Source organism: Trichococcus palustris, assembly GCF_900114465.1.
Lineage (GTDB): Bacteria > Bacillota > Bacilli > Lactobacillales > Aerococcaceae > Trichococcus > Trichococcus palustris.
The window spans coordinates 57,672-109,771 of record NZ_FOTD01000009.1; the positions used below are offsets into that span (position 1 = coordinate 57,672).

Here is a 52,100-nt window from a genome sequence, read left to right on the forward strand (position 1 = left end):
AATCCGGAAACGCTGGAAATCAGCCAGACGATCGAACCAGCAAGCGATGCCGTGACAGCGATCATCGCCGGCGGGGAGGTATACATGCCGTTGGCCGGTCTGATCAAGCTGGAAGATGAAATCGCCCGCTTGGAAAAAGAGGCTGAGAAGCTGAACAAAGAAGTGCAACGGGTGGAGGGCAAACTGAAGAACGAAAAATTCATCAGCAAAGCGCCGCAGGACGTCGTTGACGGCGAGCGTCAAAAGGAAGCCGAGTACCGCGAAAAATTGGTGGCCGTGGAAGAACGGATTGCTTCATTGAAGGAACAATTGGCATAATCGTTTAAAATAGAATAGAAAAAGAGAAAACCTCATTTAGACAGAACGCTATGTAAATGGGGTTTTCTTGAACAAAAGGAGCAGTTTAGCGGATGTTTACAACCTATGAAGAAGCAATGGAATGGATCCACACCCGCAAAGGGATGGGGCCGAAGCCGGGGATAGCACGGATGAAGTGGTTGATGGAGAAACTGGATCATCCGGAACGGAAATTCAGATCCATCCATATCGCCGGCACAAACGGGAAAGGCTCGACCGTGGCTTATTTGCGGAGTCTGTTTATGGCAGCCGGTTACTCGGTGGGCACCTTCACTTCCCCGCATATCGTGAGCTTCAATGAACGGATCAGCATAGACGGCAACGATCTTTCTAACAATGATATTCTGGAGCAGACCAACATTCTCTATTCGCTGTACCAAGAAATCAGCGAGACGGAATTGGGCGCGTTGACGGAATTCGAAATTGTGACGGCGATGATGTTCTCTTACTTCGGCTCGCACCCTTGCGATGTCGTCTTGATAGAGGTCGGTCTGGGCGGGCTGTATGACAGCACCAACATTGCCGAACCGGACGTATCGATCATCACGACCATCGGCAAAGACCACATCAATATTTTGGGGGATACCATACCGGAAATCGCCCATCAGAAAGCCGGGATCATCAAAAAGGGGACACCTGCAGTGATCGGGAGATTGCCGGAGGATGCTTTGCAAGTCATGCGGGAAAAGGCAAAAGAAGAAGCTGCACCCTTATTCGAATACCGGAAAGATTTTACGGCATCAAACTGGCATGATGTAGCGGAGCATTATCATGAAGCCTTTGACTTTTCATCCGCTCATGTTTCTTTCGAGGGCATCGAAATCCCGTTGATGGGCGGACATCAGGTCGATAATGCCGCAACGGCCCTGCAAGCTTTTCTGCTCTTCTGTGACAAGTGCGGATTCGCTTACTCGGAAGAGTCCATTAAGGCCGGTTTCCTGCGTACGGCGTGGCCGGTTCGCCTGGAAATCATTTCACAAAAACCGTTCATTTTGCTGGATGGCGCACATAACGTCCCGGCAATGGAAGTGCTGGCGGATGCGCTGAACAGGAAATTCGCTGATAAAAAAATAACGATTTTGTTGGCCGCATTGGCCGACAAAGACCTGGAGCAGATGGGCGCTTTGATCAAAACGGTGCCGAACAGCACCCTGTATGTGACTACTTTTGAATCTCCGCGGGTGGCATCGGTCGAAGAATTGCGGTCGCGGATGGGCGTGGCGGAAGAAATGACCTTCGCTGATTGGCGTCAAGCGGTCGATGAGCTGAAAGCGAAGCAGTCCGAGGGCGACATGCTCTTGATTACGGGCTCCCTGTATTTCCTTTCGGATGTACGGCACTACCTACTAAACAAGTAAAGGGGTTTTTACATGAAAAAGAAAGCCGTCATCTTTGATATGGATGGATTGATGTTCGACACGGAAAAGCTGGGTTATCAAGCGCAAGGGCAGTTGGTGAAGGAGTTGTGCTTGGCTATACCGTTTGATTTTGATTATTATTTGAATCAGGTGGGACGATCGGATAAGGATGTCTTCCATGATTTGGTGTCGGATATCGGCGATCCGGCCTTGACGTCATTGTTCCAGAAGAGAACCAAAGAAACGCAGGCTGCGATAGCGTTGGACAAAGGGATTCCGGTGAAAGCGGGTCTCCGTGAATTATTGGCGTTCCTGGAAAGGGAAGGTGTAGCCTGTGTCGTCGCCTCCAGCAGTCGGCGCAAGGAAGTCACGTTCTATTTGGAGCTGGCGGAAGTGACGCACTATTTCAAATATCAAATCTGCGGCGATGAAGTGGCGTTCGCCAAACCGAATCCGGAAATATTTCTTCGCGCCTGGGAACCTTTAGGCTTTGCGAAGGAAGAGTGCCTGATACTGGAAGATTCCTTGAACGGCATCCGCGCAGCCTATGATGCTGCCATCGAGGTCATCATGGTTCCGGACCTGATTGCCCCGAATGAGGAAGCGGAGGGAAAGGCTGTGGCGATCCTGCCGGACCTGCATGCCGTCATGGCTTGGCTGAAGGACAACGGATAACGATAAAAATTTTCCCGCCTTTTCACGTATTTACCTAGTAGATACAAGAAGGGGAGGAAAATGATGGCGCAAGAGACCAATTTGTTGATGGAAGTACCGAAGGCATCCCGTCCCCGGGAGCGCTTAGATCAATACGGGGAGAAGGCGTTGGCGACGCATGAATTGCTCGCAATCGTATTGCGGACCGGGCCGAAAGACAGCAATGTCATCCAATTGTCTTTACGGGTGCTGAATGAATTTGAGGATCTGTATTCTCTGAAGATGGCATCGGTTGAAGAACTGATGGGGATCAAGGGCATCGGCCGGACCAAGGCGATCGAAATCAAGGCATGTGTGGAATTAGGCATCAGGATTGCGAACGCCACCCAATTGAAGAGCGGGACGATCACCTCGACCCAAAGCGCCGGATCGTTGCTGCAAAAGGAAATGAGGGACCTGCAGCAGGAGCATGTCGTCGCGCTCTACTTGAATACAAAGAATGAAATCATCAAGAAGAAGACCATCTTCATCGGTTCGCTGAATAGCTCGGTGGCGCATCCGCGGGAAATTTTCCGTGAAGCCGTGCGTTTTGCGGCCGCCCGCATCATCCTGGCGCACAATCATCCTTCCGGCAATCCGGAACCATCTGAGGCGGACCTGGTTTTCACCCGCAGGATGGTGGAATGCGGGGAAATGATGGGCATCGAGGTATTGGATCATTTCATCATCGGGGTCAACCAGTATCTCAGCCTGAAGGAGTTCGGGATTGTCTGATTCAAATCCAATCGCGTTTTTTATACAGGATGTTGCGTTATTCACTTATATAGTGTATAATAATGTTATTGTTTTTGTTAGGTAAAGAAAAGTTTGTCATGAACATTCCTATCGTACCATAAGCAAGAATAACAATTTTTAGTGCTTTGCACGAGGAGGAATTTTTCATGGAAAAAGGAACAGTAAAATGGTTTAACTCAGAAAAAGGGTTTGGATTTATCGAACGCGAAAATGGAGAGGATGTATTCGTACATTTTTCAGCTATCCAAGGCGACGGATTCAAATCATTAGAAGAAGGCCAAGCAGTTTCATTCGAAATCGTTGACGGCAACCGTGGACCACAAGCTTCTAACGTTGAAAAAATCTAATTTTCCGCAACGAAAAGCCGACTGATATTTAAATGAACAAAGGGTCCGGGACGAAAGTCCTGGGCCCTTTTTTAGATGTCTAAGAAAGTTTAAATTTTTTTGATATGAGAAGCGCATCATTGCAAGTATTTCACAGATTTCTAAGAAGTTTCACGCCATCACATGATGTCCAGCGGTCCAAGCCTGCCTCTGGGAAGGGAAGAGGAAGGGTCCTCTTGGCTCTGCGAGCCAAGACATACTGTTCGACAAGGCATGAGTTCTTGTCATCTTTGCTACCTAAATAAGATTCCAAGAAGCACCTCAAACGTCGCACTGTGACGAATGAAGGAACCTCTTGAATCTTACGATTCAAGACATACTGTTCGACTAAACGATTGAAAACGCTAGTCTCTCAGCAATTGCGCGCTATGCTCAAATGCATATTAGTCTTAGGAATTCATTCCTTAGACTACTAGTACAAGGCGGCTGCAAGGAACGTTGCTTCCTTAACATTTCTGTCGAGGCAGGGCGGGCTTGGACCGCTTTTCTTATGCCCGAGGCATTGCAGATGCGATTTGGATGTCCATCCCGTTACAGATTTTTTCAATTATTAATTCTTTTTTTGTTTTGTTACATAGGTATTATTCTGGTTCTGATTTGTGGTAAAATAGAAAAGAATTTGATTGATGGGATAATCCGCAGTCAGCAAGACGGAAGGATGAGAAGTGCTTGATTAGTTTTAATTTAAGAGGACAAAACATAGGGATTGATTTGGGTACGGCTAATACGATCGTATTCATTGCCGGAAAAGGGATTGCATTCAGGGAACCTTCTGTCGTAGCAAAAAATATCCACACCGGTGAAGTGCTTGCGGTCGGTGAAGAGGCCTTTCAGATGCTGGGCAGAACGCCAGGGAGCATTGTGGCGTCACGTCCGATGAAAGAAGGGGTCATTGCCGACTACGATACGACCGTTGCCATGATGAGATATTTCATCCAAAAAGCGACAGGGAATGCCTTCGTCAAACCTTACGTGATGGTTTGCGTACCCAGCGGCGTTACCGAAGTGGAAAAAAGGGCAGTCCTTGATGCGACCAGAACGGCCGGCGCAAAGGAAGCCTTCATCATAGAGGAACCTTTTGCCGCAGCGGTAGGAGCGGGTCTGCCAGTGCATGCTCCCACAGGGAACATGGTTGTCGATATCGGTGGCGGAACAACAGACGTTGCGACCATTTCCTTGGGCGGAATCGTCACCAGCAGGTCAAATCGTGCAGGGGGAGACAGGATGGATGAAGCAATCATCCAATACATACGCAAGAAATACAGTCTGTTGATCGGCGAGCGTACGGCTGAAATCATTAAAAAAGAAATCGGCTGCGCGGATATTGAAAAAGCTGCGGCCTATGGTTCGATGGATATCCGCGGACGGGACATGGTCAATGGCCTGCCGAAGACAATTGAAATAAATGCGGTCGATGTGGCCATCGCCATCCACGATGTGGTGGAGAGCATCATTTTATCGGTCCGGGAAGTATTGGAAGAAACGCCACCGGAAATATCAGCGGACGTCATCTATCATGGCATCGTGTTGACGGGCGGGGGCGCATTGCTGAAAAACATTGCTGAAGTGATTTCCGCAGAAGCGGAAGTGCCGGTCTTTATAGCCAATGATCCATTGGATTGCGTTGCAATCGGAACCGGCGAAACATTAAAAAATATAAATGTCTACAAACGCAAATCATTTAGACAATAGAGGAATGAATGTGAAAGTGATGTACGAAATGAGGTGTCAATGTGAATCAGTTTTTTAACAATAAAAAATTGATTGTCCTATTGATCAGTGTGATTACCTTTATCAGCTTAATAGCGTATTCTCTGACGAATGGAAGAGAAAAAACATCCGTTCCGCAACAGGTAGGAAACGATGTGACGGGTTCCATTGCCAGAATCTTTTCCAAACCAGCAGAAGTAGTGGCGAATTTTGTTGATTCAGTTGATAATCTGATGAATACGTATGAAGAAAATCAGGCTTTGAAAAGTAAAATTGATACCGTCTATGAATTGCAAGTCAAAGTGTATGATTTAGAGAAAGACAACGAACGGATGAAGGAAGAATTAGCTTTAAAAAGTACCATATCGGAATATGAACAAATCAATGCATCCGTGGTTTCCCGTAATCCGGACAGTTGGTTGAACCAGATCGTCATCGACAAAGGCAGTGAAGATGGTGTGGCGATCGATATGTCCGTCATGGCCGGGAACGGATTGATCGGGCGCGTTTCGGAAGTGAATCCGACCAGTTCCAAAGTGCTGTTGCTGACAACTTCGAATGATGCCGCTAATCGCGTTTCCGCTGAAATCCAAACGGAAAGCGGATCGGTCCACGGTATTGTGAACGGCTACGATGAAAAATCGAAAATGCTTGCGATGTCTCAGATTCCTCCTGATGCTGAAATAAAAGTTGGGGACAAGGTTATAACGTCGGGATTGGGCGGCGTTTCTCCGAGCACGCTATTGATCGGTACCGTTGAAAAAATCGGCATGGATAATTACGGTCTGTTTAAAGAAGTGACCATCAAGCCGGCCGGGGAAATCTATGACATCCGATTCGTCACCGTCATCAAACGATTGAGTGGGAGTGGTGAATGATGGTGCAAAATAGATCGCTGCATCATACCTATTTACTGCCGCTAGTCATATACCTGCTGCTGATGTTGGACGGCTTTCTGTTGAATGTTTTTGCCAGGCAATTTCTGAATGATGACTATACACTCGTTCCGCATCTGGTTTTGTTGGGCTTCGTGCTGTTTACTTTCTATTTTCCGAAGCAGCCGATGCAAGTGTATGCGATCGTATTCGGCTTGCTTTTTGACAGTTACTATACGGGCATTTTGGGAGTCTACATCGTTGCCTTTTCCGTTGTGGTCTACCTTGTCAAAAGTATTCAAAGACACTTGAGCGAAAATGTGTTCGTTGTCGTGCTGTTGTTCATTCTGTCGATTATTCTGGTCGATTCTTTTGTTTTTGGATTTTATTCCGTGGTCGGAATCACGCAGATGGATTTTTCTACCTTTGCCGCTGTCCGTCTTGGGCCGACGCTCGTTCTGAACATCGCCTTTTTTATTGTCGGTTATTATCCATTGGTCAAGTTGATCGCCTGGATGCATGATTAGAAGTGGCTGAGGATTTTTTCGGCAAAATACTTGCTTTTCCGTAATGCTATGTTATTATTGTCTTAAATTAAAAAATGCAAGGAAGAGAAAAAGTAACTTTTGCCTATTTTTAGAGAGTTTGCGGCCGGTGTAAGCAAACAATGGAATAAAGCGAACACACATCTCTGAGCAGGAAAGCTGAAAAGACAAATTTGTCCCGAGTAGGTTGCCCCGATTGTGCCCGTTACAGCACTGGCGTTTCAAAGCGGAACGTTATAAGGTGATATCTGTGAGGATATTGCAAAAAAAGGTGGAACCACGATTTCAATCGTCCTTTAATTTCCTGACGGAAGTTGAAGGGCTTTTTTTTGGCTGCGCCTGAAAAAAGCTTGGAACCGCCATAAAAATGTCGGCATCAATAAAAAAATACATCATTTGGAGGAATGAAGATGAAAAAATTAGCTTTCTTATTAATGACAACCGCCGCTATGTTGGCGGCATGCGGCAATGGTTCTACTGAAGATTCTTCGGCTGTGACTGAAACGGGAATCAAAGAGCATTTAGTTATGGGATTGGATGACACGTTTGCACCAATGGGTTTCAAAGATTCAAAAGGTGAAATCGTAGGGTTTGACGTAGACTTGGCGAAGGAAGTCGCTAAACGCCTGAATGTTGAAATCACTTTCCAACCGATCGATTGGGCAATGAAAGAAACCGAATTGAATTCCGGCAACATCGATCTGCTTTGGAACGGCTACACAATCACCGACGAACGCAAAGAAAAAGTTCTTTTCAGCGAACCTTATTTGAGCAACAAACAAATCATCGTAACGATGGCTGACAGCGCGATTGAAACAAAAGCTGATTTAGCCGGTAAAGTCGTTGCGACACAACAAGGATCGGCATCAGTTGATGCCATCAACGCCGATACAACCGGCATCGTCGCTCAGTTCAAGGATGGTGCACCGCTGTTGTACCCTACCTTCAATGACGTCTTCAATGATTTGGAGAGCGGACGTACGGACGCGATCGTCGTGGATGAAGTGTTGGGACGCTATACCATGAAACAAAAAGGCGCCGAGAAATACAAAGTGTTGGCAGATAATTTCGGCGAAGAAGAATACGGAGTCGGTATGCGCAAGGAAGACACAGCTTTGAAAGCGGCGATCGATAAGACGATGAGTGAAATGAAGGCAGACGGAACATATGAAGAAATCTACAGCAAATGGTTTGCTGAATAAAGCAATCCGGATATAATGCGTTTCGGACAGGTTCCTTTTTGGAGGCCTGTTCTGCGTTTTGCAGAACGCAGCGGAAACGGCTTGTCGCTGTTCCGGCGACAGGAAAAGGTTGGCATTTTTTATTGAATAAAGGGGAGTGGGCAGAACGATGAGAAGGATGAAAAAAGGTTTATATACGGCAATGGGATTGTTTCTTTTGGCAGGCTGCGGCGCAGGGGACACCAGCGATTCTTCAGCCACCTCAACAACGTCTGAAAAGGAAAAGTTGGTCGTTGGGTTGGACGAGACATTCGCGCCGATGGGATTCCGCGACGAAAACAATGAAATCGTAGGCTTTGACGTTGACTTGGCGAAAGAAGCAGGCAAAAGGATCGGCGCCGAGATGGTATTCCAGCCAATCGACTGGGCGATGAAGGAAACGGAATTGAACACCGGCAACATCGACATGATATGGAATGGCTATGCCGTTACACCGGAAAGAGCCGAAAAGGTGTTGCTGAGCGATACCTATATGGAAGACCACTCGATCATTGTTGTTTTAAAGAACAGCGATATCAAGACAAAAGCCGATCTGGAAGGAAAGATCGTTTCCACGCAGCAATCATCCAGCATCGTCGCTGCCATTGAAGCGGATCCTTCGGGAATCTATGACAAATTGGGTGGGGAATTGGTTCTGTATCCTTCGAACAACAATTCCTTCAGCGACTTGGAAGCAGGGCGGGTTGATGCGGTTGTCGTCGGCGAAGTATACGGACGCTATTACATCAAACAGACCGGCAAAGATATTTACCGCGTATTGGATGATAACTTCGGTTCGGATGAAATGGCGGTCGCCTTTAAATTAGGCAACACCGATCTACAAAAGCGCGTGAACGATGCATTGAAGGAAATGAAAAATGATGGAACCTTCGATAAAATCTACGATAAGTGGTTCTACAGCGAATAACGAAAATTAATGGTCAGAAAGAGGTTTACATAATGGACTTGTTACAAACGATACTGCCTTCACTCATCGGTGGGCTAAAAATGTCCCTTACGCTGTTCTTCATCATCGGTGTGGTCAGCATCCCGTTAGGATTTTTAGTGGCCGTCATCCGGGTATACGGGCCGAAATGGTTGGGTTTTCTGATTCAAATCTATATTTTTATCATGAGGGGAACCCCGCTGTTGCTTCAATTGATGTTTGTTTTCTTCGGCTTGCCGTTGGCGGGCATCACATTGGACCGTTTTACTGCAGCCGTCCTGGCATTCATCATCAACTATGCAGCGTACTATGCGGAAATTTTCCGTGGCGGTATCACTGCAGTGCCGAAGGGACAATTTGAGGCTATTTCGGTTTTGGGTATCGGTAAAGTGAGAGGCTTTTTCAAAATCATCATCCCGCAGGTGATAAAAATTGTTTTACCTTCAATCGGAAATGAAGTGATTGCATTAGTGAAAGACACTTCCTTGGTTTACGTCATCGGTTTAGGGGAATTGCTCCGTGCAGGCCAAATCGCCGCCAATACCTATGCGTCATTAGTCCCGTTCCTTGCTGTCGGCGTTGTGTACTTAGCCGTGACGGCAATCATTACGGTTCTGTTGAATTGGTCGGAGTCAAAGGGGAATTATTAAGGAGGAACAGGCAGTCATGTTATTACAAGCAATGAATTTAAGCAAAGCCTATAACCATGTACCGGTCATCGATGATTTTTCGTTTGAAATTGATGAAAAGGAAATTGTTGTCCTGGTGGGGAGATCCGGTACAGGCAAAACAACGTTGATGCGATTGATCAACAATCTGGAAAAGGCGGATCAAGGGACCATTTCCATCGATGATGCCGTCCTGTGCAAACAAGGTCTGCGTGGAGCGGAATACGCAGACAGAAAGAAAAGACGTATTTATCAAAATAAAATCGGCATGGTGTTCCAGGATTATGCCTTATTCCCGAACCTTTCCGTACTGGACAATTTGCTGGAAGCGCCGCTTGCACAAAAATTAGGCAGCCGGGAAGAATTGACGACAAAGGCAAAAGCATTGTTGGAAAAAATGGGACTGGCAGAAAAAATTGAGGCCATGCCATCAACCTTATCCGGCGGACAAAAACAAAGGGTGGCCATCGCCAGAGCGATGATGTTGAACCCGCGTGTGCTCTGCTTTGATGAACCGACGTCAGCTTTGGACCGTGAATCATCCGATAGCATCGGGGAATTGATCCAACAAATAGCCGCCGACGGAACGGGTATACTGATCGTGACGCATGATACTGAATTTGGACAAAAGTATGGCACCCGCATCGTTTCCTCGAGCGAGTTCCTCAAAAATATTTGAACGTGAAGGACGGTACTGCCGATTCTTGCAAAAAATATAAATAAAAATAACCCGGTGAAATAGGCAGCCAATGCTATTTTATCGGGTTATTTTGCGTACAAGGCATATGCCCCCTTTATCCGACATGCTCTCTTTGCATATGTCCTGGCACCACAGCTAAGCCCTTTCAAGGACAGTCTCGCTGCATAAAGGGGTGAACGGGCAAAAGCAAGCAGAAGCAAATGCCATGCCCGTGCCATCAAAAGCGAAATGCGAAATCTGTAAATGTTTTTGTTGACTCGGCGGTTTATTTTTGATAAGCTATTAATGTTGTAAATGTGCGCACCACAGCTACAACCGCACGAATAGGAGTCATGAGACCTGCAAGGGCACTCCGTTTGGCGAGTCTAAGTAAAATAAGGAGGTGCAGAGAATATGTACGCAATTATCAAAACTGGTGGTAAACAATTAAAAGTTGAAGTTGGTCAAGCAATCTACATTGAAAAATTAGAGGCTGAAGCTGGTGAAAAAGTAACTTTTGATGAAATCGTATTTGTAGGTGGAGAAGAAACTAAGATTGGCGCTCCATTCGTAACAGGTGCTTCTGTAGAAGGCACTGTTGAAAAACAGGGCAAAGAAAAGAAAGTCACTACTTTCAAATACAAGAGAAGAAAAGATACACACCGTAAACAAGGTCATCGTCAACCTTATACAAAAGTAATCATTGACGCAATCAACGCATAAGAGTGTGAATAATCATGATTGAAGTAAAATTTAGAAAAGATGATCATGGCAACCTGCTTTCTTTCGAGATTACGGGACATGCCGGGTATGGAGTGGAAGGCGAAGATATCATCTGCGCCGCTGTTTCTGTACTGGCCATCGAAACTGTAAATAGTGTTGAACGGTTAGCCGGTTATCAAATGCTTGTTGATGAAGCGGATGATGAAGGCGGGTATCTCTACGCAGAAATACTTTCCGAAAGGGAAGCAGAGCAGCAATACATTACGCAGATTTTACTGAAGCATCTATTCTATTCGCTGGAGGATGTCGCTGAGACATATCCAGATTATGTATCAATACAAATGAAATGAAACTGTACTACTGAATAAGGAGGTGCAAACCACATGTTGAAATTGAATCTACAATTGTTCGCCCACAAAAAAGGGGGCGGATCCACTACCAATGGACGTGAGTCTCAATCTAAACGTTTAGGAGCTAAACGTGCAGACGGACAAACAGTAACCGGCGGATCAATTTTATACCGTCAACGCGGAACTAAAATTCATCCAGGTACTAACGTCGGTATCGGTGGAGATGACACTCTATTTGCAAAAGTTGACGGTGTCGTTCGTTTCGAACGTCTAGGCCGTGACAAAAAACAAGTTTCTGTATATCCTACAGCTAAATAATTCTTGTACTTTTGCCGATTAACCAATTACATACACAAAAGAAACCTTGCGGGGGCAAATGCTCAGTCACTTCCTTCGCGGGTTTTTTTGTTGATTTTTTGCAAGGGATAGGATCTATTCATGCAAAGTCTTAGGAAAGAGCAGGGTGAACAATTTGAAAGCAACAAATGTTGAAAGTCTATTCACATTAATGGATGAAGCGATAGCATTACTTCAAAAGGAAGCTGAACTTTCTTACATAGAAGCATTGGCGGAAACTTTGGAAAACCTATCCTTCGGAGGGAAAGCGCAGCAAGTAGAGGGCCTTCCTTCGGAGGACACAATCGAAAAGCTGAATCGTTTCTATAAGGACATGAACCTTGAGGTGCTGGATAAAGAGGTTATCCGCAAAGGCATTCAATTGGCATTCATCAAAGCAACCAAAGAAGATAAATTACAGATGAATCACCAGATGACACCGGACACGATCGCTTACCTGATTGCCTATTTCATATCAGACATTAAAAAGGATAAGCAAGCGACGCTGCACATTACCGATTTAGCGGCTGGGACCGGAAATCTGTTGAACATCGTCATTTCACATCTGGCCAACAGAGGCAATACCATTACGGCCGATGCGGTTGAAAATGATGATCTTTTGATCAGCTTGGCGGCGAACAGCGCCTTTTTGCAGGGGTTATCCGAAAAAATCCATTACACGCATTCGGACAGCTTGCAGGAGCTTTTGATCGAACCAGCGGACATCATGGTTTCGGATTTGCCGATCGGCTATTATCCAGTCGACGAACGTGCGAGAAACTTCAAAACGTCATTTTCGGAAGGTCATTCCTTCACCCATTTCTTAATAATTGAACAAAATGTGAAATATTTGAAAGAATCCGGTTGGGGCATCTTTGTTGTTCCTTCCACACTTTTTGAAACAGATGAAAGTTCTGTGTTATTAGGATGGTTGAATGAAAACGCCTATTTACAAGCTTTTCTGAGCTTGCCTTCGGATCTGTTCTATAAAGATGGATTGAAAAAATCAATCATTATTGTACAAAAAAAAGGTCCGAACGCTTTCCAAGCTGAACAAGTTCTTTTGGGGGATATCCCGAACATTAAAAATGCACAAAAGATGAGAGATTTCCTGGATATTTTCCACAATTGGAGTTTAAAGATGCTATAATAATTACTATAGTTTAAAAAAAAGTATCTAAGATAACTCAAAGGAGCGGAAAAAATGTCTAAAATAATCGCTATCAATGCTGGTAGCTCAAGTTTGAAATTCACCTTATACGCGATGCCCGAAAAGGAAGTCGTTGCAACCGGAATAATCGAAAGAATCGGATTAAATGATTCTATCTTTACCATCAAATACGGTGAAGGCCAAAAATATAATGTAACCGAAGATATCGCAAACCATGAAATTGCCGTTCAAAATTTATTGGATCAATTAATGGCTTTGAACATTATTGAAAGCTTTGACGAAATTACCGGTGTAGGACACCGTGTCGTTGCAGGTGGAGAAATCTTCAAAGATTCAGCTCTTGTAGACGATAAAGTTTTGGAACAAATCGAAGAATTAGCTGAATTGGCGCCATTGCACAACCCAGCTAACGCAACCGGAATCCGCGCATTCAAAAAATTGCTTCCGCAAATCACAAGCGTTGCCGTATTCGATACTTCCTTCCATACAACAATGCCTAAAGTGAATTACTTATACAGCATTCCGATGGACTATTACGAAAAATATGCAGCAAGAAAATACGGCGCTCACGGAACAAGCCACCGCTACGTTTCCGAACGTGCAGCTGAATTGTTGGGCAGACCGATCGAAGAATTAAAAATCGTTACTTGCCACATCGGTAATGGCGGTTCTATCACTGCCGTTCAAGGCGGAAAATCGATCGATACATCAATGGGCTTCACGCCATTAGCTGGTATCACAATGGGAACACGTTCAGGCGATATCGATGCCTCTCTTATTGCTTACTTGATGGGCAAATTAGGCATCACTGACATCAATGAATTTGTTGACATCCTGAATAAAAAATCAGGTCTGTTGGGTCTTTCCGGCGTTTCCAGCGATATGCGCGATGTTGAAGCTGCTGCTGAACAAGGCAATGAGAATGCACAAATCGCATTGGATATCTTCTATAACCGTATACAAAAATATATCGGTCAATATGTAGCTGTCATGAATGGCGTAGATGCCATTGTCTTCACTGCTGGTGTCGGCGAAAACTCTGCACCGACACGCAAAATCATCATCGACGGCATTTCTTGGTTCGGTTGCGAAATCGACGACGAAAAGAACAATGTACGTGGAGTAGAAAGAATCATTTCGACCGATGATTCAAAAGTGAAAGTATTATTGATCCCTACTGATGAAGAAAAAATGATCGCTCGCGACGTAGTTCGTTTCAGCGACAAATACTAATCTCTAGCGATTGAAGCATAAAAAGAGAGGGCACATCATTTTCGATGTGTCCTCTCTTTTCGTTTTTTTCTGTGGACTCGCTCATGCGGAAGCCCTCGGTTTTTGTATCATTTTATTTTTTAGGGTGTGCTTTGTTTTCCAGATCGGTTCTGACGACCAACACATCGCAAGGCGCATTGCGGATGACGTATTCTGACACGGAACCGATGAACAGTCTTTCGACCGCATTCAGCCCGGTCGCACCGATCATGATCAAGTCTACGTTGTATTCTGCAGGCAGATCCTTGGCAATGATCACTTTTGGCGATCCGTATTCGATAATGGTTTCCACGTCGGTGAGCCCTTGATTAGAAGCGTAGGTTTTATATTCTTCCATCAACGTCTTGGTCTGACGAACGATTTCATCCGTGAAGCTACCTTCGAACCCAGTAGGGGTTTGGATGGCTCGGGTATCAATGATATGAGTAATGATAATTGCTGCTTTGTTCCGTTTTGCCACTTCTACAGCTTTGCGGAATGACAGTTCAGATTCTCGGGATCCGTCAACCGGAATCAAAATTTTAGTATATTCTTGAAACATATTTACCACTCCTCTAAACTATTATCGCTTACAAGTATATTTTACTCCACATTAAACGAAAATGAAAGCGTGTTCTATCTTTTGGGGAATTATGTAAAGGCGCTAACAGGGAAGGTCATCCTGATTACTTGCTTTGCTCCTTCAAAACAGCGGCAAGCCGGAGGCTGAAAAAGGCCGTAAAGACCGTCGCCAACACTAATAAAAGGGCGTATAAAAAGGGGGTTCTGAGAAATATTGCCACAAAACAAAGTAGGCCGAGCAGGATGTAAAAGAGGCCGCTCCGCTGGAAAAGGCGTTGATTTCTGTTGGCTTGTTCCACGCTGATGTTTTCGCTGTTCAGGACAAAGACGGTGGAACCCTTCAGTCTGATAAAAAATCCGACGGACAACAATAAAACGGCAAATAGGGCAATCAATAATTCGATCATGGAAATCCTCCTAGTGGGTATATGATTTAAACAAGGCATGTTTGGGCATTGATTCTAAGGCCAGGATCAACGCTGCATAAAGAAAAAAGCTACTCAAAGAGTAGCTTCCAAAGTATAAAACTTTATAAGAAATCCGATGGTGCCGGTGTGTATATTCTACTAGTTTTGAACCCGCATATAAGCAGGTGGGCTCCAATACCCAGTTTCTAACTACCAAATGATAAGGCGTGTTATCCACCGGAGTAAACAGGATCCCAAGGTAGTAAGAAATTGTTCGGTCAACACATTGAGAATAAATCGAACACCTCAGAAATCTATATACGTATAGTAGCATATTAATCTGTGGTTGGCAAGTGAAATACAACCATTTTTTTTGGGAAACATCATCGTACCAACGGGTTAAACGCTACCAATGTCTGATCAAACATCCTTGTTGAAGCGCTTGTTCATTTGACTGGCCAATGCCTGCTCATACTTTCCGGTCGCCGCCGGTTCATAATAATGCTTCCTTTTTAAGGAGTCCGGCAGATATTGTTGTTTTACCCAGTGGTCGGGAAAATCGTGCGGGTATTGGTAACCGATTCCCCGGCCTAATTTACTTGCACCGCTGTAATGGGCATCACGCAGGCTATCGGGGATGGCCCCGGATTTTCCCGCCCGTACATCCGCGAGTGCGCTGTCCATGGCCAAGTAGGCTGAATTTGATTTGGGCGACAAGGCAAGATCGACAACGGCATTCGCCAGCGGAATCCGCGCTTCCGGAAGGCCTAATTTTTCGGCGGCCTGTACTGCCAAAACGGTACGGGCTACAGCCTGGGGGTTGCCCAGGCCGATGTCTTCATAGGCGCAAACCATCAGCCGTCTGCAGGCGATCAGTAATTCCCCGGCTTCCAAAAGGCGGGCCAAGTAGTGCATCGCGGCATCCACGTCGCTTCCGCGGATGGATTTTTGGAAGGCGGATATGACGTCATAATGCGCATCCCCATCTTTATCATGGACGAGTGCCTTCTTTTGGACGCATTCTTCGGCAATAGCCAACGTAATGGTTATCGTACCATCATCATCGGCTTTGGTTGAAAGCACCGCCAGTTCCAAAGCGTTCAGGGCTCCACGCAGATCGCCCATGGTGCTTCTTGCAAAGTGAAGGAGGGCATCTTCTTCTACGATGATTTTATCTTTGCCGAGGCCTCTTTTCTCATCTGCAAGCGCCCGCTTCAAGGCGATCGTGATATCCGCAATCGTCAAAGGCTTCAATTCGAAAACTTGGGTCCTGCTGCGGATGGCGGGATTGATGCTGATGTAGGGGTTTTCGGTTGTCGCGCCTATCAAAATGACCTGGCCATTTTCCAGATGGGGCAAAAGGAAATCCTGTTTCGGTTTATCCAAACGGTGGACTTCATCCAAGAGCAGGACGACTTGCCCGGAAAACTTGGCCTCTTCCACAACAATCTGCAAATCTTTTTTTGTATCCGTCGCAGCATTCAATTGGCGGAACGCGGAATTTGTGGAGCCTGCAATGGCACTGGCGATACTCGTCTTGCCGATGCCGGGTGGTCCATAAAGAATCATGGAGGACAGCATTTTTGCATCGACCATGCGGCGGATGATTTTATTTTTGCCGACCAGGTGGCTTTGGCCGACAACTTCGTCGATATTTGCAGGCCGCATACGGTATGCTAAAGGTTGTTTCATGTTGGTCTCCTTTTCTTTTTTCTCCATTATAGTTCAGCTTCTGAAAAAGAACAAATATTCGCATGCTTTTTTTGATGGGAACCCTTTCCCGAAAATGTCCGCAAGAAACAAGGGCAACAACCTTTACTATTTCCAAGTAGAAAAGATATAATGATTACATTGAAAAAAAGGAATACAGAAAGTGAGACCAAAATAATGACAGATTTCAAAGAGATCATTTTATCAAAGCATTTATCAACTTTATTTTCGAAAGCCTCTTTTGGAATCGAAAAAGAAAGCCAACGGATAACAGACAAAGGCTCGATAGCGAAGACTAATCACCCCGCAGTATTCGGAAACCGCAGTTTCCATCCTTATATACAGACAGATTTTGCCGAAACCCAACCCGAATTGATTTCCCCGCCGACACAATCGGTCGATGAAATGTATGAGTGGTTGACGGCCATCCATGATGTCGTGTTGCGTTCCTTGCCGCAGGATGAATACCTTTTACCGCTCAGCATTCCGCCGGTTATGCCGGCGTCAGATGAGGTGCGTGTCGCGGTATTGGACAGCGAAGCCGATGTGCAATACCGGGAATACCTGGTCTCTGTGTACGGGAACAAGAAACAGATGGTCAGCGGCATCCACTATAACTTTGAGCTGGATCCGGCATTGATCAAGGAGCTCTATCAAATCGAAAAGCCCGCTCTTTCGCTCAAAAGTTTCCAATCGGAAATTTACCTTAAAATGGCGCACAATTTTCTCCGTTACCAATGGATTTTGACGTATTTGATGGGTGCATCCATTGCGGCGGATGCCTCCTATTTTGAAAAAGAAGAGACGAAAGATTTTCCGCTGCAACACTTTGCGAGGAGCATCCGTAGCAGCCAATACGGCTATGTGAACAAAGGCGATGTCCACGTTTCCTTTGACTCCATCGAGGCCTATGTGAATGATATCGAAGAAATGGTCGCAAGCGGAAAACTTTCGGCGGAAAAAGAATTTTATTCCACGGTCCGTTTCCGGGGAGTGAAACGGGCGCGTGACCTGTTGACGAATGGCATTGCTTATCTGGAATTCCGATTGTTCGATTTGAATCCCTTCGCTGCATTTGGGATGCATAAAAAAGACATGCATTTTATCCATTATTTCTTGTTGTATTTACTTTGGATGGACGAAGATGCAACGGAAGAACAGATGATTCTCGGTAAGCAGCTGAATTACCGGACAGCCCTGGAAAATCCTCTTACTCCTTCAGCTTATCAGGCAGAGGGGACAGCTTTCCTTAACGGGATGCTGGAGATGCTGGACGGTATCCATGCCGATGAAGAAATCGTTGCAATCGTCAAAGAAAAAAGCGCGGCTTTCCACCATCCTGAGAAGACAGTTGCGGGCCAAATGGTCACTGCAGTGAAGGAAGGACAGGATCTGACGGAAATGGCTGTCGCATTGGCTAAAAAATATAAAGCGGAGGCTTGGAAACGGCCTTATGCCTTGAGGGGGTTTGATGACATGGAATTATCCACGCAAATCCTTTTGTTCGATGCCATCCAAAAAGGCTTGAAAATAAATATTTTGGACCGTCACGATCAGTTCATCTCCCTGACCTATCAAAACCACAGAGAGTATGTGAAGAACGGGAACATGACTTCCAAGGACAGCTATATCGGCCCGCTCATCATGGAAAATAAGGTAGTCACCAAGAAAATACTGGCCGAGAATGGCTTTGCCGTCCCAGCCAGCGGCGAATATCATTCCGTTTCCGCCGCTTTAAAGGATTACCCGCTGTTCACCGGCAAGGGCATCGTGATCAAACCGAAATCGACAAACTACGGACTGGGTATTTCCATTTTCAAAGACGGCGCTTCCTTGGAGAATTATGAAAAAGCCGTCCGCATAGCTTTTGAAGAAGATGAAGATATTTTGGTCGAAGATTATCTGCAGGGGACGGAATACCGCTTCTTTGTCATCGGGAATGAAACAAAAGCCGTCTTGCTGCGTGTTCCCGCCAACGTGAAAGGGGATGGCATCCGCACAATCCGAGAGTTGGTGGATGAAAAAAATAAAGACAGCATGCGCGGCAAAAATCACCGTTCACCGTTGGAACGCATTGAAATGGGTGAACTCGAGAAATTGACGATACAAGGGCAAGGCTATACGTTTGAGAGCATCCCGTCAGCCGGGGAAATCGTCCGGCTCAGGGATAATTCCAATATCAGCACCGGAGGGGATTCGATCGACTTTACCGATCAGATGGATGACAGTTACAAGAAATTGGCCGTTGACATGACTGCAGCCCTTGGGGTGGCCGTTTGCGGCGTGGATTTCATCATTCCCGATTACAGCAGGCCGTCCACGAAAGAAGCTCCGGGCTACGGGGTGATTGAGGCGAACTTTAATCCTGCAATGCTGATCCACATCTATCCTTATCAGGGGGAAAGCCGTCGCCTGACGATGGATGTGCTGCGTTTGTTATTCCCCGAAATGCTTCTGTAAAAGATTGTAGGAGGAAATGCCATGAAGACTATACTACGCACGTTGTCGCCTATCATCTTTGCAGTCGCCCTGGTCGAATCCTATCTGCGCCTGACCGGCACGGCCATAGGGGCGTTGCTTTCGCAATACGAACTATATGTCTTCTTCATTTTATTATTGTTTCTGAGGTATTCCTGGTATGTCCATCTGATTCTGCATGAAGGCGGCCACTACCTTTTCGGGAAATTAACCGGCTATCAGCTGCTCAGTTTCCAGGTGAAGAAGTTCGTATACAATGAGAAAAATAAAAAAATAACCTACATCCAATCCGGGCCTACCGTTATCGCTGGGCAATGCCTGATGTCTCCGCCGCCGAAAGGGAGCTATGCCGAGAAGCCCTTTAAACTCTATCTGCTGGGCGGCGTCATGATGAACGGGCTGACCGGCATCATCCTTTATGGCTGCGCCTATCTTTTGGCGCCGGAACGGGGCATCATTCTGGTGATCTTCAGCCTGGTTCCCCTCTGGATGGCTCTGTCGAACAGTTGGCCATATGGTCAAAATGACGGTGCGATTGTCAGTCAGGCCAGCCGTTCCGCCGAAGCGAAAGAACTATTGTTCTACCAATTGGAAATTGCCGCCTTGTTTGAAGAGGGGGCCACGTTCACTGAACTGCCGGACCGATACTTTCTGCCTTTGGCGGAGGGGCGGTATTTAAAGACGAACTTGGCGGACTTTTTATATATGGCCGCCTATTTAAAGGCGCTGGGGGTGCTTGATTTTGAGGGAGCAGACCGTCTGCTGCAATCCTTTGCGGCGAACCGACCGGTCACCCGTTCAGCCTATTGGCCAATCTTTGTAGTGGAATCTTTGTTCTGTGACGCCGTTTTCGGCAGAAAACAGGCGGCAAAAGAAAAATATGCCAAAATCCAAAAAAATCTGGTGTTGAAGCAGCAGTGGAATACAAGTAAAAGAGTCGAAGCTGCTTATGCTTTCTTCGTTGAAGTGGATATGAGCAGAGCAAAATCATTATTAAAACAGGCAAAACAAAATCTGGATGGATTAGCGATGCCGGCCGAGAAGGAAATAGAAAAACGGTTGACGGAGTGGCTCCAAGGCTATTTCGTTGCTTAATAAAGAAAGAAGGAATAAATTTGATTTATTTTGACCATGCCGCAACGACACCGGTAAACCCCGAAGTTATTGCAGTCATACGAGAATCATTGCTGGCTGATTTCGGAAATCCTTCCAGCACCTACACGATAGGTAGAGAAACAAGGAGACATATCGAAGACGCGCGCAGGATTTTCGCGAACGCCATCCATGCGGTCCCAGCCGACATCATCATGACGAGTTGTGGCTCCGAATCGAATAACACGGCAATCATCGCTACGGCTCTGGCTTTGCGTGCGAAAGGGAAGCATCTGATCACTTCGGCGGTGGAGCACCATTCCGTACTGCATCCGATGGCTTATCTGGAAACGATGGGGTTCGAGGTGACCTACCTGCCTGTCGATGAGAAAGGGAATATTGCGATTTCGGACCTGGAAAACGCACTGCGCGAAGACACCATTCTGGTTTCCATCATGTATGCAAACAACGAAGTGGGGACACTCAACCCGATTGCTGAGATAGGGACGTTGTTGGCTGAAAAGGATATCTTATTCCATACCGACGCCGTTCAGGCTTTCGGAAGCGAAGAAATAGACGTGGATGCGCAGCATATCGACTTGCTGTCCGTGTCGGCGCACAAAATCAATGGGCCGAAGGGAATCGGGTTTCTGTTCAGAAGGAGCGACCTGCATCTCCCCAACTATATTCATGGGGGCAGTCAAGAAAACAATCACCGGGCGGGGACAGAAAATACACCCTATATCCGCGGTTTTGCGAAAGCGGTCGAAATGACGCTTTTGCATCGCAGCGAAGCGAATCAGTGTAAAAGGGACCTGCGTGATTATTTTCTTTCTTCACTGGAAAAGGCTGGCATACCTTTCCAGATCAATGGGGATTATCCGAACGGGGTACCGCATATATTGAATATGTGGTTGCCGGGTATGCGCTCCGACAAACTGCTGATTCAATGTGATCTCAAGGGAATCATGCTTTCTGCGGGCTCCGCGTGCACAGCCGGCAGCTTGGAACCTAGCCATGTGCTGGAAGCGATGTTCGGCAAAGAAAATCCGCGCGCAGCAGAATCGCTCCGCATTTCTTTCGGCAAGGCTAACACAAAAGAAGAAATCGACACGTTCATCGCTTTGCTGGCAAGCATATACGCGAAACAATACGGGAACAACTAGTTTCTCAGCCTAAAAAATGTGTTAAGATAGAGAAAACGTTATCTTTGGAGGGCATGAAATGGCATTTGATAAAGTAACAACTTTAAAAGGATCAGGGAAAAAGTTCCAAATGAATGAGCAAGTAAAACGCTATACGTTGCGTGACAATGGTTTTGAAGAAACGAAATCCGGCAATTTTCAGTTTGTACGCGATCTGGATACAAATACGTTGAACAAGCAGGGGTTAAAGGTCAAGATTGTCGTTTCGGATGATTTGAAGACGTTGAAGCTTTCCACAACAACCAGTAATGGCTTAAAGACGGTCGATGTCTACGGGAAAGAAACGATGGCAGACGCAAGAGAACAGCTGGAATTCATTCTGGATGGATTGGTTGAAAGAGGCGTCCTGATGGTTATTTCCGAATAATAAAGTATGTGCAATCAGTAATTTGTTGGCGAACCAAAAACCGGGCGTAGGAAAAGTATTTTTCCTACGCCCGGTTTTTCATTTTTTTGCATGGTATTTTTTAGTGTAAAATGGCTGATTGCGTCAATTTGCTTGTATTTTTTGACTTATCGGGTTGACGGCGGGGAAGGCGATTTGAAATGTAATAATTAATAGGTCATAATTTTTATAATATAATGATATAAAAACCTATTTTTTTCATTCCTTTTTTGGCGAAATATGATATACTTATTCAGAATCGCACAAAGAACACGGGAGATGAATAAAAGTGGAACAAAAATATCAAGGTGCTGTAATGGATATCATCGATAAAAGCGCCCTTAAGAAGTCGGATCTGATCGAGACTTCCAAGTTGAAATATTTTATCAGATGTATGCTTGCAGGGATGTTCTTGACGCTGGGGACAGCTATCGCAGTAATGGTCGCTGAAAAAGCCGAACATATGCTTCCAGGCAGCGGTAAATTTTTCTATTCCTTCATGTTTGCTTGGTCATTGGTTATGATTACTTATATGAACACAGAATTGGGAACTTCGAACATGATGTATATGACGGCCGCCGTATACCGTAAAGTATTGGCCCCTAAAAGAGCTTTACTGATCTTATTCTCTTGTATCTTATTCAATCTGATAGGCGGTGTAATCGCTTCTTACATCATGTCATTGACAAATGTTTTCCAAGCTTTGCCGGCAGAACATTTCTTGTTCCACGCCGTCGAGGGTAAACTGGCAAAAACGCCTCTGCAAATGGTTTCTGAAGGGATCTTCGCCAACGTCATCGTCAATACAACTGTTTTTGTAAGCGGACATATGAAGGACGATGCAGGGAAACTGTTCTCTACCATCTTCATCATTTTCATCTTCGCTTTCCTAGGCTTCGAACACGTTATCGCCAACTTTGCCTCTTTCAGTTTGGCGTTCTTCGCAAATGGCGGCCCGGTAACGGGCATGACAATCGTAAGCGTCTTGAGGAACTGGCTGTTCGCTTTCATCGGAAACTACATCGGCGGCGGATTGCTCATCGGTCTGTTGTACGCATGGATGAATAACGGAACCCAAAAATATGTGGATTAAACCTGTTGCGAAAAGCGAAGCAGGAAAATAGAGACTGCCGAGCATGCGATGTTGTTGTATGCTCGGCAGTCTTTTCGTATTTAGGGGATGTTCGCATGAAAGACGATTCGCGCCTTGAATCGTTCGCTTTTTAGATGATAAATTACTCATTTATCGAACAATTTCTAAATAATAATTGACTTTATCGGAGATTATTTGTATTGTTTTAAATGACTTTTTACTTAAAGGAAAAGAAAAGAGCGGGTTACCGCTCATGTTTTATCAGCGGAAAAATAGGATAAACCAATGAGGGGGATATTTATGAAGTTACTTGAAGATCGCATTTTGCGAGATGGCGTTGTATTGGGTGATGATGTATTAAAAGTTGATAATTTCTTAAACCATCAAATCGATCCAGTGTTGATGCAAGAATTAGGGAATGAATTTGCGCGTTATTTTGCAGGGAAGAACATCACGAAAGTATTGACGGTCGAAACATCCGGGATCGTTCCGGCGGTATTCACGGGTTTGGCATTGGGCGTTCCCGTTGTTTTTGCTCGCAAACAAAAGAGTTTGACGATGAAGGATAATCTTTATTCGGCAACCGTTTACTCTTTCACAAAGGATGTTACGAATGAAATCACCATATCAAAACAATATCTAGGGAAAGACGATAAAGTGCTGATCATCGATGATTTTTTGGCAAACGGGCAAGCCACAAACGGGCTTATGGAAATCTGCAAACAAGCGGGAGCTGAAATTGCCGGTGTCGGTATCGTCATCGAAAAATCTTTCCAAAAAGGTAGGAAAATTTTGGAAGAACAAGGGATGGATGTGTATTCCTTGGCGCGCATCCAGGCATTTTCCGAAGGAACCGTTCAATTCGTTCAAGAATAATAGGTGCGGAAGAAAGAGCGTGAGACAAAAAGCGTTTAGACCTGAAGTCACTTCACGAATAATGCTCAGACGGTCTGCGACCATCCTCCGCTTATTCGCTCCAGTGATTCGGGTCTGTTTTTTGGAACACGTTTTAGGAGAGTGCGATGAACCCCGTTTAGAAATCGAGCACTAAGAGGACTAACACGAAGCGGACGTTCTTTGTCCGCGTGTGGTAGTCAACTTAGGCGGAGATTTCTGGGATTCAGAACACGTTTACGATTAAGTGTTAGGAAATGCGAACGAGGCTAGGACTTTTGTCCCAGCCCCCTTTTTTTTTCGATATAGAAATAAGCGCAGTGCCATGCGTTATAATGTAAGGAAAAGTGAGGTGGTTTATTGGAAATCAATCAAAGAACCAATGCCATCAAAGGGCTTGCAATCATCAGGATGACGATCGACCACATCGGCTATTATCTTTTTCCGTCCTTTCCGTTCTTGCGGCTAGTCGGGCGGATCGCCTTCCCTTGCTTTTTGTACACAACGGTAGGGCGTGAAAGTGATGAGGGATTTCCGGGAATAGTTGATGGGCATGCTTATCACCATGCCCATCAACCGCGATGACAGGGAATTACTTCAATATTCTTTTCACTGAATATGGCATCTACGTGATGAGCGAGAAGAACATGGGAATCGGTGCCGGGTTGTTCCTGCTGGTCAACCTTTTGAAGCTGCCGTCCCTGCAGGCATTTCCTTTGCTGGCGATCGTTCCGATGTTGCTGCCCCTGAAGATGGAGATGAAGCCGCTGCCGAAATGGCTCGGCTATGCCTATTATCCGCTGCATCAAGTGCTCCTGATCCTTATCGCGCGATTGCTATAATAAAAATTTGTAGTAAAATGATAAGGTTAAGGATAGCGTGCTTGAATTATGCGGGTAGATGGTGTAATATATTACTTTGTATAAATAAACACTTATTAATGGTAAGCGGATATAATGTGCACGAATGACAGAAAGGATGGTGCCAGATATGCAAGACAATTCAAAAACACGTGTAGTGGTGGGGATGAGCGGAGGCGTTGATTCTTCTGTCACAGCATTGTTATTGAAACAACAAGGGTATGACGTTATCGGTATTTTTATGAAAAATTGGGATGATACGGATGAATTTGGTTTCTGTACGGCGACAGAGGACTACAAGGATGTTCAGGCGGTTGCACAACAAATCGGAATCCCCTATTATTCCGTAAACTTCGAAAAGGAATATTGGGACAAAGTCTTCCAATATTTCCTGGACGAATATAAAAAAGGGCGGACACCAAATCCGGATGTCATGTGCAATAAGGAAATCAAATTTAAAGCGTTCTTGGATTACGCGATGGATTTGGGCGCGGATTATGTGGCGACCGGACACTACGCGCAAGTGATACGAGACGAAAACGGCAAGGCGCACCTATTGAGAGGTGTCGACAACAACAAGGATCAAACGTATTTCCTGAATCAATTATCCCAGGAGCAATTGTCGAAAGCGATGTTCCCGCTGGGGGGGATGGAAAAACCGGAAGTCCGCCGCATTGCGGAAGAAGCCGGTTTGGCAACCGCGAAGAAAAAAGATTCAACCGGCATTTGCTTCATAGGAGAAAAGAACTTCAAACAATTCTTGACGAATTTCCTTCCTGCTATCCCGGGCAAAATGGTCACATTGACGGGCGAAGTGATGGGGGATCATGCTGGGTTGATGTATTACACCATCGGTCAAAGAAAAGGCTTGGGCATCGGCGGCGGCGGCGAATCGGACGATCCGTGGTTTGTCATCGGCAAAGATATGACGACCAACACCTTATATGTGGGCCAAGGCTATCATCATGAACAGCTCTATGCTGACCGATTGGATGCGACGGATATTCACTTCACTTCGGATGAAAAAATGCCGGCTGTCTTCACCTGTACGGCGAAATTCCGTTATCGCCAAAAAGATACAGCTGTTACGGTTTATCTGAACGAAGACCAAACAACTGCAAGAGTCGAGTTTGCGGAGCCCGTCCGTGCCATTACGCCCGGACAGGCGGTCGTATTCTACGATGGCATGGAATGCCTCGGCGGCGGGACAATCGACAAAGCCTACCAAACAGACAAAGTATTGCAATACATTTAATGAAATGATAAGGGAGTATAGAAGCCGGGACTTGTGTCTCGGCTTCTATACATTTCACGGACAACATTGCGTAAAGGATGGTAAGGGGCAAACGATTATTGGCTCGCTCCCTCCCTTTTATTTTGTTTGTCTTTGTGGTATCTTTTTTATTGGAATATTCGAATAGAGCGTAGGAGAGAGGAGGAAGCCATCTGATGGAAGAGGAACAATTATATATCGTTGGGGAAATGAAAGTCATCTTTTTCGAGAATGCGAGTAATTTCTACAAAGTGATGTTGGTTGATGTCATCGAATCAAACCTTCCTCAAAAAAAAGATGAAATCGTGGTCACCGGCAGCTTTGGGCAGGTGACGGAAGACACCGTTTACCGCTTTTTCGGGACGGTTGTCGAGCATCCGAAATATGGCGTGCAATTTCAGGCGACAAGTTATCAACAAGAAAAGCCGACCTCTAAAAATGGATTGATTTCCTTTCTGGCAGGGGAACGTTTCCCCGGAATCGGGAAACGGACAGCCGAAAAAATTGTGGAGACTTTCGGCGAGGATGCGGTGGATATCATCCTCGATGATCCGGATGCGTTGAAAAAAATAACCGGGATGACCCCCAAAAAAAGGGAAATGATGCGGGATGTCTTGATGCAAACGCAAGGCACCGAAAAAATTCTGATCACATTGGGCAATTATGGCTTCTCCAACAATCAGGCAGCCAATATCTTCAATTTTTACAGAACCGAAACCTTGACGGTCATCAACGAGAATCCGTTCAAATTGGTTGAAGACATCGAAGGGATCGGCTTTAAAAAGGCGGATCAGCTTGCGGAAGAACTTGATTTTCCGGCAGAACACAAGAGCCGCTTGAAGGGCGGGCTCTATGCGACTTTGCAGGAACTGTGCCTATCCAATGGGGATACCTATGTCGACGGGACCGTCCTATTGGAGCGTACCATCCACCTGCTGGAACAGAGCAGAAGGTTCATCATCCAAGATGACATCATCATCGAGGCTTTGATGGAGATGGTCATGGACATGAAGGTGGTGGAGGAACATAGCCGTTTTGCCATCCCCTCCCTTTACTTCGCGGAGGAAGGGATCGCTTCCTCAATCGATCGGCTCCTGAAAAAGAAGAGCGTCATCGATTATCCAGGCGTAAACCTGGACAAGGAAATCGAAGCGATGCAAAAAAAATTGCACATCCAGTATGGCGCTTCGCAGATCGAGGCCATCAAATCCGCGCTTTCATCGCCATTCTTCATTTTGACGGGAGGACCGGGGACGGGGAAAACAACGGTGCTCAATGGCATCGTCCAGCTGTTCTCGCAATTGAACGATCTGCCGGATGATCCGATGGAATACAAAGATATCTTCCCTATCCTATTGGCTGCACCGACAGGCCGTGCAGCCAAACGGATGCAGGAAACGACCGGCTTGCCGAGCAGCACCATCCACCGGCTCCTGGGATTGACAGGACAGGAAAAAGACTCGGATGAAATCTATACGCAGGAGCTGGAAGGGAAACTTTTGATCATCGATGAAGTGTCGATGGTGGATACTTGGCTGATGCATCGGCTGCTGAAATCCGTTCCGCAAGGGATGCAAGTCCTGTTTGTCGGGGACAAAGATCAGCTGCCATCGGTCGGACCCGGGCAGGTGCTGTTCGATTTGTTGAACTGCAAGTCACTGCCTCAAGTGGAATTGAATGAAATCTTCCGGCAATCAGGGGACTCTTCCATCATCCCGTTGGCGCATGAAATCAAGAATGGCTTGTTGCCGCAGGATTTCCGCAAGAACCAACCGGACCGTTCCTTTTTGCCATGCCAAACCCATCAGATTGAGCAGGTCATCCGGCAGGTGGTCGAGAAGGCGAAGCAAAGGGGCTTCACGGCAAAGGATATCCAGGTTCTGGCGCCGATGTATAAAGGCCCGGCCGGCATCGATGCCATCAATAAGATGATGCAGGAAATCTTCAACCCGAATGACGATAAAAAACGGCGGGAAGTCGTTTATTTTGAGTCGACCTATCGCGTCGGCGATAAAGTGCTGCAATTGGTGAATCAGTCGGAAAACAATGTCTTCAACGGCGATATGGGTGAAATCACAGCCATCCAGTTCGCGAAAGAGACCGAAGATAAAGTGGATCAGATCACGATCCTGTTCGATACGGTGGAAGTGACCTATAACCGCAACAATTGGAACAGATTTGTTTTGGCCTATTGCTGCTCCATCCATAAATCGCAAGGCAGCGAGTTTACGATGGTGATTTTACCGATGGTCAAACAATATGGACGGATGCTGCGGCGGAATCTATTGTATACGGCCATCACCCGAAGCAAGAGCAAATTGATTTTATGCGGGGACTACGCCGCTTTCGAGATGGCTGTGGAGAGTTCGGGGGACATCCGCAAGACGCTGTTACACGAGAAGCTAGAGCGCAATTTGAAGAGCGAAAAGATCTTCGTTTCGGATGAAGGCGAAACTGCAATCAAAAAAGCAGAAACCTTTCCGGCGCTGGCTGCGGAAGCAGCGGCAGTGGAAAAGTTTCGTCCCGAAAAGCAAGCGCCAAGCGTTGTCCAAAACAACCTGGTAAAGGAAGAAAAAAACGTTACGCAAACCATCTACCATCTGACGATGGAGCAGATCATCAGGGGGGAAGTCGATCCCATGATCGGCATGGAAAACATCACGCCAGAAATGTTTATGGCGAAATAACAAAGACAGCGAGCGGTGGATTGCCACCGCTCGCTGTCTTTGTTAGGTCATCACTGGATCCAAAAAGGATAGGTCACCATCTCGAAATGGAGGTTATAGGGTTTTGATTCCAACAGTTCCCCATCAACTTGGGCATGGCCGGTTTCATCCAGCGCGATGTCAAAAGATTGCCCCGAATACCGGATGAAGTGGTGGGAATGGATGTGGGAGCCATCGGTAAATACTTTCGGCAATAATTGCAAGATGACGGGGAAAGAAATGTCATGGAGTATCAGGATACCCAGTTCGTGGCTGTTTTGTTTGGAGAGCGGATCAATCTTGATGCCGCCCCCCATAAAAGGATGATTCATTGCAGCCAAGATAAACAGCCTATCAAAATGATGAATCTGTCCATCGATGGTGATGTCCGCGGAGAATGAGTTGCGATGCCTGAACGCCTTCAAGATGGCCAACAGATAGACCGCTTTTCCGAGCCCCAATTGATTCCAGATTTTTTTACCTGATGATGGATTCAATGTCAGCGCGAGGACAGCGGCATCGAATCCGAACCCAAAGGAATTGATGCCGGTGCCCATCAGCTGTGAATGGACTTCCCGATAGCTGAATAATTCCAGTTCCCTTGGATGGGACAAAGCCAGAAACTGCTTCAGGTTTTCTATCGGATCCTTTGGCAGCCCCAATGCCCTTGCGAAATCATTGCCGGTCCCGGCTCCGATATAGCCCACCGGAATAATGGCATTGGCTTGCATAAGACCTGTTATCACTTCATGCAGGGTGCCATCGCCGCCGATGACGAGCAGGCGATCGTGTTCGGGCTGGATTTGTTTGGTTATGTCTTCCGCAAGGACAAGGGCATGTTGCGGATATTCGGTCATAAGCATCCGGTAAGTGATATTTTGCTCCTGTAGGTGACGTTGTACCGCAATGGCAACCTTTTTTCCGCGTCCGCCGCCGGCCTGCGGATTGACTAATATGAATAAACGTTCGACCATTGTCAATTCCCCTTTGTATGATGAAGCATGCTCACCTGTCTTGTGTTGGTATTTCCAGTATAACAGAAATCGCTACTCGCAAAACGCATAGTCTGTTATACTGATAGTAAATGTAATTGCCGATGCTAAAGACGATTTCAAGAATAGAGGGGTTGTATGGAACTTTTTGATCAATTAATGAATCCTGTTTGGAAGACCATTCCGGCAGAGCATAAGCTGGTGTTGGCGGGGAACGTTATCCGCTATTTTGTGAGCCCGTTGCTTGCTGTTTCAAATGTCCAACTGGCTTATTTTCAGATGGGCGGTATAAAGACGGAGACATTTACACTGGATATTGAAGGGGAACGTTTTGTTTTTATTCCCGGACAGCAAGAGGCTGTATTAGGCTGGGACGGCGGAACGAACGGTTTGGATCCATTGGACATCAGCTCCGATCGAAAAGAGATGTATGTTGCCATTGAAAATTGCTTGAAGCTTTCTGTCCAGGGGGCCGATTTCCTTCAGGATAACCATTGGATGAACAAAAAATGCAATCCGATTGAGTCGATGAAAGATTTGGAGGAAATGGTCAACAGTCAAACTTCGACCTTACGCACAAAAACCATTCCACCCTTATTGGTCGAAGTGCATCCGGAGTATGTCGGCATGAAAAAGATGGGGTTGTATGATGTCATCAGCGGGAATTTTGAAGGCAAAACAGACTGGTTTATCCACAATCAGCAGGAAGTTCGCCACGCCTTGATGCCGAGCAAACAGTCTTCCTTATTTTTTGACGATTTTCCCGCTCATATCGTTCACGATAAGCAGTTCTTTTTGAAACAAAATCCCGATCTGGATACCTATACGGTTTATGCTCCTTATCAAACGAACTATATTCATGAGAGAAAAAAATTGGAGAAGGACGGTTTGGGCTTGCTGTCTTCCGATGAATGGGAGTATTGCTGCGGAGGATCCACAAGAAGGCTTTTCCGTTGGGGCAACAGTCTGCAGCGCAAATTATTTGAACCGGAAGAAAGTCACTTGTATCAACTGAATATGTTCGGACTGGAAATCGGAAATATGGGCTGGGGACCGGAACTGGTGGAGGACGGCTATTTTGTGAAAGGCGGATGGATGTCCATCCAAGCAGAAAACATGTTGGAAAAGCTTTTGCCGTATTCCACTTACTATGAAAATCACAATGATTGTCTGGTGGGTAAAACGGAAGAGGATTTGCCGCCGGGCTATTACTGCGCCAGACGTTCCATCCGCATTGAATTATAGGGAGAAGTTCCATTTTCCTGCAACTGTTGCTTGCTTGTCCGCTTATTTTTGGTTATACTAGTTTTTGACTAAAACAAAGGCCATATAAATGGATAACCTCAGAGAGTTTTTGTACGGTGAAAGAAAACGGATCTGTTTATGCTCCCTTTGAATGACATAGTAGAAATACTATCGCTTCCAGCGTTAACGGACTCGAGAGGTAATGAATATCAACGAACATTTCATTGCAAACAAGGTGGTACCGCGAACTTCGTCCTTGTATGCAGTGGGATGTTTTTTTATTTATTTCCCATCAAAAAGAAAACACAGGAAAAGGAAGGTAATAATGAAAAATCTTAAAAGCAGCGATATTCGCCAAATGTATCTTGATTTCTGGGCATCAAAGGGATCGAAAGTGGAGCCGAGTGCTTCCTTGATACCAGTAAATGATCCGACCTTATTATGGATCAACTCCGGAGTAGCGACATTGAAGAAATACTTCGATGGCACATTGACGCCGGAAAATCCGCGGATCACAAACGCTCAAAAAAGCATCCGTACAAATGATATCGAAAACGTAGGGGTGACAGCGAGACATCATACTTTATTCGAAATGTTGGGTAATTTCTCGATTGGGGACTATTTCAAAGAAGAAGCGATTCCATGGGCATGGGAATTTCTGACGGATGAAAAATGGTTGGCTTTCGATCCGGAATTGCTGTACGTTACCTACTATCCTGAGGATCTGGATACAAAACGGATCTGGCAAGAAAAAGTTGGCTTGCCGGAAAACCACATCGTGCCGATTGAAGATAACTTTTGGGATATCGGAGCAGGCCCTTGCGGACCGGATACCGAAATTTTCTATGACCGCGGACCGGAATATCAGGACTTGCCGGACGAAGATCCAGAAATGTATCCAGGCGGAGAAAACGAACGCTATTTGGAAATCTGGAACTTGGTGTTCTCGGAGTTCAACCATAAGCCGGACGGCAGCTACGAGCCGCTTCCGCATAAAAACGTCGATACCGGTATGGGGTTGGAACGTGTAACAAGCGTCGTCCAAAATACGCCAACGAACTTTGAAACGGACCTGTTCCTGCCGATCATCCAAAAAATCGAAACCTTGAGCGACGGCAAAAAGTACGGAGAAGACAAAGCCTTGAGTGTTTCCTTCAAAGTCATCGCCGACCATGTCCGTGCGGTAAGTTTTGCCATCGGGGACCGCGCATTGCCGTCCAACGAAGGCCGCGGCTATATCTTGCGCCGTTTAATCCGCCGTTCCGTTATGCACGGCCAAAAATTGGGCATCAATAAATTATTCCTGAATGAATTGGTCCCGGTTGTTGCTGATATCATGGAATCTTACTATCCGGAAATCAAAGCTGACCAAGACTTCATCATCAAGGTCATCACAAACGAAGAACAACGCTTCCAAGAAACCATCCATGAAGGATTGGATATCCTGAACGCTGTCTTTGCTGAAATGGCAGAGAAGGGCGAAAAAGTCGTGAATGGCGCAAATGCCTTCAAACTGTATGACACCTACGGCTTCCCTTTGGAATTGACAAGTGAATACGCCGAAGAAAAAGGCTTTACGGTCGATACGGATGGCTTCAACACAGAAATGCAGGAACAACGCAACCGTGCCCGCGCCGCCAGACAGGTAGAAGATTCATTCTCTGTCCAATCCGCGGTCTGGGCTGATGTTGTCGTGCCGAGTGCGTTCGTCGGCTATACACAGACAAAAGTGGATTCCGAGTTGGCGGTGATGGTTGCGCACGATGAAATCGTCGAAGAAGCAGCCGCAGAAGAGATGGTGCAATTGATCTTCCGTGAAACGCCTTTCTACGCTGAAATGGGCGGACAAGTTGCCGACAAAGGAACGATCGAAACGGCCGAAGGCGAAGTCGTTGCCCAAATCGAAGACGTGAAACGCGCTCCTAACGGACAAACGATGCATATCGCGCGTGTCCTGACTGAAATCCATGCCAATGAAGTCTATACGTTGCATGTGGATGAAGCCCGCAGAAGAAACATCACGAAGAACCATACCGCTACCCATATCCTTCACCAAGCTCTGAAGGACGTTCTGGGCAGCCATGCAAACCAAGCAGGCTCGCTCGTGAACCCAAGCCACCTCCGTTTTGACTTCACGCACTTCGGACAAGTTACAGCGGAAGAATTAGTCAAAATGGAAGAAATCGTGAACCAAAAAATTTGGGAAGCTCTTCCGGTCGTGACGATTGAAACGACAATCGCTGAAGCAAAAGAGATGGGCGCAATGGCGCTATTCGGTGAGAAATACGGCAAGGATGTACGCGTGGTCACTGTTGACGGCTATTCCGTCGAACTTTGCGGCGGGGTACACGTTCAAAACTCCCAAGATATCGGCGTCTTCAAAATCTTGTCGGAATCAGGAATCGGTGCCGGCGTCAGACGTATCGAAGCTGTGACAGGACAAGCAGCGTATGCGTACTTCCGCACCAAAGAAGCTGAACTGAACGAAGCTGCACAAATCGTGAAGGCACAACAAACCAAAGAAGTCACAGCAAAAATTTTGCAATTGAAACAAGAATTGAAAGACGTTCAAGGGGAAAATGAATCCCTGAAAGCGAAAATCATGAAAAATGAATCAAAAAATATCTTCGAGAACGTTGAAGAGGTGAACGGCACTACGTTCATCACATACCAAACGAAAAACCAGGATATGAACGCCTTGCGTCAACTGGCTGACCAATGGCGCCAAAAAGATGTTTCCGATATCTTTGTAGCGGCATCTGAGGTAGACGATAAAGTAAATATGCTGGCGGCTGTTTCCCAAGCGAAACTTGCCGATGGTTTCAAAGCAGGCGACTTGATCAAAGTGATTGCCCCGTTTGCCGGCGGTAACGGCGGCGGACGCCCGGATATGGCGCAGGCCGGCGGTAAAAATCCTGCTGGCATCCCGGATGCATTGAAGCATGTGTCCGTTTGGATTTCTGAAAAAAATAATTAATGATTCAATGAACGGGAGGGGCAACGGCAAAAAAGTCGCTGCCCCTCCAATTATTTTTCAGGAAATAGCGTATAATAGATATAACAACTGTTCGCCCGCCCGGTCTGTGGGGAACCTCAGGGCAGGGAGTGTGAGAACAGATGAATGATTCTTATTCTTTTCAAAGCGAAAGCGATGAAACGCGAAATAATGAAGCGGTTAATTCATTGTTGTAGTTTTGGGAGGTTTCTTGTAAAATGATTACTATACTAAAGAAAACCGGGGTGTCACTATGAGTTCGAAAGATGAAACAATGTTATTTAATTTTGATGACAATCTTAAAAAGAATATACAAGAGACATTAGCCCTTGTGTATGACGCATTAGAAGAAAAAGGATATAATCCCATCAACCAGATAGTTGGATACTTGCTTTCTGGTGACCCAGCATATATTCCGCGTCATAATGATGCCAGAAATCTTATTCGCCGTCATGAACGTGATGAAATAATGGAAGAACTAGTGAAAAGCTATCTTTCAGCAGCGGGCAGAAAGATCCAATGAGGATAATGGGTTTGGATGTCGGGTCAAAAACTGTGGGAGTGGCCATAAGTGATCCGTTAGGATGGACAGCGCAAGGGATCGAAATAGTGAAGATTGATGAAGAAAAGAAGGAATTTGGCTTAGTCCGCATTGCTGAGCTTGCAAAAGAGTATGAAGTTGAAAAATTTGTTCTGGGTTTGCCGAAGAACATGGATAACAGCATCGGTTTCCGGGCTGAAGCTTCCATTGCATATGGGGATTTACTGGAAAAAGAGCTGAATATTCCTGTCGAGTATGTTGATGAACGGCTCACGACCGTGCAGGCCGAGAAAATGTTGATCAACGAGGGCAACGTTTCCCGGAAAAAAAGAAAAAAAGTGATTGATAAATTGGCTGCGGTCATTTTATTGCAAAATTATTTGGATAGCCATTAAAGAAAGTGGTTTTTTTCCGGAATTTGCGTTACAATATCTTTTGTTTGAATGAGCAGTACAATATTAATTAAAGAGGTGCACACATGACTGAACATAACCATGATCACGACCACGACCATAACCATGATCACGACCACGACCATGACCACGATCACAACCATGAACATATTACGATTGTTGATGAAAATGGAAATGAAGAATTATATGAAATTCTATTCACATTCGAATCACAAGACTTTGGAAAATCATACGTTTTAGTTTATCCAGCAGGAATTCCTGAAGGAGAAGAAATCGAATTGCAAGCTTATTCTTATGTTGAAAAAGAGGATGGCGGAGAAGGCGATTTGGAACCAATCGAGTCAGACGAAGAATGGGATATGATCGAAGAAGTATTGAATACATTCATGGAAGATGAAGATCTTCAATAATTCTGTTCGCTGCTTTATTCTCAGTTTTTAATTGAAATGGTTTAGGGCAAAGCGCCTTAAACCATTTTTTGCATTAAAATCGCCCTGTTCATCGCCAGGAATGACAAAAAAGGTTCAATTTATAAGGGGTTTCGTGTATAATAACCTGAGTCGAATGACAGCTTTTTTAATTCGAGATACAGACTAAGTAAGGAGGGTTCCATCCTTGTCTCAAAATGAACAGCAAGAACCGCAAAAACAACAAAAGCTTATCCGTCCCAAATTAGAAAAAGAAGCAGCGGAAAAAATGACGGTCCGTAAAAAAGAGATTTCTCTGGTACGGAAAATCGTATGGGCTATCGTTTCTGTTGGGATTGTATTGGCATTGGTTGTCGGGTTTGCAGGATATAAGTATGTAACGGAAGCTCTCCAGCCTCTTGAGCCGGATAGTACCGAAATCATTGAGGTGGAAATACCGATTGGCACGTCAACAAAAGGAATCACGCAAATTCTGGAGGACAAAAAAATAATTAAAAATGCTACCATTTTCAATTATTACATCAAGACGCAAAATGTTTCTGATTTCCAAGCAGGGTTCTATGAACTGTCCCCATCCATGAAATTAAATGATATTATCGCTAAACTGCAGGAGGGCGGAAGTTCAGTGCCGGATCAAAAGATTTTGATCAAGGAAGGTGACACTGCTGAGGAAATCGCAACAGAAATTGAAGCTAAAACAGACTTTACCGCTGCAGAATTTCTGGCTTTGCTGAACAACCCGGAGTTTCTGGCTAGTGTGACTGCAAAATTCCCGGATCTGTTGACGGAAGCAACACAAAGGACAGACACCCGTTATAAATTGGAGGGATACCTATTCCCGGCAACCTATGATTATCTCATGGGCTCTACTTTAGAAGGACTCGTCACGCAAATGCTGCAAAAAGCAAATGATGTCATTGTGCCCTATAAAGATCAGATTGCTGCAAAAGGATACACAATCCATCAAATCTTGACTATAGCCTCTTTGGTCGAAAAAGAAGGAGTGACACCCGAAGATCGTGCGAAAATCGCCAGTGTATTCTTCAATCGCTTAGCAATCGATATGCCTATCCAATCGGATATCAGCATTCTATATGCTCTGAATGTACACAAAGAATTGGTCACCTTTGCAGATCTGGAGATCGATTCTCCTTACAATCTATATAAGAACACCGGTATGGGGCCTGGACCTTTCGACAGCCCGAGCGAAGGGGCTATCAAAGCGACGTTGAACCCTGCCACAACAAACTATCTGTACTTTGTTGCGGATACAAAGACGGGGATCGTTTATTTTGCTGAAACCTATGAACAGCATTTGGAGAATCAAAGTCAATACGTAGACAGCAAATGATGCCTAGGAAGAACTTTAAAGAAGGGAAGGGGAGTTTAGGCCATTGAAAAAACCCATCGTAATCGGTGTAACCGGAGGGTCCGGCAGCGGGAAAACCAGCGTCAGCCGTGCCATCTTAGATAAATTTACCGATGTTTCCATATTGCTTCTGGAGCAAGACTTCTACTACAAAGACCAAAGTCAGTTGCCTTTCGAGGAACGTTTGAAAACAAATTATGATCATCCTTTTGCATTCGATACTGATCTTTTTATTGAAGATTTAATGAAACTGATTCGCTATGAGAGTATCGATCAACCGGTCTATGACTATGCGATGCACACAAGAAGTGATAAGGTCATCCACCGTGAACCAAAGGATGTCATCATTGTAGAAGGCATCCTGATCTTGGAGGACGAGCGTCTCCGCAATCTGATGGACATCAAAGTATATGTCGATACAGATGATGATATCCGCATTATCCGCAGAATTAAGCGCGACATGGAAGAGCGAGGAAGAACGCTGGATTCTGTCATCCATCAATATCTTTCGGTTGTGAAACCGATGCATCAGCAATTCATTGAACCCACAAAAAAATTTGCTGACATCATCATTCCGGAAGGCGGCCAGAACCAAGTGGCCATTGATTTGATGACTACGAAAATTGCATCAATTTTGTCAGATAATCGTCAAAAATAAGCACAGATAAAAATATATGATGAAAAATAATTGCTTTTATCTTTATTAAGTGGTATTTTATATTCACTATAATTTTACAACCCAATATACAATAAATAAAGATTAAGGAACCATTCCTTTCCCACTAATGGTTAAAGAGAGCTGTCCTGAAAGAGGGAATGTCTCTTTCAGGACAGCCATCTTTAAGACGCGGGAACTGCCATCTTTATATGGGGTATTGTATATTGAATGACTATTTAAAAAGGGAGCCGTATAGCTTATGATTGAAAAAGTATTTCCAATGACTGCAGCAGGTAAAGCGAAATTAGAAGCTGAACTTGAAGACTTAAAAGTGAATAAAAGAAAAGAAATCGTAGAACGCATCAAAATTGCAAGAAGTTATGGAGATTTATCAGAAAACTCTGAATATGAATCTGCAAAAGATGAACAAGCTTTCGTTGAGGGCCGCATCACAACCATCGAAAAAATGATTCGTTTTGCTGAAATCATCGACGATAGAAATTTCGATTCGAACCTGGTGTCTTTAGGAAGCAAAGTCACTTTCGCCGAAATCCCTGATGGAGACGAAGAAAGCTACATCATCGTAGGAAGCGCAGAAGCTGATCCATTGGAAGGGAAAATTTCCAATGACTCTCCAATCGCGAAAGCGTTGCTAGGGAAAAATATCGGCGAAGAGGTTGTCATCACAACTCCGGGCGGAAATATGACCGTCAAGATCGTGAAAGTAGAACAAGCTTAATAATTGCTGATAAAAGCTTAGATAAAAAGTATCCTTTTTATCTAAGCTTTTTCTGTACGCGCCGCATAGTGCAGCGCTCCCATTCGGGTTCGTCGGGCTGCGGCAGCGCGGCATACCCGCATACGACTTTAGTATGAGATGCATATCAATCTTAGGCTCGCTTCATATTATCAGCAGGTACGCTATAATAATGAATATATTTAGTGAGGGAGGCGCCTTACAGTGAAAAAAAAAGGGGTTAAAATTTTTCTCATCATCGAAGGCTTATTAGCTTTGGCGGTTCTTTTTCAATTGGTGCAGGACATAGATTTGCTGATAGTGCTGATCCTTGGTTCCATTTTGGTTAAACTTGGAAATGCCGGGAATATGCGCCGCCGCTTTTTAGCTTGGATAGGCTGGTTTATGATCATCATGACGATTCTATCCACCTTTTCAGTCTGGGTGATGCTCATTTTGCTGCTTCTTTTCGTGGTCGTATACGGCAAAAAGATGTTGTCGGACTTAAAGATGGATGCTTATTTTGATGTTCCTTGGGAGGAGAAAAGTTTCCATACCGTCATGACCAAAGCACCTGATGGCCACAACAACGTGAGGAAAAAACAAAAATGGATCGGGAATACCGATACAGGGAACGCCGTCTACGAATGGGACGACATAAACATCACCGTACTGATGGGCGACACCATCATCGATTTAGGGAATACGTTGTTGCCGAACGAAGAAAATATTGTGCTGATAAGGAAGGGCATCGGAAAGACGAGGGTGATCATTCCGGTAGGGATAGGGGTGGCCATTCACCATTCTGTCTTAAAAGGCCAAATCCTTTTCAATGATGAAAAGATTGATTTAACAAATGAGACAGTTAAGATGTACAGCCCTGATTATGATGCAGCCAGCCGGAAAATAAGAATCGTTTCAAATACATTTATCGGTGATTTGGAGGTGATTTTCCTGTGAGAAGAAAATCACTGCTGATTCTTTTTAGCGGCATTTTCAGTATCCTGTTGTTGGTCGTTTTTGCGGTATTGTTTGCGTTGCGCCCTGTCTTAAGCTTCAGTGATTTTCTGTCCGTAGAGAGTTTCTCTATACCGGTGTTGCTATATATTCTGATGGTGCTCCTGTTGGTGTCTCTCATCATAAGCTGGGTGGCCCATTCTTTATTGAGAAAACAGGAAAATCTGCTCAAAGATAGGTTGCACTGGCTTTATTTGGGGAATTACACGCAGGCGCCAGCAACCCAAAAAACGGATAAGGCGGTATTCTTGGATCGTTACGGTCAATCGATTTTCGAAGAAGTCGAACTTCTCCGCAAAAAAATGATCGGTTTATCCCGGGAAGTGCAACAGCTGAGTGCTTTGCCTCGGTTGATCGGGGATGAGACAAAGGAAGAAATTCTTGAGAATGAAAGGCATCGCATCGCGCGGGAATTGCATGATTCCGTCAGTCAACAGTTATTTGCCGCCATGATGATGCTTTCGGCGATAAACGAGAAAGCCGCAGTGCTGCCTGAAAATACGCAAAGACAATTGAAGCTTGTCGAAGCGATCATCAATGAATCACAATCGGAAATGCGGGCGTTGCTCTTGCATCTACGGCCTGTAAAATTGGAAGGTAAGTCCTTGAAAAAAGGGATTGAGCAACTCCTGGTGGAATTGAAATCAAAAGTACAGATCAAAATAAAGTGGGAGATTGATGATGTCCAAACAATGAATGGCATTGAGGATCACCTCTTTCGGATTGTCCAGGAGTTGCTTTCGAACACATTGCGGCATGCAAAAGCCAGCAATTTAGAAGTCTACCTGAAACAAACAACCCAAGAAATCAGCCTGCGGATATTTGACGATGGCGTTGGTTTTGATCCAGCCGATGAAAAAACGGGAAGCTACGGTTTGATGAACATAAAAGAACGTGTAAAAGGAATGGGGGGGACCTGCAAAATAATCAGTTTCCCTAAGAAAGGCACAATCATTGATATTCGGATACCGGATACGAAAAAAATGTGGGCTGAAAGCAATGAACAAAATGAAGAAACAAAGTGATGGCCGTTTGTTTTATAAAGGAAAGCATAGCGTTTTTTGATATAATGAAGAGCGATTCATCCCACGATTAAAATAATGGGTGTTCTCGCTCCTCGATAAAAAATGTATCATTTATGGGTGTTTAAATTGTGTCAAAGCACATGATATCCGGCGGTCCAAAAGGAGGGATTTTTTTGATTCGTGTATTAATTGTTGATGACCATGAGATGGTCAGATTAGGTTATTCCGCTTATCTATCGATTCAAGATGATATTGAAGTGGTGGGTGAAGCCGAGAATGGACAGGAAGGCTATGAAATGGCTTTGGCAATCAGACCGGATGTCATCTTGATGGATCTGGTCATGGAAGTGATGGATGGCATCGAATCCACCAAAGCAATCATGAAAGAGTGGCCGGAAGCAAGGATCATCATTGTAACAAGCTTTATTGATGATGAAAAAGTGTATCCTGCATTGGAGGCGGGCGCATCAAGCTATATGCTTAAAACGTCTTCCGCTCATGAGATTGCGGATGCAATCCGATCGACGTTCCGTGGGGAATCCGTATTAGAACCGGAAGTGACCGATAAAATGCTGGAGCGTTTTACAAAGAAAAAAGTCCGCGCTCCACACGAAGACCTGACTGCGAGGGAATCGGAAGTCCTGCTTCTGATTGCGCAAGGCTATTCCAACCAAGATATTGCGGATCAGTTATTCATCACGTTAAAGACCGTGAAAACACATGTTTCAAACATCCTGACAAAATTGGAAGTCGATGATCGCACCCAGGCAACCATCTATGCATTTAAGCATGATCTTGTGAAATGATTCGCATCAGAATGATCACGGATGAAAATGAGCTGAAATCCTTCTTAAGATTTCAGCTCATTTTTTTGTACGAAAATCCACTATCAGCCAATGTTTTTGTGAGCAAAGTATTATTAAATCGCTTGTTAATATGGTAATATGAAATCACTTATAGAGTTGTGGGAGGGGGATAGCTAATTCTTTGATTAGCGATATAATGAAAATTGAAGTTAGCGAGCAAGCGCAGAAATGGTTTGAAGATGAACTAGGCATTCCGGAAGGCAAAGGAGTGCGCTTTTTAGGGAAAGTGTATGGAAACAGCCAGATTCACGAAGGTTTTTCGATCGGGATCGATGTAGACGAACCGATATTGCCGATCGGGAAAGCGGAATACAATGGTATCCTTTATTTTATCGAGGATGCCGACGACTGGTTCTTCAGCGGCTATGATCTACAAGTGGTTTTCGATGAGAAGCAAAACGAACCTGCATATAACTTCATCGAGCAGAAATAATAAACGCAACAGAGGGCCCGGACGGATATCCGTCCGGGCCCTCTGTTGCGTTTATTTATTTTATTTCATCTTTGGAAAAGTAGATAACGATTGATTTATACGCCCATGATGACAGGTACGATCATCGGACGGCGTTCTGTTTTTTCGTATAAGTAAGGTTGAATGGCGTTCGTGACAGTATCTTTTAATTTCTTTTCGGTGATGTTTTCGTCGCCGTTCAGCAAGGCCTGTACTTCCTGTTTCACGATGGCTTGCGCTTCATGAATCAAATCTCCTGATTCGCGCATGTAGATGAATCCGCGCGATAGGATGTCGGGACCTGCCAGTAATTCTTTGTTCCTAAAATCGACGGTCAAGACGATGACAACCAAGCCATCTTCAGAAAGGATGCGACGATCGCGAAGAACGATGTTCCCGATATCACCGATGCCTTTGCCGTCTACATAGACGTCTTGAGCAGGGAAGCTGCCAGCGCGTCTTGCGGAATCAGCGGTTACTGCCAGAATATCCCCATTGTCAAGAATGAAACAGTTTTCTGGCGGAATGCCAACCGCCTCAGCCAATTCGGTGTGGATTTTCAACATCCGGTATTCCCCGTGGACAGGCATGAAGTATTTTGGTTTCATCAGAGTCAACATCAACTTCTGTTCTTGCTGACCGCCATGCCCAGAGGTATGGACATTGTTGACTTTTCCGTGGACAACTTCCGCGCCGGCTTCCAAGAGAAGATTGATGACGCGATTGACGCTTGTCGTATTTCCTGGAATAGGGGAACTTGAGAAGATGACGGTGTCTCCCGGTTGGATGGAAATCTGTCTATGGGTCCCGTTTGCGATCCGGCTCAGAGCCGCCATCGGTTCTCCTTGGGATCCCGTGCAGAGAATCAGCACTTTATCGGCCGGTAAAGTGTTCAATTGTCTTGGTTCGATAAAAAGATCATCCGGTGCTTCGATGAAGCCCAATTCTCTTGCCGTACGGAAATTTGTTTCCATGCTGCGTCCGAAAATGACGATTTTGCGTCCAGTCTCCATTGCGACTTGGGCAACTTGTTGCAATCGATAGATATTCGATGAGAAGGATGCAAATATGATTCTGCCGGAAACCTTTTGGATGATATTCTTGATCGATTGCCCCACAACTTGTTCCGATTGCGTAAAAGTAGGGATTTCGGCGTTGGTGCTGTCACTCAGCAGCAACAATACCCCTTCATCTCCGATTTTAGCCATCTTATGCAAGTTGGCAGGTGTGCCATTTGGAGTGAAATCGAACTTGAAGTCACCCGTGAAAACGATGTTTCCAGGAGGAGTCTTCACTACAATCCCTCTAGTATCAGGGATGCTGTGAGTAGTGTTGAAGAAGCTGATGCTGGTTTTGCGGAATTTGATGACAGTGTCTTCATTGATTTCATGAAGAATGGCATCGCGAAGCAAACCGTGTTCATCCAGTTTGTTGCGGATCATGGCAAGGGCCAGTTTACCTGCGTAGATAGGGACATTGATTTCTTTCAACAGATAAGGGACGCCGCCGATATGATCCTCGTGGCCATGTGAGATGAACAAGCCCTTGATTTTGGCTTGGTTCTGAACGAGATAACTATAGTCCGGTATAACGTAGTCAATGCCAAGCAAGTCATCTTCAGGGAACATAATCCCCGAATCAAGGATGATTATTTCATCTTGGAATTGAACGCCATACATGTTTTTGCCGATTTCTCCTAAACCCCCGATGGCAAAAACACCGACTTCGTTATTTTTTATATTTGGTTTCATACATTGAACTCCGTGATATGGAAGTCATCTTTACTTTGTTCATATTCTAAATGTTTGCCATCCATAGGTTGGATAAATTCAATATTGTAGGGGGTGTTTTGTTCAACTATTCTTCTTGCTTCTACCTTGTCTGCAGCTTCCAAATAAAGAGATTCTGTATTTTCTCTTGTTGGTGCTTCAAATTTTGTCGGTTGATAGGTTACTTTAAATATCATATCATTCACTCCATTTTTATTATTATGTTCATATTAGTACTGTACTGAAAATTACAATCTTAGATTTCAAACTTGGTCAATAGTTGTATTTTTTCATACAATCGTTAATACAAGTTTACCACAACTGGAGGATTTAGTATAGAAATGACTGGTAAAAACCTTAGGATAGGCAATGAAATCCTTTTCAATCCGGGAGGGTGGTTGGTTGGCTTTTTTATCTGGATTATTTCAATATTTTTGTAGACTTAAACAGGTGAATTAGCTAGACTAAAGGAGAACCTGAAGCATCAGTATAGGATTTTTAAGGGGTTTAGGTCTTTTTTTGTTTTTTCTTTTTAGCAATATCCCATAAGCAGTTTGCTGCTAGTGATGGGTTTCCTCTGGAAGTAATATTTTAAGGTAGGTGTTTAGCAGGATGTCTTTAATTTGGCGTTATATCAGCCGATATAACAGCGTTTTATTTTTTAATGTATTGGGTGCTTTCGGCTTCGTTTTTGTTGAGCTGGGGCTGCCGACGATGTTGGCAAGACTGATCAATGGGACGATTGCGGGCGAAGGAAGAGGACATATTCTACAGATAACGGCCATCATGTTTGGATTGGCGTTCGTTGGTCTTGTAGGAAGAGTGATCGTTGCTTATACAACCAGCAGAGTCACGACGAACATGGTAGCCGATATGCGCGATGATCTGTATAAAAAGATCCAGACCTTTTCGCACGAAGAATTTGACCGATTTGGGGTTTCTTCATTGGTTACGCGGGTTACGAACGATGCCTTCGTATTGATGCAGTTTGCGCAGATGATGTTGCGCATGGGATTGATGACGTTCATCATGATGTTCGCCAGTTTTTTCATGATTGCACGCACAAGCCCAAGTCTGTCCTGGATCTTGCTGCCGGCATTCCCTGTTTTGCTGATCATGATTCTCGTCGTCGGCAAAAAATCGCAGCCGCTCTCGGATGCACAACAAAAGAATTTGGATAATATCAACGGAAACCTCAGGGAATCCTTATCAGGGATGCGCGTCATCCGCGCTTTCGTCAGGGAGGATTTCCAAGCGGAGCGGTTTGAAACGGTGAATACGCTCTATAGTACGGTGTCCAAAAAATTGTTCCGTTTAATGGCTTGGAACCAACCGCTATTCTCGCATATCATAAACTTGATCATCATCGCCATCATGTGGTTCGGGTCCGGCAAAATCGCGAGCGGTAACCTGCAGTTGGGAAACCTGACGGCCTTCATAGAATACAGTTTCCATGCCTTATTTTCCTTTATGAACTTCGCTGTCGTTTTCATGATGTACCCGCGCGCGTCGGTGTCGGCGAAACGCATCAGGGAGGTTTTAGAAACGGAAAGCAGCATTTCCCCAAATGAAACAGGGATCACCGAAACGGAGACGCATGGCTATTTAGTTTTTGAAAATGTCAGTTTTGCCTATCCCGGAAACACGAGTACGCCCGTCATCAAGGACATCAGCTTCACCGCGCAACCGGGCCAGACGATCGCTTTTATCGGCAGCACCGGCAGCGGGAAATCCACCTTGATCCAATTGATACCGCGTTTCTACGATGTCACGAAAGGGCGCATTCTTGTTGATGGACACGACGTCCGGGATTATAATCTGAAGGCTTTGCGGGCAAAAATCGGTTTTATCCCGCAAAAGGCCCTCTTGTTCACGGGGACGATTTCGGAAAATCTTCGATACGGGAAAGGGGATGCTTCCCACAAAGAAATTGAAGAAGCTTCAGAAATTTCCCAAGCGAAGGAATTCATTTCTCGCAAGCCGGATAAATTCGACGAACATCTGGCGGAAGGCGGAAGTAATCTGTCCGGCGGGCAAAAGCAACGCCTATCCATCGCACGCGCAGTTGTGCGCAAACCGGATATTTATATTTTCGACGACAGTTTTTCGGCATTGGACTATAAAACCGATGCCAGCTTGCGCGCAAGGTTGAAGAAGGAAACCGGAAAGGCTACTGTGATCATCGTGGCGCAACGCATCAGTACGATTATGCATGCCGACAAAATCATCGTGCTGAATGAAGGCGAAGTCGTCGGCCAAGGGACACATAAAGAGCTGTTGAAGACAAACCAAATCTATTACGATATCGCCTCTTCACAGATGAGCAAGGAGGAACTGGCATGAAAAAAATAAATACTCGTACGTTCTTCCGGCTCTGGCGTTATTTGGAGAAGTATAAAGGCAAGTTTTTGGGATCCATTTCCTTGACGGTGCTGATGTCGATCTTTAACGTTTTGGAACCCTTTATCCTCGGGTTGGCGATCACTGAAATCGGCAGAAATATTTCGGATATGCTGAAGGGCGTCGAGGGGGCAGGGATAAATTATGCTTACTTGAGCAAAATTTTGTTGATCTATTTTATCCGTGCGCTGCTGTATCAAGCGACCAATCTGTTTTCCCAGATGTTTATGGTGGATGTCGTCCAGGAAGCCATGCATGATTTGCGCAGGGATCTGAGCGAGAAGCTGAACCGCCTCCCTATTTCTTATTTCGACAAAAATCAGTTCGGGGACATTTTGAGCAAGGTCACCAATGACGTCGACTCCATCGCGAATGCGCTGCAACAATCGCTGTTGCAGATTCTGAATGCCGTTTTAGGGATTACCTTTGCGCTGATCATGATGTTTACGATCAGTTGGAAATTGGCGCTGATCATGGTGGTGATGATTCCGACGGCATATATCCTCTCGAAACACATAACAAAACTCTCACAGCCTTATTTCCGGGGACAAGCCAAATATCTTGGACGATTGAATGGATTTGTCCAAGAAACGCTGACTGGATTTTCCATCATCAAACTGTACGGAAAAGAGGAAGACTCTTTCGAAGAATTCAACGCCATCAATCGTTCGCTCAATAAACACGGATTCAAAGCTACCTTCATCTCGGGTCTGATGTCTCCTTTCGTTGCGCTTGTAACAAATATCTCCTATATTTTTGTGGCTGTATTCGGCATCCTGCAGGCGATGGCGGGGATGATGACTATCGGTAATGTTCAGGCGATGGCGCAATATGTGTGGCAAGTCAATCAGCCGATTTCCACCATTACGCAGTTGTCCGCCATCATTCAGTCGGCTGCTTCCTCCATCCAACGCGTGTTTGATCTTCTCGATGAAGAGGAAGAAGTGCAGCAGGAAGTCACCTTTAGATTGCCGGAAGCAATCCGTGGGGATGTTGCATTCGAAAATGTATCCTTCAGCTACGATAAACAAAATCCGCTCATCAAAAACTTCAACCTACAGGTGAAGAGCGGCGAAACCGTGGCGATAGTGGGGCCTACGGGGGCCGGGAAAACCACCCTGATCAACTTGCTGATGCGGTTCTATGATGTCGATTCCGGCTCCATCAAAATTGATGGCTATGACACAAAGGAATTGACCCGCGCCGATGTGCGTTCGCAATTCGGGATGGTCCTCCAGGATGCCTGGCTTTATCAGGATTCCATCAGCGGGAATATCCGTTTCGGGAAACTGGATGCAACCGATGAAGAGGTGGTCGATGCCGCAACAGCGGCCAACGTCAACCATTTCATCCAAACCTTAGGGGAAGGCTATGATACGGTCATCAACCAGGAGGCATCGAACATCTCGCTGGGACAAAAACAATTATTGACGATTGCACGCGCTTTTATCGCTGATCCGAAAATCCTCATACTTGACGAGGCGACCAGTTCTGTGGATACTAGACTGGAAGGTTTGATTCAAAAAGCCATGAAGCGCATCATGAATGGCAGAACCAGTTTTGTTATTGCCCATCGTTTATCCACCATCCGCGATGCCGACCTGATTTTAGTCATGAATCAAGGCGAAATCATTGAGCAAGGGAAACATCTTGCCTTGTTGGAGAAAAAAGGGTTCTATTACGATCTATATACCAGCCAGTTTAAAAATGAAGCAGAATAAAGGGAGCATATATTTTGATGGATAAAAAGTTTATTTTCTTTGATATTGACGGAACGTTGCTGAATGATGACAAAATGCCGCTGGAAAGTACGCTTCGTGCCTTAAAGAAATTGCAAAAAAATGGTCACGAAATCGCCATCGCTACAGGAAGGAACCTTTTTTTGGCGCAGAATGTGATCGATGAATTCAGACTCGATAATTACATCGTCTGCAACGGAGCGGCCGGCTATTTCAAGAATGAGTTGCGCTATGAGAATAAGTTGGACTTGGGTGCGTTCGAACGCCTATTGAAAGTAGCGGACGAACAGGGACATCAGGTCGTTTACGAATCGGCGCTTGCGTTGGCGCGCCGCCAGGAACCCTTTGAAATAAAAACTTTCGAGGCGATGAAAAGCATCGAATTCGATGTTCCGGACTACAATAAAACATTTTATCTGGAAAATCCTTTGTACCAAGCTTTGCTGTTCTATACCGAAGAAGAGAAGCATGTTTATGAAAATGGACAATTCCCTGAATTCCGTTTTGTCCGGTGGCATGAAGCCGGCACCGACCTATTGCCTCAGTCGGGATCGAAGGCGCAGACCGCTTTGAAGATGGCGATGGACCTAGGTTTTGCGCACGAAGATACAGTGGCTTTCGGTGATGGAAACAATGATCTTGAATTGATATCAAGCGTTGGGTATGGCGTTGCGATGGGAAATGCGGTCGCAAAGGTGAAAGAAGCCGCCAAATTTGTGACAAAAGATTGCAATTCTGATGGGATTGCCTTTGCATTGGAAAAATTAGGCTTGCTGTAACAACAGAAATAGGGTATTATAGATACAGAAGGCATTTGCTGTGTCGCTTGTCTTTGATACCCCATTTTTACGGGGGCGTAGCTCAGTTGGGAGAGTGCTTGACTGGCAGTCAAGAGGTCGTGGGTTCGAGCCCCATCGTCTCCATACCATTTAAATAACAGTCCTTGGAAATGTTGATATGAAGCGATTCTTTCAACTGTCTTGGGGCTGTTTTTTTGTTTCCGCCCAGAAAAGAACAGAGTTGGAACAGAAGCATGGGAAATAGAAGCAGGAGGTTATATCTTTTTGTTGCTTATTCACAGTATTGCAGTATATAATGTAAACATAAAGAGGCTACGACATGGTAAAAAGTCTTGTCGATCCGAACGCAAGAGAAGTTTCGCTTGAATGTAAAAATGAAAGCGTTTTTCTTTATAGATGTACGGAACGACCACCTCTTCTATCTGAGTCAAAAGCAGTCACACAAGAAATAGGGGGCGCTTGAAATGAAAAAGAAATTTGAAGTTGAACTAACCGAAGATATGCTTGCAAAGATGAGAAAAGGTTATGAGACAAAAAGAAAACTTGGTGGTTGGGAAGTCAAGAATCTGACTGATGACGAGTTGGCGGCATATTTCATCAGTATGGGATTGAATTATGTCGACGAAAAAATTTCTGAAATTTTGGATAAACAAAAATAGCATAACAGAGGGTCTGGGGGGCAACTCCCGACCCTTTTTCCATCTTCATCAGCGTTTGTTTGTGCGAAGATGGCAGCTATGCAAAAGGATGTGGCGATAGTGTCGAATATAAGGAATCTTGCGCGGTACCTCATTTATTCCTATGAAAAACAAACGCAAACGCAGTTTGGGCGAAGCGAATGGAAATTGCAGCTTTTGTTGTATTTTGCGCAGAGGGAAAGCTTGGCTTTGACGGGGAAGGAACTCTTTGATGAACTTTTCAAGGGGCGGCGTCAGGGACCGATGCTTCCCCGTTTAAGCTATTTCTTTGATGCAGACTATTTACCTTTTACGGAAGAGGACAGCAAGGAATTGTCCATAAAGGAACAATATCTTCTGGATAGCATTGTGATGCAATATGGTAAATATGAAGGTTGGGTTTTGGCAGCGGTCGCGCAGAGAGAACAATCATGGCTGAACAGCAGACGGGGGATTGCCCCCGATGATGATGGGGATAAAGAATTGAGCCGGGAGGATGTCAGGGATGACGCAGCGAGGGTCAGGATAACTGACCATTCATTTGACTTGGCTTTGGACGAAATGGCTGATTTCCACGAGGAGGTGCTGGAGTCAGCGGTCAGGGCCGATCGGTACATCGGGACCATCGTCAAGACAAGGTCGCCATACTATGACTTCAAAATCGATGGCATAGCATACAAATCAAGACCCTTTTTGATCGTCGGTGCAGAATATGATAAAACACCTTGTGATTTTACGGGATTTCCGATTTCGAAAGTGTCCGCCAGCAAATATTTAAACGATGACTTCGATCTATGCGTCAAAAAAACCGAATACCCCCATCTCAATCTAAATGAAGAGACTTCTTACATCAGGATCCATAAAATACAGACCTTCCATAGTTCTCAGGTAGCTGTCGATCAAATCGCTTCGCTGGAAAAGGAATACCCTGAATTGTATGAGCTTGCCAAAGAAAAGTATGCCAACTTTTCGGAAGGGTTATTCTGATCCAGGCCGAGCGGAGGTGCCTAACTGCAAAAAAAATTCTCCCGGACAGTCCTGAAAAGGCTGTCCGGGAGAATTTTCTTGTTTCTATTGTACGTACTGCAAGGTGTTTTGAATATCTTTTATGGAGAGCTGCAGTTTTTCGTATTCTTCTGCATTCAAAGGCAGTTCGATCTGTTTTTCCAAACCGTTTCTTCCGATTATGCATGGCATGCTGAATGCGGCTTCGCCGTTGCAATTGTACAAGCCATCGACAGTCGCTGTAACCGGGAAAATGCTTTTCTCATTCAGCATGACGGCCCTGGCTAATGCAGCGGCAACTTCGCCGATACCGGAATTCGTCCAACCTTTCCAGTTGAAGACATCGGAGGCGGTGTGGACAACCTCTTGTTGCACAAACGCCGCATCGAACGGTTCCGCCTGCGGCAAAAGTTCCTCGCATTGCGGTAACGTCAAACCGCCGACGGTCGTGCTGCTGAAAGCGGGGAAGGCCGTACTTCCGTGTTCGCCCACGATGAAACCGGAGACTTCTTTGGGGTCGACGCCATAATGGCCGGCCACAATCTGTCTGTAACGGAAAGTATCCAGAGTTGTTCCGGTGCCGAATATTTTGCCTTTCGGATAGTGGAATTCATTCTCTGCGATGTAGGTGATCGTATCCACCGGATTGGTGATCAAAATGAGGACGGCATCCTTTGTATGCTGCGTGATGCCGTGCATGACTTTGCGGATCTCGGCGGCATTTTCTTTGCCCATCAAGGCACGCGGCGGCATGTCTTCACCGGGACGCGGTTTTTCGCTTACGCCGGCCGAGATGATGATCACATCGGCATCCGCGCAGTCGGCGTAATCACCGGCATAGATTTTGCTGTTGGTCCGGTAGCTGGCGGCTAAGGCATGGCGATGATCGAGCGCTTCCCCTTTGGCTACGTTCTGCTGGACATCAATCAAAGCAATATCCGAAAAAAGATTCAAATGGCTGCAGTCCGTCAGTACTTGTGAACCCACATGACCGACGCCGATCACCACTAATTTTGTTTGTCGCATATTTTCACTCTCCTTTGTTTGATGATTGCATTTTTTCATTGATGGCCGCATGCATTTCTGTGAGGGAATGGACGGTCACATCAGCCCACCCGCCATTGCGGTCATCCTGTTGGCGATGATTGAACCAAACGGTCGACCAGCCGGCACCTTGGCCGCCTAAGATATCATTGTCCAGAGAGTCACCGATAAATAAGATTTCTTCTTTGTCGGCATGCAATGCTTTTTCTACGAAGGCGAATGCTTCAGGATGGGGTTTTGCATAGCCGATGCTTTCCGAAATGAACATACGCGACCGCGGAAACCATTTTTCAAGCCCCAATGCCTCATATTTCATCATTTGGTGCTTTTCGGGGCCGTTCGTAAAGATAGACAGGTTTGCGTTTTTATTTTTTAATTTGTCGAGCATTTGGGTCATAGCGGAGCTTAATCGTATTTTCCCTTGCATGCTTTGATAGTCCAGCTGGAATCGATAGGCATTTTCCGCATCCAATTGCTGGCCCAGCTCAGCGAATGTCCCTTGCGTCCGCATAACGTGGGATTCAGCCAAGGTCAGTTTACCGGCTGCGAACAATTCAAAGGCAATGTCGCAGTGTTCCCGGAAGAGCGCATACGACCTGGCATCGCTGCATCCTCTTTCGGGCATGTAGCGGTCCAAAACCTGGAAAAAGGGCTTTGCTGTGTCGTACAGTGTATCGTCTAAGTCAAATATTATGTTTAGCATAGAATTAAGCAGATTCCCCTTTTATTTTTTACAGCCAGTATAGCATCTATGGCCTTTTTTTGAAATATGTGCTGCCTAACTCGTGACTTCAGTCACGAGTTAGGCGGTACGGTCTTTTTCCTTGCTTTATCTTTTGTGAACGCATGTTCGAGGGTGTATAATGAAGCCAAAGAGGTGAGGATCATGCTGAAAGCCTATCAGTTCCGTTTGTACCCCAATCGGGAACAGAAAATCTATTTCGCCAATTGTTTTGGCTCCGCACGGTTCATCTTCAACCAGATGCTGGCCGACCGAAAAAAAATTTACGAAACATACAAAGACGACAAAGAATTGCTGAAATCCATCAAGCCGAGAACCTATACTTCCTTCAAAGAAGAATTTCCGTTCCTGAAAGAAGTGGACAACTTGGCCTTGGCGAATGCCAGCCAAAACCTGAATAAGGCTTACCAGAACTTCTTCCGCGACAAATCCGTCGGTTTTCCGAAATTCAAAGTCAAGCACAAGTCAAAGGCGTCCTAC

The 52,100-nt window shown here is 45.3% G+C and carries 53 protein-coding genes, 1 tRNA gene, 1 other RNA gene and 2 other annotated features (1 of these 57 only partly in view); of the genes, 46 read left to right on the plus strand and 9 right to left on the minus strand.

What is annotated here, in order from left to right; all coding sequences use genetic code 11:
• The 17 genes from BM101_RS07600 to BM101_RS07680 all read left to right on the plus strand — a co-directional run.
• Positions 1-318, plus strand: partial view of a valine--tRNA ligase gene (locus BM101_RS07600; RefSeq protein WP_087033388.1) — the end only. The gene continues 2,331 nt to the left of window position 1, outside the view; 318 of the gene's 2,649 nt are visible here — the last part of the coding sequence; its start codon lies off the left edge, out of view; its stop codon occupies positions 316-318.
• A 92-nt stretch (positions 319-410) separates the two neighbouring features.
• Positions 411-1,715 (plus strand): bifunctional folylpolyglutamate synthase/dihydrofolate synthase, encoded by a 1,305-nt coding sequence (locus tag BM101_RS07605; protein WP_087033389.1) that lies wholly within the window; start codon positions 411-413, stop codon positions 1,713-1,715.
• Positions 1,716-1,727: 12 nt separating this feature from the next.
• A complete protein-coding gene (locus BM101_RS07610; protein ID WP_087033390.1) occupies positions 1,728-2,390 on the plus strand; it encodes an HAD family hydrolase in 663 nt (220 codons plus the stop codon).
• Positions 2,391-2,450: 60 nt separating this feature from the next.
• Positions 2,451-3,143, plus strand: coding sequence for a RadC family protein (gene radC, locus BM101_RS07615; RefSeq protein ID WP_087033391.1), 693 nt, complete (start codon positions 2,451-2,453; stop codon positions 3,141-3,143).
• A 167-nt stretch (positions 3,144-3,310) separates the two neighbouring features.
• The gene (locus BM101_RS07620) at positions 3,311-3,511 is read left to right on the plus strand and encodes a cold-shock protein (RefSeq protein ID WP_087033392.1); all 201 of its coding nucleotides are present in this window, start codon (positions 3,311-3,313) and stop codon (positions 3,509-3,511) included.
• 711 nt (positions 3,512-4,222) lie between these two features.
• Positions 4,223-5,242, plus strand: coding sequence for a rod shape-determining protein (locus tag BM101_RS07625; protein WP_087033519.1), 1,020 nt, complete (start codon positions 4,223-4,225; stop codon positions 5,240-5,242).
• A 41-nt stretch (positions 5,243-5,283) separates the two neighbouring features.
• On the plus strand, positions 5,284-6,138 hold the full coding sequence (gene mreC / locus BM101_RS07630) for a rod shape-determining protein MreC (RefSeq protein WP_087033393.1): 855 nt from the start codon (positions 5,284-5,286) through the stop codon (positions 6,136-6,138).
• A complete protein-coding gene (gene mreD / locus BM101_RS07635; RefSeq protein WP_177194436.1) occupies positions 6,138-6,662 on the plus strand; it encodes a rod shape-determining protein MreD in 525 nt (174 codons plus the stop codon). The genes mreC and mreD overlap by 1 nt, the downstream gene beginning before the upstream one ends.
• A gap of 70 nt (positions 6,663-6,732) precedes the next feature.
• Positions 6,733-6,980: a binding site (T-box leader), on the plus strand.
• A 110-nt stretch (positions 6,981-7,090) separates the two neighbouring features.
• On the plus strand, positions 7,091-7,882 hold the full coding sequence (locus tag BM101_RS07640) for an amino acid ABC transporter substrate-binding protein (protein WP_218149902.1): 792 nt from the start codon (positions 7,091-7,093) through the stop codon (positions 7,880-7,882).
• Positions 7,883-8,030: 148 nt separating this feature from the next.
• Positions 8,031-8,828, plus strand: a complete 798-nt coding sequence (locus BM101_RS07645; RefSeq protein ID WP_087033396.1) for an amino acid ABC transporter substrate-binding protein — start codon at positions 8,031-8,033, stop codon at positions 8,826-8,828.
• Between the two features lie 32 nt (positions 8,829-8,860).
• Positions 8,861-9,496, plus strand: coding sequence for an amino acid ABC transporter permease (locus tag BM101_RS07650; protein WP_177194437.1), 636 nt, complete (start codon positions 8,861-8,863; stop codon positions 9,494-9,496).
• Between the two features lie 16 nt (positions 9,497-9,512).
• On the plus strand, positions 9,513-10,193 hold the full coding sequence (locus BM101_RS07655) for an amino acid ABC transporter ATP-binding protein (RefSeq protein WP_087033397.1): 681 nt from the start codon (positions 9,513-9,515) through the stop codon (positions 10,191-10,193).
• A 324-nt stretch (positions 10,194-10,517) separates the two neighbouring features.
• Positions 10,518-10,591: a sequence feature (ribosomal protein L21 leader region), on the plus strand.
• Between the two features lie 16 nt (positions 10,592-10,607).
• Positions 10,608-10,916 (plus strand): 50S ribosomal protein L21, encoded by a 309-nt coding sequence (rplU, locus tag BM101_RS07660; protein WP_087033398.1) that lies wholly within the window; start codon positions 10,608-10,610, stop codon positions 10,914-10,916.
• A 14-nt stretch (positions 10,917-10,930) separates the two neighbouring features.
• Positions 10,931-11,266: a ribosomal-processing cysteine protease Prp gene (locus BM101_RS07665; protein ID WP_087033399.1), complete on the plus strand. Its 336-nt coding sequence runs from the start codon at positions 10,931-10,933 to the stop codon at positions 11,264-11,266.
• Positions 11,267-11,299: 33 nt separating this feature from the next.
• A complete protein-coding gene (gene rpmA / locus BM101_RS07670; protein WP_068560128.1) occupies positions 11,300-11,584 on the plus strand; it encodes a 50S ribosomal protein L27 in 285 nt (94 codons plus the stop codon).
• A gap of 145 nt (positions 11,585-11,729) precedes the next feature.
• Positions 11,730-12,752 carry a class I SAM-dependent methyltransferase gene (locus BM101_RS07675; protein WP_087033400.1) on the plus strand — a complete coding sequence of 341 codons (1,023 nt, stop codon included), beginning with the start codon at positions 11,730-11,732 and terminating at the stop codon, positions 12,750-12,752.
• A gap of 54 nt (positions 12,753-12,806) precedes the next feature.
• Positions 12,807-14,006 carry an acetate/propionate family kinase gene (locus BM101_RS07680; RefSeq protein WP_087033401.1) on the plus strand — a complete coding sequence of 400 codons (1,200 nt, stop codon included), beginning with the start codon at positions 12,807-12,809 and terminating at the stop codon, positions 14,004-14,006.
• Between the two features lie 112 nt (positions 14,007-14,118).
• Here the strand turns inward: BM101_RS07680 and BM101_RS07685 are convergent, their stop codons facing one another.
• From BM101_RS07685 to BM101_RS07700, 4 genes are all read right to left on the minus strand, one after another.
• Positions 14,119-14,586, minus strand: coding sequence for a universal stress protein (locus BM101_RS07685; protein WP_087033402.1), 468 nt, complete (start codon positions 14,584-14,586; stop codon positions 14,119-14,121).
• Positions 14,587-14,710: 124 nt separating this feature from the next.
• Complete coding sequence (locus BM101_RS07690; protein WP_087033403.1) at positions 14,711-15,013, minus strand: hypothetical protein; 303 nt, start codon at positions 15,011-15,013, stop codon at positions 14,711-14,713.
• A 126-nt stretch (positions 15,014-15,139) separates the two neighbouring features.
• Positions 15,140-15,329: non-coding RNA, 6S RNA (gene ssrS / locus BM101_RS07695), on the minus strand.
• 104 nt (positions 15,330-15,433) lie between these two features.
• Positions 15,434-16,705 (minus strand): replication-associated recombination protein A, encoded by a 1,272-nt coding sequence (locus BM101_RS07700; protein WP_087033404.1) that lies wholly within the window; start codon positions 16,703-16,705, stop codon positions 15,434-15,436.
• A 195-nt stretch (positions 16,706-16,900) separates the two neighbouring features.
• On the opposite strand from BM101_RS07700, the gene gshAB reads away from it, so the two are divergent.
• The 10 genes from gshAB (at position 16,901) to recD2 (ending at position 28,690) form a co-directional block, all read left to right on the plus strand.
• Positions 16,901-19,183 (plus strand): bifunctional glutamate--cysteine ligase GshA/glutathione synthetase GshB, encoded by a 2,283-nt coding sequence (gene gshAB / locus BM101_RS07705; RefSeq protein ID WP_087033521.1) that lies wholly within the window; start codon positions 16,901-16,903, stop codon positions 19,181-19,183.
• A gap of 21 nt (positions 19,184-19,204) precedes the next feature.
• Positions 19,205-20,296 carry a hypothetical protein gene (locus BM101_RS07710; protein ID WP_087033405.1) on the plus strand — a complete coding sequence of 364 codons (1,092 nt, stop codon included), beginning with the start codon at positions 19,205-19,207 and terminating at the stop codon, positions 20,294-20,296.
• Between the two features lie 14 nt (positions 20,297-20,310).
• Positions 20,311-21,459, plus strand: a complete 1,149-nt coding sequence (locus tag BM101_RS07715; protein WP_087033522.1) for a cysteine desulfurase family protein — start codon at positions 20,311-20,313, stop codon at positions 21,457-21,459.
• Positions 21,460-21,517: 58 nt separating this feature from the next.
• Positions 21,518-21,865 (plus strand): cysteine desulfurase, encoded by a 348-nt coding sequence (locus BM101_RS07720; protein ID WP_087033406.1) that lies wholly within the window; start codon positions 21,518-21,520, stop codon positions 21,863-21,865.
• Between the two features lie 334 nt (positions 21,866-22,199).
• Positions 22,200-22,976, plus strand: coding sequence for a formate/nitrite transporter family protein (locus BM101_RS07725; RefSeq protein WP_087033523.1), 777 nt, complete (start codon positions 22,200-22,202; stop codon positions 22,974-22,976).
• 300 nt (positions 22,977-23,276) lie between these two features.
• A complete protein-coding gene (locus BM101_RS07730) occupies positions 23,277-23,852 on the plus strand; it encodes a xanthine phosphoribosyltransferase (RefSeq protein ID WP_087033407.1) in 576 nt (191 codons plus the stop codon).
• Between the two features lie 378 nt (positions 23,853-24,230).
• Positions 24,231-24,455 (plus strand): TraX family protein, encoded by a 225-nt coding sequence (locus tag BM101_RS07735; RefSeq protein ID WP_087033408.1) that lies wholly within the window; start codon positions 24,231-24,233, stop codon positions 24,453-24,455.
• Positions 24,452-24,712, plus strand: a complete 261-nt coding sequence (locus BM101_RS07740; protein WP_087033409.1) for a hypothetical protein — start codon at positions 24,452-24,454, stop codon at positions 24,710-24,712. The genes BM101_RS07735 and BM101_RS07740 overlap by 4 nt, the downstream gene beginning before the upstream one ends.
• 148 nt (positions 24,713-24,860) lie before the next feature.
• On the plus strand, positions 24,861-25,985 hold the full coding sequence (gene mnmA, locus BM101_RS07745; RefSeq protein ID WP_087033410.1) for a tRNA 2-thiouridine(34) synthase MnmA: 1,125 nt from the start codon (positions 24,861-24,863) through the stop codon (positions 25,983-25,985).
• Positions 25,986-26,179: 194 nt separating this feature from the next.
• Positions 26,180-28,690, plus strand: a complete 2,511-nt coding sequence (gene recD2, locus BM101_RS07750) for an SF1B family DNA helicase RecD2 (protein WP_087033411.1) — start codon at positions 26,180-26,182, stop codon at positions 28,688-28,690.
• Positions 28,691-28,740: 50 nt separating this feature from the next.
• Here the strand turns inward: recD2 and BM101_RS07755 are convergent, their stop codons facing one another.
• On the minus strand, positions 28,741-29,682 hold the full coding sequence (locus BM101_RS07755) for a diacylglycerol/lipid kinase family protein (RefSeq protein WP_087033412.1): 942 nt from the start codon (positions 29,680-29,682) through the stop codon (positions 28,741-28,743).
• Between the two features lie 156 nt (positions 29,683-29,838).
• Here BM101_RS07755 and BM101_RS07760 point away from each other — a divergent pair, with 156 nt between their 5' ends.
• The 12 genes from BM101_RS07760 (at position 29,839) to BM101_RS07820 (ending at position 41,426) form a co-directional block, all read left to right on the plus strand.
• Positions 29,839-30,945 (plus strand): DUF7278 family profilin-like fold-containing protein, encoded by a 1,107-nt coding sequence (locus BM101_RS07760; RefSeq protein WP_087033413.1) that lies wholly within the window; start codon positions 29,839-29,841, stop codon positions 30,943-30,945.
• Positions 30,946-31,270: 325 nt separating this feature from the next.
• Entirely contained in the window at positions 31,271-33,922 is a 2,652-nt protein-coding gene (alaS, locus tag BM101_RS07770) for an alanine--tRNA ligase (RefSeq protein WP_087033415.1), read from the plus strand.
• A 271-nt stretch (positions 33,923-34,193) separates the two neighbouring features.
• Positions 34,194-34,463 carry an IreB family regulatory phosphoprotein gene (locus BM101_RS07775; protein ID WP_087033416.1) on the plus strand — a complete coding sequence of 90 codons (270 nt, stop codon included), beginning with the start codon at positions 34,194-34,196 and terminating at the stop codon, positions 34,461-34,463.
• Positions 34,460-34,876 carry a Holliday junction resolvase RuvX gene (gene ruvX / locus BM101_RS07780; RefSeq protein ID WP_087033417.1) on the plus strand — a complete coding sequence of 139 codons (417 nt, stop codon included), beginning with the start codon at positions 34,460-34,462 and terminating at the stop codon, positions 34,874-34,876. The genes BM101_RS07775 and ruvX overlap by 4 nt, the downstream gene beginning before the upstream one ends.
• Positions 34,877-34,959: 83 nt before the next feature.
• Positions 34,960-35,304, plus strand: coding sequence for a DUF1292 domain-containing protein (locus BM101_RS07785; RefSeq protein ID WP_087033418.1), 345 nt, complete (start codon positions 34,960-34,962; stop codon positions 35,302-35,304).
• A 205-nt stretch (positions 35,305-35,509) separates the two neighbouring features.
• A complete protein-coding gene (gene mltG, locus BM101_RS07790; protein ID WP_087033419.1) occupies positions 35,510-36,673 on the plus strand; it encodes an endolytic transglycosylase MltG in 1,164 nt (387 codons plus the stop codon).
• A 43-nt stretch (positions 36,674-36,716) separates the two neighbouring features.
• The gene (gene udk / locus BM101_RS07795) at positions 36,717-37,349 is read left to right on the plus strand and encodes a uridine kinase (protein ID WP_087033420.1); all 633 of its coding nucleotides are present in this window, start codon (positions 36,717-36,719) and stop codon (positions 37,347-37,349) included.
• Positions 37,350-37,608: 259 nt separating this feature from the next.
• Entirely contained in the window at positions 37,609-38,088 is a 480-nt protein-coding gene (greA, locus tag BM101_RS07800; RefSeq protein WP_087033421.1) for a transcription elongation factor GreA, read from the plus strand.
• A 222-nt stretch (positions 38,089-38,310) separates the two neighbouring features.
• The gene (gene liaF / locus BM101_RS07805) at positions 38,311-39,045 is read left to right on the plus strand and encodes a cell wall-active antibiotics response protein LiaF (protein ID WP_087033422.1); all 735 of its coding nucleotides are present in this window, start codon (positions 38,311-38,313) and stop codon (positions 39,043-39,045) included.
• Positions 39,042-40,127, plus strand: coding sequence for a sensor histidine kinase (locus BM101_RS07810; RefSeq protein WP_245825764.1), 1,086 nt, complete (start codon positions 39,042-39,044; stop codon positions 40,125-40,127). Before liaF ends, BM101_RS07810 begins: the two co-directional genes overlap by 4 nt.
• Before the next feature lie 173 nt (positions 40,128-40,300).
• A complete protein-coding gene (locus BM101_RS07815; RefSeq protein WP_087033423.1) occupies positions 40,301-40,933 on the plus strand; it encodes a response regulator transcription factor in 633 nt (210 codons plus the stop codon).
• A gap of 196 nt (positions 40,934-41,129) precedes the next feature.
• Positions 41,130-41,426: a HesB/YadR/YfhF family protein gene (locus tag BM101_RS07820; RefSeq protein ID WP_087033424.1), complete on the plus strand. Its 297-nt coding sequence runs from the start codon at positions 41,130-41,132 to the stop codon at positions 41,424-41,426.
• Positions 41,427-41,521: 95 nt separating this feature from the next.
• Here the strand turns inward: BM101_RS07820 and rnjA are convergent, their stop codons facing one another.
• Both rnjA and BM101_RS07830 read right to left on the minus strand, forming a co-directional pair.
• Positions 41,522-43,195: a ribonuclease J1 gene (gene rnjA / locus BM101_RS07825; RefSeq protein ID WP_087033425.1), complete on the minus strand. Its 1,674-nt coding sequence runs from the start codon at positions 43,193-43,195 to the stop codon at positions 41,522-41,524.
• The gene (locus tag BM101_RS07830) at positions 43,192-43,410 is read right to left on the minus strand and encodes a DNA-directed RNA polymerase subunit epsilon (RefSeq protein ID WP_087033426.1); all 219 of its coding nucleotides are present in this window, start codon (positions 43,408-43,410) and stop codon (positions 43,192-43,194) included. Before BM101_RS07830 ends, rnjA begins: the two co-directional genes overlap by 4 nt.
• Before the next feature lie 415 nt (positions 43,411-43,825).
• Between BM101_RS07830 and BM101_RS07835 the strand changes: the two genes are divergently transcribed.
• From BM101_RS07835 to BM101_RS07860, 6 genes are all read left to right on the plus strand, one after another.
• Positions 43,826-45,556 carry an ABC transporter ATP-binding protein gene (locus BM101_RS07835; RefSeq protein WP_087033427.1) on the plus strand — a complete coding sequence of 577 codons (1,731 nt, stop codon included), beginning with the start codon at positions 43,826-43,828 and terminating at the stop codon, positions 45,554-45,556.
• A complete protein-coding gene (locus BM101_RS07840) occupies positions 45,553-47,334 on the plus strand; it encodes an ABC transporter ATP-binding protein (RefSeq protein ID WP_087033428.1) in 1,782 nt (593 codons plus the stop codon). Before BM101_RS07835 ends, BM101_RS07840 begins: the two co-directional genes overlap by 4 nt.
• 17 nt (positions 47,335-47,351) lie before the next feature.
• Entirely contained in the window at positions 47,352-48,131 is a 780-nt protein-coding gene (locus tag BM101_RS07845; RefSeq protein WP_087033429.1) for a Cof-type HAD-IIB family hydrolase, read from the plus strand.
• Between the two features lie 71 nt (positions 48,132-48,202).
• Positions 48,203-48,275, plus strand: a tRNA-Ala gene (locus tag BM101_RS07850).
• Between the two features lie 341 nt (positions 48,276-48,616).
• Positions 48,617-48,811, plus strand: a complete 195-nt coding sequence (locus BM101_RS07855) for a hypothetical protein (protein ID WP_087033430.1) — start codon at positions 48,617-48,619, stop codon at positions 48,809-48,811.
• Positions 48,812-48,910: 99 nt separating this feature from the next.
• Positions 48,911-49,816, plus strand: a complete 906-nt coding sequence (locus BM101_RS07860) for a Panacea domain-containing protein (protein WP_177194438.1) — start codon at positions 48,911-48,913, stop codon at positions 49,814-49,816.
• Between the two features lie 84 nt (positions 49,817-49,900).
• On the opposite strand, the gene BM101_RS07865 is transcribed toward BM101_RS07860, so the two are convergent.
• Together BM101_RS07865 and BM101_RS07870 are read right to left on the minus strand one after the other, a co-directional pair.
• On the minus strand, positions 49,901-50,860 hold the full coding sequence (locus BM101_RS07865; protein WP_087033432.1) for a lactate/malate family dehydrogenase: 960 nt from the start codon (positions 50,858-50,860) through the stop codon (positions 49,901-49,903).
• A 4-nt stretch (positions 50,861-50,864) separates the two neighbouring features.
• Positions 50,865-51,581: an HAD family hydrolase gene (locus BM101_RS07870; RefSeq protein ID WP_087033433.1), complete on the minus strand. Its 717-nt coding sequence runs from the start codon at positions 51,579-51,581 to the stop codon at positions 50,865-50,867.
• A gap of 183 nt (positions 51,582-51,764) precedes the next feature.
• Here BM101_RS07870 and BM101_RS07875 point away from each other — a divergent pair.
• The coding region (locus BM101_RS07875) for a helix-turn-helix domain-containing protein (RefSeq protein WP_218149903.1) at positions 51,765-52,100 on the plus strand (336 nt) is incomplete at its 3' end.

What these genes read in the sequence shown, in the direction of transcription:
- BM101_RS07605 (WP_087033389.1), top strand. Translation starts at nt 411, where the DNA reads ATGTTTACAACCTATGAAGAAGCAATGGAATGGATCCACACCCGCAAA.
- BM101_RS07610 (WP_087033390.1), top strand. Translation starts at nt 1,728, where the DNA reads ATGAAAAAGAAAGCCGTCATCTTTGATATGGATGGATTGATGTTCGAC.
- radC (WP_087033391.1), top strand. Translation starts at nt 2,451, where the DNA reads ATGATGGCGCAAGAGACCAATTTGTTGATGGAAGTACCGAAGGCATCC.
- BM101_RS07620 (WP_087033392.1), top strand. Translation starts at nt 3,311, where the DNA reads ATGGAAAAAGGAACAGTAAAATGGTTTAACTCAGAAAAAGGGTTTGGA.
- mreD (WP_177194436.1), top strand. Translation starts at nt 6,138, where the DNA reads ATGGTGCAAAATAGATCGCTGCATCATACCTATTTACTGCCGCTAGTC.
- BM101_RS07640 (WP_218149902.1), top strand. Translation starts at nt 7,091, where the DNA reads ATGAAAAAATTAGCTTTCTTATTAATGACAACCGCCGCTATGTTGGCG.
- BM101_RS07645 (WP_087033396.1), top strand. Translation starts at nt 8,031, where the DNA reads ATGAGAAGGATGAAAAAAGGTTTATATACGGCAATGGGATTGTTTCTT.
- BM101_RS07650 (WP_177194437.1), top strand. Translation starts at nt 8,861, where the DNA reads ATGGACTTGTTACAAACGATACTGCCTTCACTCATCGGTGGGCTAAAA.
- BM101_RS07655 (WP_087033397.1), top strand. Translation starts at nt 9,513, where the DNA reads ATGTTATTACAAGCAATGAATTTAAGCAAAGCCTATAACCATGTACCG.
- rplU (WP_087033398.1), top strand. Translation starts at nt 10,608, where the DNA reads ATGTACGCAATTATCAAAACTGGTGGTAAACAATTAAAAGTTGAAGTT.
- BM101_RS07665 (WP_087033399.1), top strand. Translation starts at nt 10,931, where the DNA reads ATGATTGAAGTAAAATTTAGAAAAGATGATCATGGCAACCTGCTTTCT.
- rpmA (WP_068560128.1), top strand. Translation starts at nt 11,300, where the DNA reads ATGTTGAAATTGAATCTACAATTGTTCGCCCACAAAAAAGGGGGCGGA.
- BM101_RS07680 (WP_087033401.1), top strand. Translation starts at nt 12,807, where the DNA reads ATGTCTAAAATAATCGCTATCAATGCTGGTAGCTCAAGTTTGAAATTC.
- BM101_RS07685 (WP_087033402.1), bottom strand. Translation starts at nt 14,586, where the DNA reads ATGTTTCAAGAATATACTAAAATTTTGATTCCGGTTGACGGATCCCGA.
- BM101_RS07690 (WP_087033403.1), bottom strand. Translation starts at nt 15,013, where the DNA reads ATGATCGAATTATTGATTGCCCTATTTGCCGTTTTATTGTTGTCCGTC.
- BM101_RS07700 (WP_087033404.1), bottom strand. Translation starts at nt 16,705, where the DNA reads ATGAAACAACCTTTAGCATACCGTATGCGGCCTGCAAATATCGACGAA.
- gshAB (WP_087033521.1), top strand. Translation starts at nt 16,901, where the DNA reads ATGACAGATTTCAAAGAGATCATTTTATCAAAGCATTTATCAACTTTA.
- BM101_RS07710 (WP_087033405.1), top strand. Translation starts at nt 19,205, where the DNA reads ATGAAGACTATACTACGCACGTTGTCGCCTATCATCTTTGCAGTCGCC.
- BM101_RS07720 (WP_087033406.1), top strand. Translation starts at nt 21,518, where the DNA reads ATGGCATTTGATAAAGTAACAACTTTAAAAGGATCAGGGAAAAAGTTC.
- BM101_RS07725 (WP_087033523.1), top strand. Translation starts at nt 22,200, where the DNA reads ATGGATATCATCGATAAAAGCGCCCTTAAGAAGTCGGATCTGATCGAG.
- BM101_RS07730 (WP_087033407.1), top strand. Translation starts at nt 23,277, where the DNA reads ATGAAGTTACTTGAAGATCGCATTTTGCGAGATGGCGTTGTATTGGGT.
- BM101_RS07740 (WP_087033409.1), top strand. Translation starts at nt 24,452, where the DNA reads ATGACAGGGAATTACTTCAATATTCTTTTCACTGAATATGGCATCTAC.
- mnmA (WP_087033410.1), top strand. Translation starts at nt 24,861, where the DNA reads ATGCAAGACAATTCAAAAACACGTGTAGTGGTGGGGATGAGCGGAGGC.
- recD2 (WP_087033411.1), top strand. Translation starts at nt 26,180, where the DNA reads ATGGAAGAGGAACAATTATATATCGTTGGGGAAATGAAAGTCATCTTT.
- BM101_RS07755 (WP_087033412.1), bottom strand. Translation starts at nt 29,682, where the DNA reads ATGGTCGAACGTTTATTCATATTAGTCAATCCGCAGGCCGGCGGCGGA.
- BM101_RS07760 (WP_087033413.1), top strand. Translation starts at nt 29,839, where the DNA reads ATGGAACTTTTTGATCAATTAATGAATCCTGTTTGGAAGACCATTCCG.
- alaS (WP_087033415.1), top strand. Translation starts at nt 31,271, where the DNA reads ATGAAAAATCTTAAAAGCAGCGATATTCGCCAAATGTATCTTGATTTC.
- BM101_RS07775 (WP_087033416.1), top strand. Translation starts at nt 34,194, where the DNA reads ATGAGTTCGAAAGATGAAACAATGTTATTTAATTTTGATGACAATCTT.
- ruvX (WP_087033417.1), top strand. Translation starts at nt 34,460, where the DNA reads ATGAGGATAATGGGTTTGGATGTCGGGTCAAAAACTGTGGGAGTGGCC.
- BM101_RS07785 (WP_087033418.1), top strand. Translation starts at nt 34,960, where the DNA reads ATGACTGAACATAACCATGATCACGACCACGACCATAACCATGATCAC.
- greA (WP_087033421.1), top strand. Translation starts at nt 37,609, where the DNA reads ATGATTGAAAAAGTATTTCCAATGACTGCAGCAGGTAAAGCGAAATTA.
- BM101_RS07820 (WP_087033424.1), top strand. Translation starts at nt 41,130, where the DNA reads ATGAAAATTGAAGTTAGCGAGCAAGCGCAGAAATGGTTTGAAGATGAA.
- rnjA (WP_087033425.1), bottom strand. Translation starts at nt 43,195, where the DNA reads ATGAAACCAAATATAAAAAATAACGAAGTCGGTGTTTTTGCCATCGGG.
- BM101_RS07830 (WP_087033426.1), bottom strand. Translation starts at nt 43,410, where the DNA reads ATGATATTTAAAGTAACCTATCAACCGACAAAATTTGAAGCACCAACA.
- BM101_RS07835 (WP_087033427.1), top strand. Translation starts at nt 43,826, where the DNA reads ATGTCTTTAATTTGGCGTTATATCAGCCGATATAACAGCGTTTTATTT.
- BM101_RS07840 (WP_087033428.1), top strand. Translation starts at nt 45,553, where the DNA reads ATGAAAAAAATAAATACTCGTACGTTCTTCCGGCTCTGGCGTTATTTG.
- BM101_RS07845 (WP_087033429.1), top strand. Translation starts at nt 47,352, where the DNA reads ATGGATAAAAAGTTTATTTTCTTTGATATTGACGGAACGTTGCTGAAT.
- BM101_RS07855 (WP_087033430.1), top strand. Translation starts at nt 48,617, where the DNA reads ATGAAAAAGAAATTTGAAGTTGAACTAACCGAAGATATGCTTGCAAAG.
- BM101_RS07865 (WP_087033432.1), bottom strand. Translation starts at nt 50,860, where the DNA reads ATGCGACAAACAAAATTAGTGGTGATCGGCGTCGGTCATGTGGGTTCA.
- BM101_RS07870 (WP_087033433.1), bottom strand. Translation starts at nt 51,581, where the DNA reads ATGCTAAACATAATATTTGACTTAGACGATACACTGTACGACACAGCA.